Here is a 57671-nt window from a genome sequence, read left to right on the forward strand (position 1 = left end):
TCCTGACCGCCTACACCTTGGCGGCGGAGATGTCGGCTCGTGTGGAGGTCGCGGAGGGGGGCGGGCTGCGGGTCGCCTTCACCGGTGAGGCGGCTGCGCCCGCTCGTGCTGACTGGCTGGTCGCCGAGCTGGTCTCGCGGTCGCGGCTGTGCCTGGATCAGGTGGGGAGCGCATCCGCCCCTGCGGTGGAGTGGACGGAGAGCCCGTATGTGCCCCGGACATGGCGCGGATTCGTGGGGAGGGGCCGGATCAAGGCGTTCACCGCCGTGGTCTTTCCCCGGACCGGGGCACAGGCCGGATACGTCTCGCTGCATACGCACCTGCCCGCCCCCTGCGGCGGCACCTGGCCTGAGGAGACCCATCCGAGCCTGGGGGCCGTCCGCAAGCGCGCTGAGCAGATAGCGCGCCTGTTCCTGTGGCACCTGTCGGGCTGATCGACAGATCAAGGTTCCCGGTGAGGGCTTGGGCGTTGGTCTGCCCTTGCCGGGTGCGCCCCCGGCGGTGAAGTGAGTCGCTGCCGGGGGCGCTGCACGGCATGAAAGCACCTGGTCACTTGGGGCGGCACGGTGTCGCCCCTTCGGGAAGGGAAGAGGGGAAACCCGTGCCGGATTTCGCGATCAAGGGGTATGAGCTGCTCACCGCCGCGACGCGGATGGACCTGGTGGTGCATCCGGGCCGGTGGCGTGTGAGCGACCTGTACGAGACGGTGACCGATCAGGAGGCGGCCTTCGCCACGCGGCGTGAGGCTCTGGACTGGGGCCGCTCGGAGTGGCCCGTGCTGACGGCGGTGGTCTTCAGGGCGCACGTGCGCGGCTCGTTCGATCTGTCCTGGCAGATGGCCGAGGCGCTGTGGGGTCTGATCCTGTACACCAAGCCCCGTGAGTGGCTGGGGGTGTATGAGGCTGGTGCGGCGTCGGCGCGCAAGGGGTCGGTACCGCTCGCGCTCCCCCGGATGCTGCTGGGGCAGTCATCGGCCCTTCAGCACGCCGGTCGCGCCAATGAGGCGATAGACCTCGCGGAAGAGTCCCTCGGTCGTGCCCGGGATCTCGGGCACCCTCTGAGCGAGGCCGCAGCGCTTGCGGCTCTAGGCGGCCTGTACCTGCGCGATCAGCAGGGGAAGGGTAGCGCGGCGGAGCTTTTCGAGGCGGCTCGCGACATCCACCGGTCCGAGGGGCGTCCCCGGGGCGTGGCCTTGATGACGCGCTACCTCGGAGAGACGGCGCTCAAGCTCGGACGCGCCGATGAGGCCGCCGACAGGTTCACCGAGGCGCTCGGCCTCTTCGCGGCCGAGGGTGACGATTACAACACCGCGCGGGTCAAGACATTGCTGGGGCAGATGCACCTTGCCGGGTCCCGTCCGGATGAGGCTCGGACGCTGTTGGAAGAGGCGCTGAAGACCGCCGCACAGATCGGCGCGGCGCATCAAGAAGCGACGATAAGGCTCGGCCTGGCCGATGTGTGCGAGGCGACCGGGGACACCGAAGGAGCGGCCGAGCATCTGGAGGCGGCGCTGAGCGGCCTTTCGGAGATGGGAAGCGCGAAGGCCGATGCGGTGGCGGCCCGTCTGGAGCGGCTGCGCGCGGCGTGAGGTGTCCGGCGGGAAGGGTCCTGGCCGCTCTTCCCGCCGGTTCATTCGGCATGACCATACGAAACGATCGAAGGGTTTTCCTTGTCGGCGGGGGGACCGGCCGGAGGCCGCACGCCCCCCGCAAGGGCAGGGGTAGGGCCGCTGCGGCGGCGCGGCGCGCCGCCGCCTTGATACATATAAGGACAATTCGGCAATTTTCGTTGCGCCTGGTCAGACTGGTGCACTGGCCTGTGGCGGTTGTGTCGGGGCCCGGCGTGAGGCGTCGCCGTGAAGCCTTCAGGTCAGCACGCGGCCTTGCCGGGTTAGTTACCCCTATGAAGGCTTGAGCACTGAGGAGCGCAGGGAGCGAAGCGACCACAGCGACGAGGGAAAGCACCGGACCAAGAGCCCCCTCGCCGCGCGCCGCAGGCGCGCAATCAAACACAGCCCCCTCGCCGCGACGCGAAGCGTCGCCATTAGAGCACTCAATCAAATGCGGAGGGTGGCTTTGGCCTGGTTGTCGGCCGGGCGCCGGTCGCCGAGGGATGGGGAGTGGACGGTGGCTTTGACGGTGGCTTTGACGGTGGCTTTGATGGAGGCGGCTCGGGGGTGGCCGGGGGCGGCGAGGAGCAGTTTGAGCCGCGCTGGGGTGCCGGGGCGGAGGGTGGGGAGGCGGCAGTCGAGCCGGGCGCCGGCTGTACGGCAGCGCCCGCCGGTGGCCTGCACGAGTTTGGCCTGGGGTCGGCCGTCGAGGGTGGTGCGGAGTTGGACGTGCGCGTCGGGGACGTTGCGCGGGCCGCGGTTGGTGATGGTCATGGTGATGCTGATTGCGCGGCGGCTGGGGGTGGCGTGGGGTGAGAGGCGGAGGGTGAGGTCGGCGCCTTCGTCGACGGGTGTGTCGACGCGGGCGGTGTTGTTGGCGGGTTTGTCGTCGTGTCCGGTCGTGGTGAGGGCGGCGGTGGCGTGGAGGGGGCCGCGGGCGCCGTGCCGTACGAGGCCGGTGATGGTGACGCCGCCGCGGTCGCCTGCGGGGATGTCGCTGCTGGAGGGGCAGATGACCTCGTTGAGCGTCGCGCCGGGCCGACAGGTGGCCACGTTGACGCCGATGACGGTCACTTGGGTGGGGATTTTCACGGTGAGTACGGGGAGTACGGCTGCGCCGGGCCCGGCGTTACGCACTTCGACGTAGTAGGTCACCATGTGTCCGGGCTGGGCGGTCGTGGGGGTGGCCGACATGGCGACCGACAGGTCGGCTGAGGCTGCGGCCCGCTTCTTAGGCGGCCCGGAGGCGGTGCCGACAGGCGCCTCGGAGGCGGTGCCGGCAGGTTGCCCGGTGGTGGCGCCGCCGGGCGGCTCGGTGGTGGCGCCGCCGGGCGGCGTGACGACGACGAAAGCAGCTATCAGTGCGGAGAACACAGCTCCGGCGGCGACCCGCGCCGACACACGCCCCATGACCACTAAACCCCCGGGTTTCCAATGCTCAGTGAGCATTTTCATCCGGTTCGGGGGGCGCGATCAGAAAGCCGTGTCCGACCAGGTGAGAGTCATCTGCCCATTTTGACCGACCGATGACCAACGGCCGGTCGTACCGGTCGCCGGAGACGGCGAGGGCCCCGCGTTCCCCGGTTCGGGGAGCGCGGGGCCCTCAGGGGCGAAACCCCTCAGATCAGGTTGAGCGCGCGCACCGCGTCGCGCTCCTCGACCAGCTCGCCCACCGAGGCGTCGATGCGCTCGCGGGAGAACTCGTCGATGGACAGACCTTGGACGATCTCCCAGCGGCCGTCGCGGGAGACGACCGGGAAGGAGGAGATGATGCCCTCGGGCACGCCGTACGAGCCGTCGGACGGGATGGCGGCGGAGGTCCAGTCACCTTCGGGGGTGCCGTTGACCCAGTCGTGGACGTGGTCGATGGCGGCGTTGGCCGCGGAGGCGGCCGAGGAGGCGCCGCGGGCCTCGATGATGGCGGCGCCGCGCTTGGCGACCTTCGGGATGAACGTCTCGCGCAGCCAGGCGTCCTCGACCAGCTCGGCCGCGATCTTGCCGCCGACCTCGGTGTGGAAGAGGTCGGGGTATTGCGTGGCGGAGTGGTTGCCCCAGATGGTCATCTTCTTGATGTCGGTGACCGACACCTTGAGCTTGGCCGCCAGCTGGGACAGCGCGCGGTTGTGGTCGAGGCGGGTCATCGCGGTGAAGCGCTCGGCCGGCACGTCCGGGGCGGCGGCCTGCGCGATGAGCGCGTTGGTGTTGGCGGGGTTGCCCACCACGAGCACGCGGATGTCGTCGGCCGCGTGGCTGTTGATGGCCTTGCCCTGCGGGCCGAAGATGCCGCCGTTGGCCTCAAGCAGGTCGCCGCGCTCCATGCCCGCGGTGCGGGGCCGGGCGCCGACGAGCAGGGCGACGTTCGCGCCGTCGAACGCCTTGTCGGCGCTGTCGGTGATCTCGATGCCCTTGAGCAGCGGGAACGCGCAGTCGTCGAGCTCCATCGCGGTGCCCTCGGCCGCCTTGAGCGCCGGAGTGATCTCCAGCAGGCTCAGCGTCACGGGAACGTCGGCCCCCAGGAGCTGCCCTGAGGCGATCCGGAACAGCAGCGCGTATCCGATCTGTCCAGCTGCGCCGGTGACGGTTACCTTGACGGGAGCCATGACCTTCCCCCAACTTTGAGCGGGATCCGATTGTGTCAGGGCGGATGCTACCTTCCCGCCCCGGCGGGCCGACGACCGGGATCGCCTCCTGCGGCCTCGCCTGACCAGTCGCCTGATCCGGCCGCGACCGCCGATCGCCCTTTCGGGCCGCCCTACCGGAGGGTGGAGGCGAGCGCCGCCACGACGAGCGCCGCCACGATCAAGGCTAGTACGGCGACCGCCGTCCAGAGGACGGCGGGTCGGCGCCGCGCCTCCGCATGCGGCTGTGCGGGCGGCTCCGCATGCGGCTGTGCGCCCGCCTGTGCGGGCGGTTCCACATCCGGTACGGCGGCGCCGTAGCGCGACATGGGCCCCGCGACCTCGGCAGGCAACCCTGGAGTCCCATCTCCCCGGGAAGAGCCCGCAGTGGGCGACGGGCGGCCGGGCAGAGGGGTGTACGGCCGGCGCAGGGGCACCGTCGGCGGCGCCTTCGAGCCACCGCCGTCGACACCGGCTCCCCCGGCCCCCTCAGTTCCCGCGGATCCCTCACTGTCCTCGGTCTCCCCGGTCCCCTCGGCTTCGCCGTTCTCCCCGGCGTCGGGACCGGACGGCAGCGTGTCGCGGTGCGGCTCGCGCCGCTGGGGGGTGGCGACGCGGACCCCCTGGGTGAGGACCGCGGGAGAGGCTCCGCCGGTGTCCGGACGGCCGAGGAGCCGCAGCAGGACCTGGTCGGCCGTGGGCCGTTGGGCGGGGTTTTTGGCCAGGGCGGCGGTCACCGTACCGCGGAGGGGTTCGTGCAGGTGCGAGGTATCGACCTCGTGATTGAGGATGCGGTTGAGCACCGACGCGATCGAGCGTCCGCCGAACGCCTCCCCGCCGGTCGCCGCGAACATGATCGTGGCCCCCCAGGAGAACACGTCGGTGAACGTCCCGGTCTCTCCGCCGGAGACCTGCTCGGGCGCGAGGTAGGCGGGGGTTCCCACGGCCCGGCTGGTGATCGTGTGGGTGTCCAGCAGCCGCGCTATACCGAAATCGATCACTCGGGGGCCGTCTGCGGCCATGAGCACGTTGTCGGGTTTGAAGTCGCGGTGGACGATCGAGGCGTGGTGGATGGCGGTCAGCGCGGTGGCGGTGCCGATGGCCAGGCGGTCGAGGGCGGTGCCGGTCATCGGCCCGTCCGAGGCGACGGTCGCGGCGAGGGATCGGCCGTCGATGAACTCGCTGGCGATGTACGGCGCGTCGCCGTCGATGTCGGCGTCTACGACTCGGGCGGTGCAGAACGACGCGACCCGCTGGGAGGCGCGCAGTTCGCGGGCGAACCTGGAGCGTGCCTTGGCGTCTCCCCTGAAGGCGATGTGGAAGAGCTTGACGGCGACCCGCTCGCCGGCGTCGCCCTCCCCCAGGTAGACGACTCCTTGTCCGCCTTCGCCGATGCGTCCGGTCAGGTGGAACCGGCCGAGACGCCGCGGATCTTCGGGGATGAGGGGCGTGATCTGCGGCATTCCCACCCCCTCACGGGCTTTGTCCTCGCCTTGAGCGGCATCGTGCTGTACCAGTGAACCTTAAGGCCCGGCAGTCCGCTCCCCATATGGCAAGCGCGCGAACTATGCAGCTCGCGAGCTATGCGAGCGATGCGAGCCATGCAAGCACTCGAGCGCGCCAGGCCGGGAAGGTTCCCGGCCTGGCGCGCTCGACGTCGTGCCCTGCGGCGTGGATCGCGCCGTGTCAGGTGCGCCGCGCCGTGTCAGGCGCGTCAAGGCCGTGTCAGGCCATCTTCTTCTGCAGGTTCTCGTCCAGCGCCGCCAGGAAGTCCTGGGTGGTCAGCCACGCGGCGTCGCCGCCGACGAGCAGGGCGAGGTCCTTGGTCATCTGGCCGCCTTCGACGGTCTCGATGCAGACCTGCTCAAGCTTCCCGGCGAACTCGATCACCGCGGGGGTGTTGTCGAGCTTGCCGCGGTGCTGAAGGCCACGGGTCCACGCGAAGATCGAGGCGATCGGGTTGGTGGAGGTGGGCTTGCCCTGCTGGTGCTGGCGGAAGTGGCGGGTCACCGTGCCGTGCGCGGCCTCGGCCTCGACGGTCCTGCCGTCGGGGGTCATGAGCACCGAGGTCATCAGGCCGAGCGAGCCGAAGCCCTGGGCCACCGTGTCGGACTGGACGTCACCGTCGTAGTTCTTGCAGGCCCAGACGTAGCCGCCCTCCCACTTGAGCGCCGCGGCGACCATGTCGTCGATCAGGCGGTGCTCGTAGATGATGCCGGCGGCCTCGAACTCGGCCTTGAACTCGGTCTCGTAGACCTCGGCGAAGATGTCCTTGAAGCGTCCGTCGTACGCCTTGAGGATGGTGTTCTTCGTCGAGAGGTAGACCGGGTAGTTGCGGGCCAGGCCGTACCGCATCGAGGCGCGGGCGAAGTCGCGGATGGACTCGTCCAGGTTGTACATCGCCATCGCGACGCCGCCGCCGGGGAAGTCGAACACGTTGAGCTCGACCGGGTCCGACCCGTCCTTCGGCGTGAAGGTGAGGGTCAGGGTGCCCTCGCCGGGGACCTTGAGGTCGGTCGCGCGGTACTGGTCGCCGAAGGCGTGGCGGCCGACGACGATGGGCTTGGTCCAGCCCGGGACGAGCCTGGGGACGTTCGACATGATGATCGGCTCACGGAAGATCACGCCGCCGAGGATGTTGCGGATGGTCCCGTTGGGGGACTTCCACATCTTCTTCAGGCCGAACTCCTCGACCCGGGCCTCGTCGGGGGTGATGGTCGCACACTTCACGCCCACGCCGTACTGCTTGATGGCGTTGGCAGCGTCGATGGTGACCTGGTCGTCCGTGGCGTCGCGGTGCTCGATGCCGAGGTCGTAGTACTTCAGGTCGACGTCGAGGTAGGGAAGGATGAGCTGGTCTTTGATGAACTGCCAGATGATCCGGGTCATCTCGTCGCCGTCAAGTTCGACGACCGGCCCCTCTACCTTGATCTTGGGCATACGTGTGGTTCCCCTTCATGAACTGAAAATGACCGGAAGTCCCATTGAGGCTCACTGGCCGTTGAGGCTACCCGACCGGTGTGACCCACCTGTGATGCGGCTGCCCGCTATCGGTGGTCCGTCGTCCCTTAACGCCGGTAGAACATCAGGAACAGCACGGTCACCACGATCATGCCTCCCAGCACCGCGGTGGTCGCCGCGTCGTACCCGCGCCCGCGGACGGCGAGCCGCCCCGCCGCGCGGTCGCCGCGCAGGAGTCTCAGCGCCGCCGCGAGCAGCAGGGACACCGCGATGAGGATCGCGCCCGGCATCGGATAGCCGAAGCCGGCCACACCCACGCCGATGACCGCACCCGCCAGAACCAGCGGGTACGGTCCCCATGTCTCATCTCCGCGGCGGCTCACCGCTCGTCGATCGGTATCCACTTCTGGTCACGCTCACCGATGTATTCACTGTCTGGACGAATCAGACGATTGTCGGCATGCTGCTCGATCACATGCGCGGTCCAGCCCGACATTCGGCTGACCGAAAAGACTGGCGTAAACAAGTCCGTCGGAATACCAAGGTAGTGGTACACCGTCGCGGCGTAGAAGTCGACGTTGGGATAAAGCCTCTTCTCCGTGAAGACCACCTCCTCCATCTCCTTGGACATGCGGTAGAACGTGTCGTCGCCTGTGGACTCGCCCAGTTCTGCCGACATCTTGCGCAGGTGGGTGGCCCGCGGGTCCTCGGTCTTGTAGACGCGGTGGCCAAAGCCCATGATCTTCTCGCCCGCGGCCAGCTTCGCGCGTACGGCCTCGGCCACCCGGCCCCGGTCGATCGACTCGAGTGTCCGCATGACCTGCTCGTTCGCGCCGCCGTGCAGGGGGCCCTTGAGCGTGCCGATCGCGGCGACGATCGCCGAGTGCATGTCCGACAGCGTGGCCGCGCAGACCCGCGCCGCGAACGTCGAGGCGTTCATCGTGTGGTCGGCGTGCAGCACGAGGCAGGCGTCGAAGATCTCGATCTCGCGCTGGGACGGCGTGCGGCCCGTGATCTGGAGCAGGAAGTTCGCCGCGATGCCCAGCTCTGGGTCGGGTTCGGGTACGGCACCGCCGGATCTGGCCGCGTGATATCGGGCAACCAAAACGCCCTGTTGAGCGGTCAGCCGGGCGGCTTTGCGCAGGTTGGCGTCGGAGGCGTTGTCGGCCTTGTCGGGGTCGTCGGCCCCGGCCAGGGAGACCAGGGTGCGCAGGGCCTCCATCGGCTCCTGCCTGCCCGCGATCTCCGCGATGTCGGCTTCGACCAAGGCGCCGAGCGTCCTGCCCGCGGCGAGCTCCGCCCGATAGTCGGCGAGCTGCTCGGCGGTGGGGAGCCGGCCTCGCTGCAGCAGGTGGGCCGCTTCCTCGAACGTCGTGCGGCCGGCCAGGTCGTGGATGTCGTAGCCACGGTAGGAGAGGCGACCGGCCTTGCCGTCGATGTCGCTGAGCGCTGTGGACGCGGCTACGACGTCGGCGAGTCCTTTTGTGGGGTTGTCCGCCATGAGCACTTCCTCCGCTTTCTCCGCCCGAAGTCTACCTGTGAGCAGGCAAAATCAACCGAGGAGGTCCAGACCAATTTCAAGCAGGATTCTGCTGGAGGCAAAGGAGATTCCCTAGCGCATCGTTTGGGTAAGCCGGAGCTGTAGCGACAGTAACGGCGGGCTACCTGGGGAGGAACTGCCGTGGAGGGGCCGTTCATTCGCATCGAGGACACAGGCGAGGTTGTCCCGTTGCGCCCCGAGATCACGACGGTCGGGCGAGGTCGCGGTGCTGACATTCGCCTGACGGATCCGAGTGTGTCCAGGCTGCACGCTGAGCTTGTTCGACGAGGACCCTATCTCTACGTCGTGGATCTCGGTCTGTCCCGCAACGGCACGCGGGTCAATGGCAGACCGATCGCCCGAAGGGTGCTCGACGACGGCGACGTCGTCTCCTTCGGCGCGGCGCGCTGCCGCATCGGCGGTGTCCCACGCGAGGACTTCGCACCGGAGGTCGAGCTCCGCCGCGCCGCGGCACCCGAGCTGACCCGGCGCGAAGTCGACGTGTTGACATCGCTGTGCCGACCGGCGCTGTCGGACGAGGCCTTCGTGGCCCCGGCGACGGCGCGGGAGATCGCCGACGATCTGGTGGTGACCGAAGCCGCGGTCAAGCAGCACCTGCTGCGGCTGTACCAGAAGTTCCGGATCCCGGAGGGCACCAACCGGCGCACCCGGTTGGCCAACGAGGTCGTGGCGCTCGGCCTGGTCAGGCCCACACCCGTGGTGCCACCGCAGCGTTCGCCGAGCAGCGCGGCGCCCACCGAGGGACACACGGCGGCGGGCAGCCGCCGTGCGTCCTGAACGTGGGCCGGACCGGGTTCGAATCCGGCCGGAAAACCACCGCTAAAGCGACCGCTCGGCTGCTTCGACCACGTTGGTCAGCAGCATCGCCCGGGTCATCGGGCCGACCCCTCCGGGGTTCGGCGCGACAAACCCGGCCACCTCCTTGACGTCCTGCGCCACATCACCGGCGATCTTGCCGTCCACCCGCGACACGCCCACATCGAGTACGGCGGCGCCAGGCTTGACCATCTCCGCGGTGATCAGGCCGGGGACACCCGCCGCCGCCACCACGATGTCGGCGTTGCGCACGTGTGCGGCGAGGTCGACCGTGCCGGTGTGGCACAGGGTCACCGTCGAGTTCTCCGACCGCCTGGTCAGCAGCAGGCCGAGCGGTCGGCCGACGGTGATGCCGCGGCCCACGATCACGGTCTCGGCGCCCTTCAGCGGGACACCGTACTCCTGAAGGAGCACCACGATGCCCCTCGGCGTACACGGCAGAGGGGCATCGACCATGTGGACCAGGCGGCCCAGGTTGACCGGGTGCAGGCCGTCGGCGTCCTTGGCCGGGTCCATGCGCTCGATCAGGGCCTGCGCGTCGAGGTGGCGCGGCAGCGGGAGCTGCACGATGTATCCCGTGCACGCGGGGTCGGCGTTGAGCTCGTCGATGACGGCCCCGACCTGCTCCTGCGTGGCGGTCTCCGGCAGGTCCCTGCGCAGGGAGGCGATGCCGACCTCCGCGCAGTCGCGGTGCTTGCTGGCCACGTAGATCTGGCTGCCGGGATCGTCACCCACCAGAATCGAGCCCAGGCCCGGCCGCACACCCCGCTCCGCGAGGGCGGCCACCCGCTGGGCGAGGTCGGCCTTGATCTTCGCTGATGTCGCTTTGCCGTCGAGAATCTGCGCGGTCATATCGGCGATCCTTCCAAATGATCACCGGGTACGGCTCGCGCCCCGTGAGGCGACGGCCGTACCCGAGCGGCGTCTGTGGGCGAGTCCCGGTGGACTCAGTGGAAGAAGTGACGGGTTCCGGTGAAGTAGAGGGTGATGCCTGCCCGTTCGGCCGCGGCGACGACCTCGTCGTCGCGCACCGAGCCGCCGGGCTCGACGATCGCCGTGACCCCCGCCTCGGTGAGGACCTCAAGCCCGTCGGCGAACGGGAAGAAGGCGTCGGAGGCCGCCACCGAGCCGCTCGCGCGGTCACCGGCCCGCGACACCGCGAGCCGGGCCGAGTCGACCCGGTTGACCTGCCCCATGCCCACCCCGGTGGTCGCGCCGTCCGCGGCCAGCAGGATCGCGTTGGACTTGACCGAGCGGCACGCCCTCCAGGCGAAGGCGAGGTCGGCCAGCACCTCCGGGGAGGCCGGGGAGCCCACCTTGAGCTCCCACGCCGCCGGGTCGTCGCCGGGGGCGTCGACCCGGTCCACGCTCTGCACGAGCAGACCGCCGTCGACGCGCCGCTGCTCGATCGTGTTCGCGGGCCCCTCCGGGCAGACCAGCAGCCGCAGGTTCTTCTTCGCCGTGAGTACGGCGAGGGCCTCGTCGCTGAAGCCGGGAGCCACCACGACCTCGGTGAACACCTCGGCGATCTGCCGGGCCAGCTCGGGCGAGACCTCGCGGTTGACGGCGATGACCCCGCCGTAGGCGGAGACCGGGTCGCAGGCGTGCGCCTTGCGGTGGGCCTGCGCCACGTCCTCTCCGACGGCGATGCCGCAGGGGTTGGCGTGCTTGATGATGGCGGCGCTCGGCTCGCTGAAGTCCCATGCCGCGCGCCACGCGGCGTCGGCGTCCACGTAGTTGTTGTAGGACATCTCCTTGCCGTGAAGCTGCTCGGCCCCGGCCAGCCCGCCGGAGTCGGCGGAGTAGAGGGCGGCTCGCTGGTGGGGGTTCTCACCGTACCTGAGCACGTCGCGGCGCGTCCACGAGGCGGCGATGAAGGCCGGCCAGTGGGTGTCGTCGGCCGGAGCGTAGCTGCTCGCGAACCAGGACGAGACCGCGATGTCGTAGGTCGCGGTGTGGGCGTAGGCGGCGCCGGCGAGGTCGCGCCGCTCGGTCTCGGTGTAGCCGCCCTCCGCGACCGCGCTCAGCACGTCGCCGTAGCGGGCCGGGTCGACCACGACCGCGACCGTGCCGTGGTTCTTGGCCGCCGCGCGGATCATGGCGGGGCCGCCGATGTCGATCTGCTCGACGCATTCGGCGTCGGACGCGCCGGAGGCCACCGTCTCGCTGAACGGGTAGAGGTTGACGACGACGAGTTGGAAGGGCTCGATCTCCAGCTCGTCGAGCTGCTTGACGTGGGCCGGGTTGGAGCTGTCGGCGAGGAGGCCGGCGTGGACCCGGGGGTGCAGGGTTTTGACCCGCCCGTCGAGGCATTCGGGGAACCCGGTCAGCGATTCGACCGGCGTCACGGGCACGCCGTACGAGGCGATCTTCGCGGCCGTGCCGCCGGTGGACACGATCTCGACCCCCGCGGCGTCCAAGCCCCGGGCGAGCTCCTCCAGCCCGGACTTGTCGTATACCGCGATGAGGGCACGCCGGATGGCGATGCGGGTCACGTGGTGATCCTTTCTCTGGTCAGGTTGTGGCCGGCTCGTGTGCCGGGTCATGCCAGGCGAACCTCGCGGCCGGTCACCGTGAACCCCTCGCGGGCCATGCGACCGACGGTTTCGACGAGCAGGTCGCGCTCGACGGTTTTGATGCGCTCGTGCAGCGAGTCCTCGTCGTCGCTGGGCAGCACCTCGACCGCGGACTGGGCGATCACCGGGCCGGTGTCGACCCCCGCGTCCACCAAGTGGACGGTGCATCCGGTGATCTTGACGCCGTAGGCGAGCGCGTCGCGCACCGCGTGCGCGCCGGGGAAGGAGGGCAGGAGCGCGGGGTGGGTGTTGACGATGGTGTGGTCCTTGAGCACTCTCGGCCCGAGGATCTTCATGAAGCCGGCGGAGACGACGAGGTCGGGCCGGAACCCGGCGATGCGCGAGGCGAGGGCCTCGTCCCAGGCCGCGCGGCTCTCGTGGTCGGTCACGCGTTCGACGAAGGTGGGCACCCCCGCGCGCTCGGCGCGCGCCAGACCCTCGATGCCGGTGCGGTCGGCGCCCACGGCCACGACGGCCGCGCCGTACGCCTGGTCGGACGCGGCGTCCAGAAGGGCCTGTAGGTTGGTGCCAGAACCGGAGACAAGTACTACAAGCCGAGCGGCCTGGCGAGACACGACGCACTCCTTATTCAGGGCAGACTGGTCAGCACGGTGAGGACAACGCAGCAGCCAGGGTATCCGCCCGCTCGCGGCGACGACGAAGAGGAGGCCTGGTGACGACACCGGTCCAGATTCCTACCGGACCGAGGCCCGCCGAGGAGACGGGCCGTCGCGCTCTCCTGCTGTCGCTGGCGGCGTTGGCCCTAACGTTCGCCCTGCCTTTGGCCGGAGTCGCGATGGCGCTGCTGGCGCTCGGCGCGGCGAGCCGGGCCCGCACCGCGCTCCGCGCGGCGGGCAAGCCGAAGACCACCGCCCTGGCCGGGTTCACGATCTCGGTGGTGGCCTTGGTGCTGTCGGCGTCGGCGACGCTCTTCCAGGTCTACTTCGGCGACCAGCTCCTGGCCTACAGCGAGTGCCTCAAGGGCGCCGGCACGATCAGCGCGCAGCAGCAGTGCTTCTCCCAGTTCGAGGCGGCGATGAAGGCCAAGTCGCCGTTCGACATCCAGTGGGCGCTGCGCTCGCTGGCCCCCTGAGGCTAGTCGCGGTCCCAGGCGTAGGGGTCGAGGTAGATCACCTTGCCGCCCTTGTCGTCGGACTCGTCCACGATGTCGCGGCGCGGCGGACGCGGCGGGTCGGGTTTCGCCGGCTCCTCCGGCCTGCGCTGCGCCAGCGTCTCGTGGGTGGCGGCGTCGTGTTCGTCGGTCCAGTCGGCCCTGATCACCGGTATGGGCTGGGTTTCGCATTCGGTCGCGTCCATCCAGTGGCCCGGCAGGGGCTTCGGCTCGACCTGCTCGGCGAAGCCGACACGCCCGGCCACCTTGGCGATCACAGCGCCGGCCTTGCGCACGGGGGCGGCGGCCGTACCCACCTTGTCGGCGAGTGCGACGCGGCGGCGGGAGATCAGCCACCAGTTGGCGATGCCGGCGGAGATCCCGGCCGCCACGCCGACCTCCAGCGTCACCGACAGTGTGACCTCCCAGGCCGACGGGCCGACCGCCGACAGGCGGGCTCCTCCGAGCGGTCCGCCCGACAGCGCGGCGAGGAACCCTGCCGACAGGCCGGTCACCAGACCGCACAGGAACCCCCACAGCGGCGCGACCTCGTAGGAGGGGGACGGCGCGATGCGCGCCACCGCCACTCCCGCCACGGCCCCGGCGGCGAACGGGATGGCCAGCACGCTCATCATCCACGGTGACATCGGCCCCGCGTCCGGCAGCGCGCCGAGGATCGGCAGGGTCGGCACTGTGCCGAGGTGCACACCGGTGGGGGCGACGAGCGTGCCCGTCCCGATGGCGAAGCCGGGGCCGGTGATGTAGGCCATGCCCCAGATGACCGTGTTGAGCAGGTAGAGCGCCTGGACGAGCGCCAGCAGCAGGCCGCCGACGAGTTCGGGGGCGAGCACCCCGGACAGCTCCGTGATCTTCCCGAAGTTGACCACGATCGCGCCCAGCACCAGCGCCAGCCCGGCGGTCAGCATGATCGTCAAGGCGACGGCCGTGCCCACCACCAGGGAGCGCACCCGCTCCGGCAGGAGCTTCAGCATGACCCGCCACGGCCCGATCGTGCGCGCCACCGCGAGCGAGCCCGCGAGGAAGGCCAGCACGAAGTGGCTCAGCACCGCCTCGCCGATGAACGGCTGGGTGATGTCGTTGCGCGCCACCAGCGCGATCCCACCGGCGAGCAGCGCGTACGGCGCCGCCAGCGAAATGCCGGCCTGCGCCACCAGGACGAGCTGGGCGCGCCGCCGGGCGTTGGCCACGTCCTTCGGCGTGCCCTTCGGCAGCCTCGCCGGGAGCCGCAGCCGAAGGTCGGCGTCGCGGGCCATCCACAGGCCCCCGCGGTAGAGCAGCAGCGCCGGCAGCACCATCAACCCCACCGGCAGGAGCCCGACCCGGCCGCCGGGGATCGCGAAGCCCGCGTGGTGGGCCGCCAGCCAGAGCTGCGCGGCCGTACGGAACACGCCGGGCAGCCCCGGGCCGAGGGCCCCTCTGGGCGCGGCGATCCACCCCACGAGCGTGAGCGTGGTGAGCACCGCGAGCCCCACACCGAGCGTCCAGGCCGCCGCCAGCATGCCCGACACGGGCAGCGGGCGCCGCGGTTCGTCGTCGTCACCCGAGACGCCGGGTATGCGGCTGAAGACGGATCGGGGGGCCGACCGTAGCTGGTCTAGTAGAGCCGTCACGTTACCGATGTTCTCAAGCTTGGCCGCCCGTCCGTCTGAGACGCGCCGCACAGGGCCACACCCATTTGCCAGAAGCACCCGATATGCAGGGATTCGCCCACCGGACGCGCCGGGACGCGGCGGGGCTGTGCCGCAGGCATGCGTGTGCCCCGCGTCCTTCGTGAAACGCGGGGCACCGGCGCGCAAGGCGGGTCAGCGGGACTGCATGACCTCGCGCATGAGGCGGGCGGTCTCGCTCGGGGTCTTGCCGACGCGGACGCCGACCTTCTCCAGGGCCTCCTTCTTGGCCTGGGCGGTGCCGGAGGAGCCGGAGACGATGGCGCCGGCGTGGCCCATGGTCTTGCCCTCGGGCGCGGTGAAGCCGGCGACGTAGGCGACGACCGGCTTGGTGATGTGCTGCTCGATGTAGGCGGCGGCACGCTCTTCGGCGTCGCCGCCGATCTCGCCGATCATGACGATGGCGTCGGTGCCCGGGTCGTCCTGGAACGCCTGGAGGGCATCGATGTGAGTGGTGCCGATGACCGGGTCGCCGCCGATGCCGACACAGCTGGAGAAGCCGATGTCGCGCAGTTCGTACATGAGCTGGTAGGTCAGGGTGCCGGACTTGGACACCAGGCCGATGCGCCCGCTCGCGGTGATGTCGGCCGGGATGATGCCCGCGTTCGACGCGCCCGGCGAGGCGATGCCGGGGCAGTTGGGGCCGATGATGCGGGTCTTGTTGCCCTTGGCCGTGGCGTACGCCCAGAAGGTCGTCGTGTCGTGGACGGGGACGCCCTCGGTGATGACCACGCAGAGCGGGATCTCGGCGTCGATGGCCTCCTTGACGGCGTCCTTGGTGAACGCCGGGGGCACGAAGACCACGGACACGTCGGCGCCGGTGGCGGCCATGGCCTCGGCCACCGTGCCGAACACCGGCAGGCCCTCGTGGACGGTGCCGGCCTTACGGGCGTTGACACCGCCGACGATCTTGGCGCCGGAGGCGAGCATGCGGCGGGTGTGCTTGGTGCCCTCCGACCCCGTCATGCCCTGGACGATGATCTTGGAGTTTTCGGTCAGCCAGATAGCCATGTCACACCCCAGCCGCGGCGAGTTCCGCGGCCCGCTTGGCCGCGTCGTCCATTGTGTCCACCAGTTCGACGCCCGGCAGCGCGGCGTCGGCCAGAATCTTGCGACCCAGCAGGGCGTTGTTGCCGTCAAGGCGCACGACCAGCGGGCGGGTCACCGACTCGCCGCGCTCGGCGAGAAGCTGGAAGGCCGCGACGACGCCGTTGGCCACCGCGTCGCAGGCCGTGATGCCGCCGAAGACGTTGACGAAGACCGACTTCACGCTCGGGTCCGACAGGACGATCTCCAGGCCGTTGGCCATGACCTCCGCCGAGGCGCCGCCGCCGATGTCGAGGAAGTTGGCCGGACGCTGGCCGCCGAACTCCTCGCCGGCGTAGGCCACCACGTCGAGCGTGGACATGACCAGGCCGGCGCCGTTGCCGATGATGCCGACCGAGCCGTCGAGCTTGACGTAGTTGAGGTCCTTCTCCTTGGCCTTGGCCTCAAGCGGGTCCTCGGCGGCCTTGTCGGCGTAAGCCTCATGCTCGGGCTGGCGGAAGCCGGCGTTGTCGTCGAGCGTGACCTTGCCGTCGAGGGCCACGACACGCCCGTCGGCGGTGAGGATGAGCGGGTTGACCTCGACGAGGGAGGCGTCCTCGTCGACGAAGACGGCCCAGAGCTTCTCGATCAGCTCGGCCGAGCCGTCGAGCGCCGCCTCGGGCAGACCGCCCGCCGCCGCGATCTCACGGGCGCGGGCGCGGTCGACGCCCTCGATCGCGGAGACCGGGACCTTGGCGACCTTGTCGGGGGTGGTCGCGGCGACCTCTTCGATGTCCATTCCGCCGGCGGCCGAGCAGATGGCCAGGAACGTGCGGTTGGCACGGTCGAGGAGGAAGGAGAAGTAGTACTCCTCCGCGATGGCGCTCGCCTCTTCGACGAGCACCTTGTGGACGGTGTGGCCTTTGATGTCCATGCCGAGGATCTCGGTGGCCTTGCCCGCGGCGTCCGCCGCGTCCGCGGCGACCTTCACACCGCCGGCCTTGCCCCGTCCCCCGGTCTTGACCTGGGCTTTGACGACGACGCGGCCGGTCAGCTCCTCGGCTGCCGCCCGCGCCTGCTCCACGGTGTGCGCGACGACGCCGCGCGGCACCGGGATGCCGTATTCCGCGAAGAGCTCCTTCGCCTGATGTTCGAACAGGTCCACGAGGGTCCGTCCTTGCTTCTCCGGCTGCTTTTACTGTGTTGACGGTCGCGCTGCGCACGATGGCTCATGCGCGCCTAGCGGCACACTCGCGTCGACCAGGCCCCGAGCGCCGTGGCGCGGCACCCGGCGATTTCCGCCAATGAAGCGTAGCCCCATCGGGCGCCTGGCCACCCCGGTGGGTCCGCTTTAGACCTTGCCAGGACAGGGCGGCATAGGGCAGAGTTTCGCAAAATATCCACAACCACGCGGCAGAATCGCCAATATGGCCCTTCGGCCGTACGGCAGGAGCCCGCCTGGCGAGGCGCTGGATACGCCGTCAGACATGCCCTATGCCCGTGTATAGGCCCCTTGATGTGGGTGCGGGTTCAAAGGGAGGCAGAGGGGGGTGCGGGCACCGCGTCCTCCACCCAGGCGACGATCTCCCGCATGGTGGCCCCCGGGGGGAAGATGCGGGCCACGCCCATGCGCTCCAGCTCCGGCAGGTCGGCCTCGGGGATGATGCCTCCGCCGAAGACCACGATGTCGGCGGCGTCCCGTTCGCGCAGCAGTTCCATGACCCGGGAGAACTGCGTCATGTGGGCGCCGGAGAGCACGGAGAGGCCGATGGCCGAGGCGTCTTCCTGGATGGCCGTGTTCACGATCTGGTCGGGGCTCTGGTGCAGGCCCGTGTAGATCACTTCCATCCCGGCGTCGCGGAGCGCGCGGGCGACCACCTTCACTCCCCGGTCGTGCCCGTCCAGCCCTGGTTTGGCGAGGACGATGCGTATTCTCCCGATCGCCGCCATCGGGACCTCCCTGCACCCGGCCCTACGGGGCCCTACCACGCAGGGTAGCCCCGACTGCCCCCAGTGATCGGGATCGGGTGGTCGCCATGTATCGGATCCGCCCGAAAATCTGCCGTTCATGCCCGGATATCTCACGCAATTGTCGGTCTCATCCGCAAAAATCTTGGGTGACGCCTCACCCGCAGCCATGAGGCCCTCCCCCCGAGAGGACTCCCCCGCCATGGGCACCCCCACCCCGCGCGCACCCCGCGCGACAGGGCAGGTCGGCGCACGCCGTACGCGCAGGTTCTCCTTGGACCTCCTCCACTTTCCCGCGTGCGGGAAAGTGGAGGAGAACGCGGAAAAACGCTTCGCGCGGACGGAGAACAGGACTGCATTATCTCCCCGCCGAGCGGGCGACTACCGGCGGGAGCACTCGGCGAATTACACGGCCACTTACACGGCCACGCGATATTGGCGGAGTGGCCGCCGTCCGCGCGGGTGCGCCGCCCAGGGGCCCGCAGACCGCCTCCCCGCCCCCGCTCCGGCGGCTCATAGGAGGCCAAGAGCCCCTGGTTACCCTACGTGAACGGTGATCCAATGGGCTTGGCACCCCGACGTGATCTGCGATAGAAAAACAAGCCCGACTTCGAACGGCATTCGCCGTCCATACACCATGGACCGGCACTCAGAATGCACACAGCGCCATTGAGGCTTCACCATGCGTGATTCGGATCCGGTTTCTCAGCACTAAAGCCGGGACCGTGACTATACGGTGACCTTCGCCGCATAGCCCACACCACCATCGCCTCCCCCGCAGCGAGGCATTCCCAGGAGGAATTCCACCCTCATGAAACGATGGACCACCCTTGCCGCCGCGGCGCTCGCCGCCCCCGCGCTCGCCACGGGCCCCGCGGTGGCGGCCTACGCGGCCCCCACCCAGACCACGGTCGCGGCGACGACGGCCACGGCCGCCGCGCTCACTCCGGGCGGGGCCGTCGCGCGGCAGCTCGCCGGCAAGGGCAACGTCAAGATCGTCAACTCGTCCCGGATAGCCCTGTCCGAGAAGGAGCTGAAGGGTGGCCTCACCCTTCCCAAGCAGATCACGACCGGCGTGCTGGGCTACGGCGGCGGCAAGGTCAACGCCGCGGACTTCACCACGCGCGTCAGCATCAGCCCGGAGGTCCGTGCCGAGCTCAAGGCGCTCGACGGCGACCTTGAGGAGCTGTTCCGGCCGACCCAGGTGATCGTGGTCAACGGGGTGGGCTACCGGAACAGCGAGTTCCTCGCCAAATACCTGCCGACCGGCAAGACGTGGATCAGCAGCCCCATCGGGGACGATCCCTTCTGGAGCCCCGCGACCGAGAACGTGGACGCCCTGTCCCCGGCCACTCTCGACGCGGTGCTGAAGTCGGCGAAGAAGGGGGCCGGGGGCACGCTCGACGGGGTCAAGACGACGCTCTACCAGGTGAAGAGCCCGCTCCGCGATCTCGCCAAGATCTCGCCCGAGATGAAGAACCTGTGGGTGGCGCTGGACGACAAGAAGTCCACCTCGACGGCGACCGTCAAGGTCTGGGTGGGGCCCGACCAGTTGCCCCGCCGCGTGATGACGAGCATCGTCCAGAAGTCGGGCAAGAACAGCTTCGTCACGACGACCAGCACGATGTTCAGCGAGTGGCGCAAGCCCGTGGCCATCACGGCCCCCGACCCTTCGCTGGTCATCGATGCCGACCAGGTGGCGCTGCCGCTGTTCCTCGACGAGGCCCCGCTGAGCCTCGACCCCAAGCGCGGTCTGTAGCAGCTCGGCCAATGTGGTGGTTTCTCGCGTAACAAAGACGTGATCCACCCCCTGTAGAAACAAGCACCTCAAATGCCTCATCCGCAGCGAGGCATTCCCAGAAGGAAAGTTCACGTCTCATGAAGCGATGGATCGCCGCCGCCGCCGTGGCTCTCACCGCACCCGCGATCGCCGCCGCCGCGGCCCCCGCCGCCGGCGCTCAGACGGCGCCCAAGGCGCCCAACGCCGCCCTCAAGGCGTTCGCCGTGCAGGGTAACGGCGCCAAGGTCACCGACTCCCTCACGACGACCCTCAAGTCCAGTGGCGTCAAGCTCTCCCTCAAGGGCAGCGCGACCGGAACCGTGGCCTTCGGCAAGGGCAGGATCACAGGGTTCGACGTGACAGGGCGTTACGCGATCACCCCTGTGTACAAGCAAGAGCTCGTCAAGGCCATGAAGGAGGCGAACGAGGGCAGCACCACCGCCCAGATCGAGAACCTCTACAAGCCGGCCAGGACCGTCGTGGATGGTGCGTCGCTCTACTACAACGGCGCCTATTTCACGGAGGCGCTGCCCGAGGGCAAGACGTGGGTGCACACCAAGCCCACGCCCGCCCCGAGGTATGAGCGCGGCTCGCTGTTCAGCGTCTTCGATGCGAAGGCGTATAACGTCATCCAGGCACGGGCGAAGAGGGCCCCCGGCGGCACCGTCGACGGGGTGAAGACGACCGTGCTGAAGAGCACCATCACCCTCGGCGAGCTCCGCAAGGTGTCCTCGACGATCCGTGAGTTCTACCCCAAGGTCACGGCTGCCGAGGCCAAGGCACCGGTCACGATCAAGGTCTGGCTCGGGTCCGACCTGCTGCCCCGCCGCGTGGTCACCACGGTGACCACGAAGGTGCCCGACCTCAAGGGCACGAACACGGTCACCCAGGACACCAGGCTGTCCGGCTGGGCCAAGGGCGTCACGATCAAGGCCCCCGCGGCCGAGGGGGTCGCGGAGCTGAGTGACCTGGACCTCTCGGGCTTCAGCAAGATCCGCCCCTGGGACTTCTCCTCATTCAGCATCGGCTGATCGCACGTCAAGCCGAGCACAGACGTACGGCCCGGGCCTCGATCGGGGGCCCGGGCCGTACGGCGTGTCGGTGCTAGAGCTTCTCCAGCGGCGCGTAGGCCAGCAGCAGCGTCTTCTCGCCTCCGCTGCCGAAGTCGACCTTGACCTTGGTCTTCTGGTCGATCCCCTCCACGGTGACCACGGTGCCGAGGCCGAACTGGTCGTGGGTGACGCGGTCACCGGGGCGCAGTGAGGGCAGCTCGCGCCCACCCGCCCGCTTGGCGGCCGTGGGGGCGGCCTCCCGGCGGGCGGTGGCGGCGCCCCAGGCGCTCTTCTCCGGCGGGGTGCGCCAGTCGAGCAGCTCGCCCGGGACCTCGGAGACGAACCTGGAGGCGGGGTTGAACGAGGGGGAACCCCACGAGCTGCGCACGGCGGCGCGCGTCATGTAGAGCCGCTCACGGGCCCTGGTGATGCCGACGTAGGCGAGGCGGCGCTCCTCTTCGAGCTCCTTCGGCTCGCCCAGGGAGCGCATGTGGGGGAAGACGCCGTCCTCCATGCCGGTCAGGAACACCACCGGGAACTCCAGCCCCTTGGCGGTGTGGAGGGTCATGAGCGTCACCACGCCCTGCCCGCCGTCCTCCTCGGGGATCTGGTCGGCGTCGGCCACCAGGGAGATCTGCTCAAGGAACTCGACCAGCGTGCCCTCGGGGTTGGCCTCCGAGAACTCGCTCGCCACCGACACCAGCTCGTCGAGGTTTTCCAGGCGGCTCTGGTCCTGCGGGTCCTCCGAGGCCTCAAGCTCGGCGCGGTAGCCCGTCGCGGTCAGGACCTCGTCGGCGAGCTCGGCCGGCGGCACCTCCTCGGACTTGGCCCTCAGCTCGTCGAGCGTCGCGACGAAATCCCTGATCGCGTTGAGCGACCTGGTGGCGAGCCCGGGCGCCTCATCCGCACGGCGCAGCGCGTCCCAGAACGAGATGCGCTCGCGCGAGGCGAACGCCTCGACCATCGCCTCGGCCCGGTCGCCGATGCCCCGCCTCGGCACGTTGAGGATGCGCCGCAGCGACACGACGTCCCCCGGGTTGCCCAGCACCCGCAGGTAGGCGAGCAGGTCTCGGACCTCCTTGCGCTCGTAGAAGCGCACCCCGCCGACGACCTTGTACGGCAGGCCGGTGCGGATGAAGATCTCCTCGAAGACGCGGGACGCGGCGTTGGTGCGGTAGAACACCGCGACGTCGCCGGGCCGGACCTCCTCGTCGTCGCTGAGCCGGTCGACCTCCTGCGCGACGAACATCGCCTCGTCGTGCTCGTTGTCGGCGACGTAGCCGACGATCAGCGGGCCCGTCCCCTGGTCGGACCAGAGGTTTTTGGGCTTGCGCCCCTCGTTGCGGGAGATGACGGCGTTGGCGGCCGACAGGATGTTCTGCGTGGACCGGTAGTTCTGCTCCAGCAGGATCGTCTTGGCGTCGGGGTAGTCGCGCTCGAACTCCAGGATGTTGCGGATCGTCGCGCCCCGGAACGCGTAGATCGACTGGTCTGCGTCGCCCACGACGCACAGCTCGGCGGGCTCGACTCCCTCACGCACGACGTCGCCGTCGGCGGTGCGCAGCTCCGGCCGACCCACCAGCTCACGCACCAGCACATATTGCGCGTGGTTGGTGTCCTGGTATTCGTCGACCATGACATGCCTGAACCTGCGGCGGTAATGCTCGGCGACCTCGGGGAAGATCTGGAACAGGTTGACCGTCAGCATGATGAGGTCGTCGAAGTCCATCGCGCCGGCGTCGGTCAGCTTCTGCTGATAGCTCCGATATGCCTCTGCGAGGGTGCGCTCAAGGTGGGTGCCCGCCTTGTCCAGCGCGGCCTCGTAGTCGATCAGCTCGTTCTTGAAGTCGCTGACCTGATTGGAGAATGAGCGCGGCGGAAACCGCTTGGGGTCGAGATCCATCTCACGGCAGACCATCGCCATCAACCGCTGCGAATCGGCCTGGTCGTAGATCGAGAAGTTTGTGGGGAAGCCGAGCCTCTTGGCCTCGCGCCGCAGGATCCGCACGCAGGCGCTGTGGAAGGTCATCACCCACATGGCCTTGGATCGCGCGCCGATCAGGCTCTCCACGCGATCCTTCATCTCCCGGGCGGCCTTGTTGGTGAAGGTGATCGCGAGGATCTCCTGAGGCTGGACATGCCGCTCGGACAGCAGGAAGGCGATGCGATGGGTGAGCACCCTGGTCTTGCCGGATCCCGCTCCCGCGACGATGAGCACGGGGCCGCCATGGTGGATCACGGCCTCGCGCTGCTGCGCGTTGAGACCATCGAGCAAGGGGTGGTCAACAGACACTCGGGTGGGCACGTCCCTAGCGTACGGTCGGCCACCGACAATCGCGGCACAGCCCGGAATAGTCGCCCTCCCACCCGGCGTTGCGCGTCACGGGTGCGGATATGCACCATTCTCATAGTGCTTACCCGCATTACTGAGCCGACCAGGGAGAACGCATGCTCGACGCGGCCGAGATCAACCGGGTGCTGGTGGTGACCGCCCATCCGGACGACGTGGACTTCGGATCGGCGGGCACGATCGCGCTCTTCACCGAACGAGGCGTCGAGGTGACCTACTGCGTGGTCACCGATGGCGACGCCGGCGGGTTCGACCGCGAACTGGACAACACCGGCATGGCCGAACTCCGCCGCGCCGAGCAGCGGGCCGCCGCCAAGGCCGTCGGCGTCGAGGACGTGCGCTTCCTCGGCTACCGCGACGGCACCGTCGTCCACAGCCTCGACCTGCGCCGCGACATCGCCCGCGCCATCCGCCAGGTGCGCCCCGACCTGCTGATGACCCACAGCCCCGAACGCAACTACCAGGCCATCTCCCCCAGCCACCCCGACCACCGGGCCGTCGGCGGGGCCGCCATCGACGCGGTCTACCCCGACGCCCGCAACCCCTACGCCTTCCCCGAGCTGCTGCGCGACGAAGGACTTGAGGCGTGGACGGTCAGAGAGGTCTGGCTGTCCGGCGGCCCCACGCCCAACCACTACGTGGACATCACCGACACCATCGACCGCAAACTGGCGGCCCTCCAGTCCCACGTCAGCCAGGTCGGCCACATCGAGGGCTTCGCCGACTTCGCCCGCGGGCGCTGGAGCCAGATGGCCTCGGCCGCAGGGTTCGGGGAAGGGCGCTACGCCGAAGCCTTCCAGGTGGTTCCCACCGCCTGAGCCCCGACGGCGGCGTTCGGCACCGGGGGCGCGCAGGGTTCCGCGCCGCCCCCTAGTAGCCGCGCACCGAAGGCCCGGCAGGCGGTGATGACGTCGGACGGCCGGGGCCGCCGTACGCGCGCGGCCCCGCCCTCGGAACCGACCGGGCGGGGCCGGGAACGGGAACCGGGCACGGCCTCCGAGACCGACGCGTAAACGGCGAGGGGGACGGCCACGAGCATGGCGATGCCGGGGATGGCGGCACCGGAGTCGTTGACGGCGAAGCCGACGGCCACCGTGAACCAGGTCGACAGCAGCCCCCAGCGCAGCGCGGGGACCCGCGCGAAGGCGGCGCGCAGCGAACCCGGCGTGAACCGGCCGCCCCGCAGCACCAGCAGGAGCAGCGCCAAGACGGGCACGGCCAAGAAGGTCACCCAGTCCGCGCCCAGCGAGCCCAGCATCATCGCCATCTTGCGCTCGATCACCTCCCATGCGCGGCCCGAGACCAGCTCCTGCCAGAACGCGCCGAGGTGGCTCCGGTCGGCGGCGGGGCGCAACGAGTCCAGGAACGCGAGCGCCAGCACCGCCGCAGGTGCGGCGATCATGGTGGCCGCGGCCCGGCGCACGGTCAGGGACGTGCCCGACACCAAGGCGGCGAGCAGCACGAGACCCGGGGCGAAGGCGAGCACCCCGCCGAAGTCCGCCCCCCAGAAAGGCGCGCCGATCACCCCCAGGACCGCACAGCCTAGGACGAGGACCAGCGCGGCGACCAGGCGCGGGCGTACGGCGGCGGCCCGCATCCGTGCCCCGATCGCCGCCAGCGTGATCAGCGTCGCGGGCACGTAGACGGCGAACGCCTCGTTGCCCAGCCCGAAGTAGCGGCCCGCGTTGATCGGGTAGAGCCCGTTGAGGTTGTTCATCTGCAGGTTCGAGCCGGTGACGAGGTCGAGCGTGAGGGTGACGCAGGTGATCCCCGCCACGGCGACGATCGGGCGGAGCAGCCCCCGCTGGGTCAGGGCGATCCCGGTCACGGCTCCCGTCATGAGCAGGATTCCGCCGACCAGCGCGGCCTCCGGGCTGGACGCCGACGCCCACGGCAGCAGGTTCACCAGGTGCATCGCCACCGGCACCGAAGCCCACGCCAGCGCCGCCACCCGCGCCGCGGCGAACGTCCTAGGCCGTGTCCTAGGCCGTGTCCCGTGCCCTGCCGTCCTCCGCCGCAGCCGGAATGCCAGAAGGGTGTAGCACAGGAACTGCGCGGCCACAACAGTGATGAAGAACGGCGCCGCCAGGAACTGCACGGCCCCGGCCGTACGGTCGGCGGCGGCCATGGCGGCGACGCCGTCGGAGTCCTGGGGCGCCTGCGCGGGACGCCACGACGTGTCGGTGGCCCCCTCAGGCAGGGGTATCCCGGCCGCGGTGAGCAGGGTCGGGAAGAGGTCGGTGAGCTTGACGAAGCCGGGGCGCCGGGTCCCCGCCGAGGCCAGCCTGCCCTCGGCGAACTCCCCGCCGTCGGAGGAGGGGCCCAGCGCCATCGCGGGCCGCAGGTGCGGGTCCCCGACGTCGGCCACGGCGGCGACGAGCAGCGTCGCCCCTGCCGGGGCCCGCGCCAGGACGTCCTTGACGTGCCGGTCGGCCTCCTGGACCGCCCGCTCGCGCTCGCGGCCCTCGGCTCCGCCGTACTCCTCACCACCGTTGCCGCCGGAGCTAGGGGCTGTGGCGGTGTCTGTGGCCGTGCCGGTGGTTTCTGTGCCGGTGGCTTCTGCGGCGGTGGCTTCTGCGGCGGTGGCGTGCGCCTGGGCTATGCCGTCAGCGGCGACGATGGTCACCGGGCAGGCGGTGAGGTCGGCCTCGGCGACCGTGGGGCTGTAGTGGGCGACCCGGCCCGAGGAGTCGGCGGCGGCGAGGGCCGCGCCGGGCCCGGCGGCGGAGACGCAGGCCCCGGCGCCCTTCACCGCGTCGGCGAGGCGCCCGATGGGGGCGCGCCAGAGGGTGGCGGCGTTGACGGAGCGCAGCCGTTCCCAGGCGGGGACGCGCCCGTCGGGACCGGGCGAAGCCGGGGCCGGGCAGGAGCGATCGCCGGCGTCGGCGAGAGTGCCGGCCGAGACGGTGAGCCACCCGTCCATGGCGCACGAGGGGTTGCCGACCGCCCGCACGGCGATGTTGCCCACCGATCCCTCATGCGCCAGCGCCCACAGGGTGGGTGTGCGGTCGGATGAGATGTCGTCCCAGGTCAGCCCAGGGACACCGATGAGGATGACCTGTCTTCCCGCTGCGTGGGCCGGCGGGCTCGCGATGATCCCGGCTGCGACCGCCAGCGCCACGATCCACATGATCCTGATCAGTTGCGCGGGTCCGCGAGCAGAAAGATCATGCATAGTGGACAACTATAGAGGGGTAAATTGCGCCATTCTGGGCGTACGGCGGAGCCGGACATGACGCTCTCACACAGTGGGTGATTCCGGTGTTCGCCGACCTGTCATCGGTCGTCGCCCCAAGAGCGGACTTATCACCCATGCGAAAGCGGGGAGGCGGCCCCGGCGCCACGGGGGTTCCTCCGCTACGAACCGTCCGACGCGGAGGCGCTGAGGCGCGCGAACGCGTAGCCGAGAGAGTTGGTCGCCAGATGCAGAAGCGACGGGCCCAGCAGCCCGTTCCTGCGGCGCAGCTCGCAGAGCAGCGCCCCGGCCAGGCCCGTCACCACGACGGTGCCGGCCACCGTACGCACCACGGCCGCCCTCCCCGGACCCGGGCCGACCGGGCCTGCCGTCCGGCCTCCCTCGGATCCGGCCGGGTCTGAGGCACCCGGGTCGGCGCCTCCGGTGCCCCCGCCGTACGCCGGGGGCACCGCACGCCCGGCCGACAGCTCGGCGAGAGCCGGGTTGGCCCTGGCCATATCGATCGCCGGGAGGATGTGCCAGAGGCCGAACAGGAGCGACGAGAGGGCGGTGGCCACACGGTGTCCGTGGCGTCCGGCGAGGTGGCCGTGGAGGACGCCGCGGAACGCGACCTCCTCAAGGAGCACCGTGCCGACCGGGACCTGGAGAAGGGCCTCTTCGAGCACTCTGGCCCGGCTGAGGGAGAGGGCACGCTGATCCTGGAAGAACGGGCGCGTCTGCGGGATGGCGACCCCGGCCCCGTAGACACCGGCGACGGCGGCGGCCAGCACACCGCCGACCTTGGCCCCCCGGGACAGGCGGTGGAACCCCAACTCATCCCAGGTGTGGCCCGACCTCCTGGCCATCGCCACCAGGGCGGCCACCGCGACAACGGAGGTGAGCGGCGCCAGTCGGGGCGCGACCCGGTTGTTCAGCACGTTCGCCGCCACGAGGACGGCCAGCGATCTCCCCAGCACTTTTGCAAGGCTACGTCGCGCCTGCGGCACCCCGCGCACGCAAACCCCGGGCACGCGAGTTCCCGAGCACCCGGGCGCGCACGCCCCGGGAGAGAGCCGAAGCCCCTCAGCCGGGCCGGTCCCACGTGTGCACCGGCTCGTTGCCGTGCATGCGCTCCACATAGTCCAAGGTCATGCGCCGCAGCGCCTCTCCACGGCCGAGGCCCGCGTAGCTCTCCGCCGTCGCCGCCTGCCAGCTCGCCCCGTTCACCCCGGCCAGGCAACGGCCCTCGATCACCCCGAGCAGCCGATCGCGGACCACAGGATCCACGCGCCACAGATCCAACCCCTCATACGCCAGCGGCAGCAGCCGGCGCAGCACCAGCTCCGCCGCGGGAACCTCCCCGAGGTCCGGCCAGTAGATCCGCGCGTCCAGGCCGTAGCGCGCCGCGGTGAACAGGTTGTCCGCGGCCACAGCGAAGGGCATCTGCGTCCAGATCGGGCGTTCGGCGTACGGCAGTACGCGCATAAGCCCGTAGTAGAAGGCGGCGTTCGCCACAGCGTCGATCACGGTCGGACCCGCGGGAAGCACCCTGTTCTCGACCCTCAGATGGGGACGGCCGTCGACCACGGCGTACACGGGCCGGTTCCAACGGTAGACCGTGCCATTGTGCAAGGTGAGCTCGGCCAGCTCAGGAGTCTCGCCCCGGTCGACGACCTCGACAGGATCCTCATCCTCACAGATCGGCAGAAGCGCCGGGAAATACCTGACGTTCTCCTCGAAAAGATCGAAGACCGAGGTGATCCAGCGCTCGCCGAACCAGACACGAGGCCGCACCCCCTGAGCCTTCAGCTCGGCCGGCCGCGTGTCCGTGGCCTGCTCGAAAAGGCTGATCCTCGTCTCACGCCACAACTCCTTACCGAACAGGTACGGCGAATTCGCCCCCACGGCGACCTGCGCCCCCGCGATAACCTGGGCGGCGTTCCAGTGGGCGGGAAAGTCCTCAGGCGTCACCTGAAGATGCAGCTGCACGCTCGTGCAGGCCGCCTCCGGGGTGATGCTGTCGGCGTAGGTGTCCAACCGCTCGACGCCGTCGATCTCCAAATGCAGATCCTCGCCCCTAGCGGCGAAAATCTGCTCATTGAGAAGCCTGTAGCGGGGATTAGCGGAAAGCGTGCCCTCCCGGACATCGTCTTCTTTGAGGGTCGGCAGAATGCCGATCATCACCAGATGGCCGCCGACCGAAGCCGCGGTCTGTTCGGCCAGGTTGAGCCTTTGGCGCACCAGATCTTCGAGGTGTCTCGGCCCGTCGCCGCTGAACGAGTGGGGTGGAATGTTGATCTCGACGTTGAACTGGCCGAGTTCCGTGGCCCAATCAGGCTGGGCGATGGCGTTCAACACCTCGGCGTTGCGCATGGTGGGCTCAGCGCGCGCATCGACGATGTTCAGTTCGATTTCAAGGCCCACGAGGGGCTGGTCGAACCCGAACCTGGACTCCCGCAGCAGACGGGCGAACACGTCGAGACAGCGTCGCACTTTATCGCGATAGATTCGCCGATCTTCGCGGCTGAACACTCGCGCCGACACGTCGCGGCCCACGCAAAACCCTCCTGTCTAAATGCGACGCTTCGCGTCGCGGCGAGGGGGCTCTTAACCCGGTTCTAATGGCGACGCTTCGCGTCGCGGCGAGGGGGCTCTTAACCCGGTGCTTTCCCTCGTCGCTCTGGTCGCTGCGCTCCCGGCGCTCCTCAGTCCAAGCACCGGCGCCCCCTCGCGCTCCCGGGGTGGCCGACTCCCGAACAGAAGCAAGGCGAAAGGGCCGACTCCCGAGACCTTGGCCGAACTGTGTTTGATTGCGCGCCTGCGGCGCGCGGCGAGGGGGCTCTTGACCCCTCGCGCTCCCGGGGTGGCCGATTTTCCGGGAGGTGAGGCCCGGGGTGGGCGGGTCCCGGTGGGGTGTCGGTCATGGTTCTACAGGGAGTGTCCAATCCTGGGGCGCGTAAACCGGACAGAGCTGGACAAGGTGTCGGGGGTGGAGGAGGGGGTCAGACGAGGCGGCGGGCGTTGGCCCAGCGGGAGAGTTCGTGGCGGTTGGAGAGTTGGAGTTTACGGAGGACGGAGGAGACGTGGGTTTCCACGGTTTTGACGGAGATGAAGAGCTCTTTGGCGATTTCCTTGTAGGCGTAGCCGCGGGCGATGAGGCGGAGGACTTCGCGTTCTCGCTGGGTGAGGGAGTCGAGTTCGGGGTCGATGGGAGGCGCTTCGGTGGAGGCGAAGGCGTCGAGGACGAAGCCGGCGAGGCGGGGGGAGAAGACGGCGTCGCCTTCGGCGACGCGGCGGATGGCGTCGGCGAGTTCTCGGCCGCTGATGGTTTTGGTGACGTAGCCGCGGGCGCCGCCGCGGATGACGCCGATGACGTCGTCGGCGGCGTCGGAGACGGAGAGGGCGAGGAATCGCACGTGGGCACCTGAGCCGAGGACGCGCCGGAGGACTTCCTGGCCTCCGCCGCCGGGCATGTGGACGTCGAGGAGTACGACTTCGGGCTGGAGTCTGGCGATCTCCGCGACGGCGGAGTCGACGTCTTCGGCTTCGCCGACGACCTCGACGGCGTCGCCGAGTTCGGCGCGGACGCCGGCCCGGAAGAGGCGGTGGTCATCGACGATCAGTACCTTGACGGGGCTCACGGCGTCTCCAGCTTCATGGTCAACATCACTTCGGTGCCCTCGCCGGGCTCCGTCCGTACTCTGGCGTTTCCTCCGTTCCGCTCCATCCGGCCGATGATCGACTCACGGATGCCCATGCGGTCCTCGGGTACAGCGTCGAGGTCGAAGCCCTTGCCGCGATCTCTAATGAAGATCGTAACTTCGTCCGGTTCGGCCTCCGCATAAACGGACACTACCGGTGACTCCGAGTATTTCGCCGCGTTGACCATGGCTTGCCGGGCTGCCTGGAGTATGGCCGAGAGGCGCGGGTTGAGCTCGCGGTCGCCGACGCACACCACTTCGATGGGCACGCCGTGCGCGTCCTCTTCTTCCGCGGCGACTCTGCGTACGGCTGCCGCCAGTGTGGCGTCGGCGTCCTGCTTGGGCTGGTAGAGCCAGTTGCGCAGTTCGCGCTCTTGGGCGCGGGCGAGGCGGCTGACTTCTCGGGAGTCGTGGGCGTTGCGCTGGATGAGGGTGAGGGTGTGCAGGACGGAGTCGTGCACATGAGCGGCCATTTCCGCGCGTTCTTCCTGGCGGATGCGCTCGCGGCGTTCTTGCCGGAGTTCTTTCCACAGGCCGGCGAGCCACGGGGTGGCGATCAGGGCCAGTCCGCCGACGACGACGCCGGTGAACAGGAGGGCGTTGCGTGCCTGGGCGAGTCCGCCTTCGGCGGCGAGGACGCCGACGGCGCCGATCACGACGAGGGCCATGCCGAGTACGGTCCTGACCCGGTTCTTGGACGCGCCTTCGGAGGCGCCGCGCATCCAGCGCTGTCTGCGTCCGGGGTCGGCCTGCTGCCAGAGGATCAGGGCGCCGATGCCGGCGACGGCGACGGGCCAGGCGGTGATGCGTTCGGCGGGTGTGCCGGTGAGCCAGCCGACGGTGAGCAGGGCGAAGCCGATGGCGACGAAGGCGGCGAGTTGGCTCCAGTCGCGCGGGGGCGGCGGGCCTTCGTGGGGGCGCTGGGGTGTGAACAGCCATATCGCCGCGTAGGCCACGACGCCGATACCGTTGACCATCGCCAGCAGGACGAAGGCAAGGCGAAGCACCACGGGGTCGAGTCTGAGCTGCTCGGCGGCCCCTTGGGCGACTCCGGCCACCAGCCGTCCCTCCACCGGCCGCAGCAGCCGTGGATACGGGGTGTCTTCCTCGGGCGGCGCGGACGGCGCGTGGCGGAGGGTCTGTCGGTCAGCCATGTTCCCTGCATCGTCACATGTCAGACGGGGTAATCGCATCAGGGCCGGGCCCTGATAGGTCCCCTATAAGGGATATCAGGGCATCGGCCCTGAGCAGGCGCCCTGAGGTGTGACACCTCCGGGACGTCTCAGGGGTGTCCCCGATGTCAGCCCCACCTGCGAAAGGCCACGATGGTGACATGACGGACAGCGGGATCGATCCCAGTGAGCCCGCGCAGAGGCACGGCGACGGTGAAGCCGGGGACGCGGGGACGGCGACCGCGCGGCGCAGGGAGCTCCGGCGGTGCGATGAGGGGCGCATGTTCACCGGAGTCTGCGCGGGACTGGGGAGGCACGCCGGGATTGACCCGGTGCTGTTCCGCGTCGCGTTCGCTCTGCTGTTCGTCGCCTCGGGAACCGGGCTCATGCTGTACGCGGCGGCTTTTCTCCTGATGCGCAACCCGCAGGGCCGGCCCGGCCTGGCCGGGCAGTGGACACGCCGTTCCTTCAGCGATGAGACGGTGTTCGCCCTGTTGACCGCCATCTTCACGATCGGTCTGCTGCTCAGCCTGGCAGCCGGGGGCATCGGCTTGGACACGCTGCTGGTGGGCACCCTGCTCGCCATCGCGGTGCTCGCGGCCCGCGCCCACGGAGCCGACCTGATCGGCCTGGCGCGCTCCGCGCCCGACCGGGTCGGCGCGTGGCGTGCGAAGGGCGGGGAGGCGGGGCCCGAGCCGTACGGCACCGCCGAAGCTCAGCCGCCGCGACCCGAGTCGCCGCCCGCGCCTTTGACGCCTCCGGTGCCTCACCCGTTCGCTGAGGCACCGGAGGCGCGCACACGGGTGTCGGCCCCCCTTCGAGCGCCCGCTCAGAGGGCCGAACCCGCTCCTTCGCCCGCTCCTGGGACGGTGGAGCATCCGCGGCCGGGCTCCGCCGTACCGCCGCACGGGCAGACCCTCGGCGGGCTCGGCTTCGCGGCGTCCAGCGAGCCGTTCGCCCCGCACGGTCCCTATATGCCGGGTGAAGGCGATGTACGGCGGGGGCCGTACCAGCCGCTCGATCCGCGCCGACGCGGTGAACACGTCGGCGCCTCCCAGGTGCCTCCTGTGGCGACCGCCCCGCCACCGGCGAAGGCACCGCGGACAGCGAAGAAACGGACTCGGCCGAAGTCCTATGTCGGCGCGGCGACGCTGTGCCTCTCGATGATCGTTGGAGGTGTCGTCGTGGCGACACAGTCGGTTCCGGGAAGCGTGAACGTCCCGGTGGTGGGCGGTGCGGTTCTGGTGACGATCGGGCTCGGGCTCCTGGTGGCCACGTGGTTCGGGCGGGGAATGGGCCTGGTGGCCGCGGGCACCGCCGTGGCGCTGGTGCTGATGGTGGGGTCGGCGGTGAGCGACACGCCGGGGAGGGGCGCGACGATGACGTGGGCTCCAACGAGTGCCGCGGAGGCGAACAGAACATACAAGCTGGGATTCGGGTCCGGCACGCTGGACCTCAGCGGCCTCGTGCTCGCGCCGGGGAGCAGGACCACGTTCGACGCGGAGGTCTCGGTCGGCGAGCTCACGGTGATCCTTCCACCGACGGTCCGGGCCGAGGTCGACGGGCGTGTCCGCATCGGGGACGTGCAGATCGGTCATTCGGTGAGGGGCGGCACGGGCGTCCGGCATCGCATGGTGCTTGAGCCGGAGGTGCCGCCTAAGGGCGCGGTGGCCACCATTGTGCTGAACGTCGTGGCGGGCATCGGCGATGTGGATGTGCGGCATGCTGCCTGACCCGACCGGCCCGACCGCCCCGACCGCCCCGACGCGCGCTCCGGAGGGGGCTCCGACCGAGGGGCGGCGTGAGCGCCGGATGCGCCACCGGACCGACTGGATGGCGCTTCTCAGCGGCCTCCTGTTCATCAGCATGGGCGTGGCGTACATCACGGGGAGCGCCACCGACGCTTACCAGATGGTGCCCGTCCTGGTCGCGGGCCTCGGTTTCGCGGGGCTGGTGGCGATCATCGCCCGCGTCGTGCGCGGCCCCGACCGTTGAGCGCCCGCCGAGCAGGACGGCACTAAAATTGCAGGTCAGAGCCTCGGTGAGTTCCGCACGAGCCGTCAGGGGATTGACGGGGGAGATCGAGAGCATACTTTCGCTGTATCGGCCCCCTCACGCTCATGGGCGGCATTTTGCGCGTGTGCTCACCCTCCGCGCGATACGCACCGCGGCGGGTGCGGGATGACGGCCGTGCCCGAACCCGTCGCCCGATGCAGAATGCTCATCTAGCACTTTGCACGGCGCTACCGAGAAGACACGACAAAGGCACACAGAACGGAGTCGTTCCATGGTGATGCGATTCGAGCACGAATTCTCGGTCCCCGTTCCGGTCGAGCAGGCGTGGTCCGTGCTCCTCGATGTCGAGCGCGTCGCCCCCTGCCTACCCGGAGCCACCCTCGACAGCGTCGAAGGCAACGACTTCACCGGCAGAATCAAGGTCAGAGTCGGCCCGATCACCGTTACCTACCGGGGCGAGGCGTCCATCCAGGACATCGACAAGGACGCCCACGCCCTGACCATCAAGGCCGTGGGCAAGGAATCGCGGGGCTCCGGCACGGCCGCCGCCACCGTCACCGCGCGGCTGCATTCCGAGGGCGACCACACCAAGGTCACCGTCGAGACCGGCTTCAACATCACCGGCCGCCCCGCCCAGTTCGGCCGGGGCGTCATGGCCGAGGTCGGCGGCAAACTGATCGACCGGTTCGCCGCGAACCTCTCCGCCCTCCTGGCCGGCCCCGCACCCGAACCGGAAAGCGAGGCCGAACCCGGGGCCAAGACCGCCGAGCCTCGCACCGCAGCCCTGGCAGCCGCCGCACCCACGGCTCCCGAGGTGCCCGACACCGCCCACGGCGCCGAACTCGCCGACGACACCGAACGGCCCCACCTCATCACCGTGCCGCCCACCCCGAGACCCGCCGAGCCCTCCCGCCCGGCCGGCACCGTGCGCACCCCCCGAAGCCCCGAAGAAGAAGCCCTCGACCTCCTCGAAGTCGCCGGCGCCCCCCTCCTGAAACGCGCCGCCCCCGTCTTCGTCGGCTTCGCCGTCATCCTCACCCTCATCTGGGCCGTCCGCCGCCTCCTCGGCCGCCGCGACTGACGCCTCAGAAGGCCCAGGGCCGCCTGAACATCGATCTAGTTTCCTGAAGCCACCAGCTTCACAAGATCAGAGACAGAGCTAAATGGGTTATCAGGCACCCTGAGGCCATCACGGCCGGGAAACCCACAGGACTCCGCGCGCCGTATCGCCACCTTGTAGTCACCATAAGGAAATCCGACCGGCAGGTTCTTGTCAGAGATCCCGAACGACTTGAGTTTGCGTCGCAGAGCCTCTTGGTCCACATAGGACCTATGATCCGCATAATGCCAGAGAATCCATAGGTCAAAACAGGGATTACTTATCGCCATACTTATGGAGAGGCGGTTCGCCTCTCTCAGAGCAGCTTCGAGGAGTTGGTGCCTGTCGACATCCACCACACACCAGACATGGTCGTAACGCTCACCGGGGTGCGCTTTCCGATACAGGAAGGACGCCCGCTCCACAACTCTCAGAGGATCGCGACCGATTCTTTCGACGTCAAGCTTGTAGACGTCGACACCGGTCGCCCGCAGCAGGCGCGCAAGCCCTTTAAAGTATTGAGGCTCTGTTTTCTCCCCCTCGGCTACGATGAGAATCCTTGACTTCTCAGATCTGGTGTTCCGACGACGACGGAGATCGCCACCACGGCGCGACCCCTGCCTACTCACCCTCATCCTTGATGATTGCCGAACGCAGCTCGTCAAGTGAGATCACGGGCACAGCGCCGTATCTTCCCTGAAAATATCTGCGCTCGATGTTGTCGGTCGGGCGGACTGGATATTCCGCCAGCGAGAAGAGTTCCGTGGCGCCGTCCACCCCTTTCTCTGTGAACCAGACCTCGTCTTTTTCCAGGGCGCCGTCCACCAGGGAGCCCATCAGGCTGGTCTCATGGGAGGTGAAGATGATCTGGGCACCTCGCGGGTTGAAGCCGGAGTCTTTGAACATCGCCACCAATGCTGCCGCCAGACGCGGATGCAGGCTGGAATCCAACTCGTCGACGATCAGAACACCGCCATTTTTCAGAACCGACAGCGCGGGCATCCCCAAGGCCAACCAGGCCATTGTCCCGCTGCTTTCATGCGCAAGAGGCAGCACGAACTCCCGCCCGGGGACACCACTGGAATGCGCGAATCTTATTCGCTTCTTGAGGCCGGCAAGGACCTCTTCGGAATTCACCGATCCTCGCGCGGACTCGTCCTCCAGAGGGAAGGTCTCCAGGAAGTGGGCCACAGCCGCAATGATCTTTTCGTCGATGTCCTCTTCGTCGAGGACGACGTCTGTTATCCCGAGGTCGGCAAATCTGAGCAGCGCTACGGCCTGAGCCAGCCTGCCTCCCCCTTCGAGGAGCCCGCGCGCCCACATGAACCGCGCATTCATGTCCATCTCGGTATGCTCGGCATACCGGAAATCTGAGACCAATTGGGTCCACAAGCGGCGCAGGTAGCGATGGTTACTGTTCGCTGCAGTCGACAGGTACAGCATCGGCGGCCTAAGCAGCCGGGCAATGCGTACGTTCTCCCCCTGTAGCGATCGCCCGAACTCGATCTCCGAACCCTCAAGCCCATGACGCTCAAAAAGCACCCGTCTCCGGCCAGACGGATAGCTATACAGCCACTCTCCACCAATCCCATCCACAGAGGATTCAAAGCCGTAAGTATGGCGAATCCCATCGAAAACAACGTCCAGCTCATAGAGGGAGCGACGGCCGGCCGACTTGTCATCAAGCGCAAAGGGCCTATAGGGAAACCTCTCCCTATCGCCCCACCGAGTTGCCGAATAGCGCACGGCGTCGACCATGAAGGCCAAGGCTTCGAGCACGGTGGACTTGCCGGAGGCGTTGGCTCCATAGACTCCGGCCACCCTCGTGGTGACGGAGGCCCAGTCGCCATCAGGGGGTCTCGCCGCAGTGAGCCGTGTGCTGACCAGAGAGAGCTCCGCCTCGTCACGGATGGACCGATGGTTGACGACCCTGAATCGCAGAAGCATGAGGGCTCTCCCTGCACCTAACGTGCATTTTGACAAGCAAATTAGGCGATCATGAACAGTTTGCGCTATGAAACTGCTCTCTACCTGCTGTTATATCTCCTCCCCTGTCGGTTGTCCATGCATAGACAGCGAGCGTCAGGCTCCTGTAGATCGCCGAGTTCCTGGGATAGAGACCCGCAAAGAACCGGTCAGTAGTCCATAAGTCCGGACACTGGCGGACTTACTCTCGGGAATAGCTCAGGTCGGGATCAACAGGGGGATGTATGCCGGGCTGTAGCGTGGTCGTGATCGTGTACAACGACGCGGAGCGGCTTCCGAGGGCGGTGCGGTCGGTGTTGGGCCAGTCGCTTCGCGACCTCGAAGTGATCATCGTGGACGACGCCAGTTCGGACGGCACCGAGGGGGCGGCCAGGGCGTTGGCCGCGGAGGATCCCCGGGTGCGTTATGTGCGCAGGGCGGCGAACAGCGGCGGGTGCGGGGCTCCGAGGAACGAGGGGCTGGAGCGGGTGCGGTCGCCGTACGTGATGTTCGTGGACAGCGACGACGAGCTGACGCCACACGCGTGCAAGAGCATGATGGCCGAGATCGAGCGGACCGGGGCGGACTTCGCGACCGGGCAGATCTCACGGCTGTACGAGACGTCCGGGAGGACGCAGCGGTACTACCCGAACCTCTACCGGCGCAGGACGGTCGACGGCATCGCGGCCGATCCGGAGATGTTCATCGACGGGTTCTCCACGAACAAGCTCTACCGCGTGGATTTCCTGCGGGAGCACGGGCTGCGGTTCCGCGAGGATCTGCACTATGAGGACCACGTGTTCACGGCGGAGCTGTTCGCCGTGGCGCGGCGGTTCGCGGTGGTGCCGTGGCCAGTCTACCTGTGGCACCGGGCGCCGGAGGGCACGGGGCCGCGCACGTCGATCTCGCTGAGCATCAGGGAGATGGACAACGTGCGCCACCGCGTCGAGGCGGCGCGGGCGAGCGACGAGATCCTGCGCGGGCACGGGCTGGCGGAGTTGGTGCCCGAGCGGCAGCACCGGTTCCTCCGCCAGGACCTGCGGGTCTACCTCAACCCGCTGGCCGCGCGGGACCGCCTGTGGACGAAGGAGTTCGCCGAGGTGGTCCGGCCGTACATCGACGGGATCGAGCCGGGTGTGGTCGCGCGGCTGCCGCCGACGCTGCGGGTGTGCTGCCACCTGATCACGGCGGATCGCATCGACGACCTGGCGGTGGCGGCGCGGTCGCTGACGGGGCCGATGGCCCCGCCGCGGGCCGCGGTCACGGTGGACGGGCGCACCTACTGGGGGACCGAACCGGACCCCGCCCTGGACATCACCGCGCTCCGCCTGGCGGAGCTGCCGTACAGCGCGGCGCGGCTGCGCCACGAGGTTGCGGAGATGTGGGCCGACGGCACCGCGATGGTGCTGTCGGTACGCACCTACGACCCGTTCCACGTGCTCGACCGCAACCCCCGCTGGACCGCCTTCCTCCAGCTTAAGACGGGCAAGGTACGGCTTGCGCCGCGCCGCCAGGACGACGGGTCCTACCTGAGCGAGGTCCGGGTCGATCTGGCCGAGCGGACGCCGGGCCGGTTCGGCCTGGGATACACCGGGTGGCACGAGCCGAAGATCGGGTTCACCCGCGATGGGGACGGACATGTGACGACCGACCGACTGCTGGTGGATCGGGCGCTCGAACCGGTCGAGGTGCGCGCCGCCGGGCACACGGTGACGGCCGACCGTGAGGGGGGCGCGGCCTGGCTGCGGATGTGGTGGCGGCAGGAGGGGGTGCGGCGGCGGGTCCCGCTGCTGCTGGCCGCTCGGCGCAAGGTGATCGGAAAGCTGTGCCGTACGGATGTGAAGCTCAAGGTCTACAAGGGGCTGATCCGCGTGGTGCCGCCCCGGCCGGACCTGGCGTTGTTCGAGGCGGACTGCGGCAAGGGCTACACCGGCAACCCGCGCTACATCTACGAGGAGATGCGGCGGCGCGAGCTGCCGGTGCGCGCGGTGTGGTCGGTCGCGAAAAGGCGTGCGGCGTTCCCGCCGGAGGTGACGCTGGTGCGCCGGATGAGCTGGCGTTACATCTGGATGCTCGCCCGCGCCGGCATATGGGTGGACAGCCACAACCTCCCGCTGGATTTCCCCAAGCCGCGCGGAACCCGCTATCTGCAGACCTGGCACGGGCAGGGCATCAAGACGGTGGGCTTCGACGCCCCCGACCTGCGCTCCGATATGGACGGACCGCGGACCGCCTGGCGTGCGTCGGTGGCCCGGTGGGACGCGCTGGTGTCGCCGGGCGCGGAGTTCGAGCGGGTGTTCCTGCCGGCGAACGGCTATGAGGGGCCGGTGCTGCGCTTCGGGTCTCCCCGCTGCGACGTGCTGGTGCGCGGTGACGAGGAGGCGGCTCGGCGGGTGAGGGAGCGCCTGGAGATCCCGACGGGAGCGCGGGTGCTGCTCTATGCGCCGACCTACCGCGACCAGCTCAAACGCTCCGGCAGGTCGGTCAGGGCGGATCTCGCGAGGATGGCGGAACGCCTGGCGGGAGAGTGGGTGGTGCTGCTGCGCACCCATCCGGTGGAACGCTACCGGGTGCCTGAGCAGCTGCGGCATTTCGTACGGCCCGCCGGATCGTATCCGGAGGTCAACGACCTCATGCTCGCCTCCGACGCGCTCCTGACGGACTATTCCTCGATCATGTGCGACTACGCGATCACCGGTCGGCCGATGCTGTTCCTGATCGACGACTGGGACGAGTTCCGGCTCGTCGGACGCGGGGTCTACCACGACCTGCCGTCGATCGCCCCCGGTCCTTGTGTGACGACGACCGAGGAGGTCGTCGAGGCGCTCGGCGACCTGGGGAGGGTCGGTGCCGACTACGCCGAACGCTATCGGTCCTTCCGCGGGCTGTGGTGTGCGGAGGAGCGGGGCCACGCGGCGGAGCGGGTCGTCACCGCCTTCTTCGAACCCGGGCCGCGGACGGCTGCGCCGTACCGCCGCCCGCGGCCGGTGGCCGCCTCGACGGGAGCATCCCGATGACGGCCGCAGCAGAGAGCACGCGGCCCGCCGCCGGGCCCGGCCGCGCCGTACGTCCCCCGGGGGCGTCGCTGGTGTTCGTGTGCATGGACGCCGACACGCTGGGCGGCATTCAGCGGGTCACGCATACCGTCGCCCAGGGGCTGGCGGAGCGCGGCTACGGGGTGCAGGTGGTCGGCCTGCACCGGGCGGTCCACCCGTTCCGCTACGTCGAGCGCCCGCTGTATCACCACCACGTGATCCACAGGACGCCGTTGGGGCCGCTGGGGAGGGTGGCCAGGTGGAGGGGCGACCGGGTGCTGCGCGGGCTCTTCGACGAGCTGCCGCCCGGATTTGTGATCATGACCTCGCCGGGGGTGGTCGCGCGGCTCGCCGAGCTGGTGCCGCCGCGGCTGCGGCGCATCGGGCAGTATCACGGCTCCTACGAGCACGCCCGCGGCTCGTGGCATCTCGGCTCTATCCGCAGGCAGTACGGCAAGCTCGACCAGGCGGTGTTCCTCAGCGAGGACGACGCCTGGCGGTTCACCGAGCACGCGTTGCTGCCGAACGCCTACGCCATCCCGAATCCGCTGCCCACCTGGCCGGACGCGGCCTCGCCGCTCACCGGCAGGCGGGTGCTCGGGGTCGGGCGGCTTGAAGGTGTGAAGCGGTTCGACCGGCTGATCTCGGCGTTCGCCGCGGCGAGCCGTGCCGTACCGGAGCGCTGGGAGCTGCACCTGATCGGGGACGGCGCGGAACGGGAGCGCCTGGCGGCGCACGCTGCCCGCCATACGGTCACCGACCGGGTGGTGTTCCGGGGGCGGGTGCCGGCTTCGGAGATGGGGGCGGAATACCTGGGCGCGGCCGTCCTCGGGATGTCGAGCGAGCACGAGGGGCTGCCGCTGGTGCTCGGTGAGGCGGCGGCGCACGGGGTGCCGTCGGTGTCCTTCGACGTGTCGGGAGGGGTGCGCGCCGCCGTCGGGGACGGCGGCGTCCTGGTGCCCCCGGCCGACGTCCCGGCCTTCGCCGAGGCGCTCACGGCCCTGATGGCCTCGCCGGACGAGCGGCGGCGCCTCGGCGACGCCGCTCGTGCCCATGCGTGGGGCTTCCACCTGCCGCACGTGCTCGACCGATGGGAGAGGCTGTTCTCCCACGTCTCGCGGTGACCACTCGTGGCGGCCCCTCGCGGTGACCCCTCGCGGTGACCCCTTGTGGCGGCCCCTCGGGGTGGTCGGGGTCAGACGTATTCGGGGGACTGCGCCGACGCCCGCGGGACGTCGGCGAGAGCGCGCTGCTCCGAGGTGAGCAGCGCCGCGACCGGGCTCGGCTCACGCAGCCGGTTGACCCGGTCGCGCAGCTCGCGGCGCAGCCGCGACGCCTTGCGCCGCTGCGCGGTGCGGTGGTAGGTGAGCTGCTGCTTCGCCGTCACGCGGGGCGCGCCCGAGAGCGTGTAACCCAGCGATGTCAGGCGCTCCCCCAGCATCTGCTCGCACAGGGCGATCTCCCACGGCTCAAGGCGCTCCGCCCAGCTTCCGACCTTCTTCTGGTTCACTTCGGTGTGGGTGTTGCTGTGCCAGACCTTGTGCGGAGGTACGGCGACGCTGGCCGCCTCGCGCGGTGAGCACATCGCCGGGTCGAAGTCCTCGTCGAGGAACACGCACAGCCTCTTGAGCTCGCCCTCGGGGTCTGCGGTCAGATCCTCGTAACGCAGCTCGTAGTAGGTGTCGGCGGGGAGCCTGCGGGCGTGGCGGCGCCCGAAGTCGATGGCCTCGGCCCAGGTGGCGACCGCGTGGTTGACGTCCAGGGTGTACCAGGGCATCTCCTTGAGCGAGGCCACGCAGTCGCGCCCGTCACGGATCAGATGGATGAACTGCGCGTCCGGGAACAGCCGGAGCAGCAGGTCGATCTGCTTCACGTAGCTGGGGCGCTTGTCGCCCCACCGCGCCTTGCCGTACTTGTCGGCGTAGTCGCGGAACGCGGTGCCAATGACCGATCCGAGAGAGCCCGGCCCGTTCGCCACATGCTCGACGAACTCGGCGCCGTCGACGCCGAGGTCGCGGAACTTGGTGGTGCGGTCTTTCGCGATCCACTCGGCCAGCTCACGCCTCGCACCCACTTCGCGCAGGTCTCCGTAGACCCGGCGGTGGTAGTAGGCGGGAATCAGGAAGCGTGTCTCCGGCGGCACCGCGATCCGCGGATGCGAGTGCAGCATGAGCTGCAGCATCGTGGTGCCGGAGCGCGGGCAGCCGATGACGAAGACCGGCCTGTCTGACTGCATGACTTGGACCCCCGTTGAATCCGTTCAAGCGAGCGCGTGCTCGTGGCTCTTGTCGGCCGGCCGCGCCGCGCCACGCGTGTAGAGCCACATCCGATAGACAAGAAAGATCTCGTTGGCCAGAAGCAGGGCACCGGCCCCGACGGATATCGGGACCAGCGCCCCGGCGCCGAGCAGCGGGGCGACCACGAACACGGCGGCGTGGAACTCGATGCCGCTGATCAGATGGCTGCGCACCCGGTGCCGGGCCAGGAAGCGGTCGAACCGGCGGAACGGGCCCCCACCCTGCTCCGCCGCGGTGCCGAGCGCTCCTGCCTCGGTCGTCACCCCGGTCTCCGCGTTCTTGCCGGTAGCCCCCGCGTGCGCCGTCGACCCCGCAGGGGCCGGGCCGCCGTGCGCGGGAAGCGCGTGTACGGCCGCGGCGGTCCCCGCAGTCCCCGCAGTCCCCGCAGCCGCCGCGGCCACGGGGACCGCCGGGGCCTCCGTGGCCGAGGGCAGCGCGTCCATCTCCTCGCGCGGCCGGGGCGGGTAGAGCGCCCGGCGGTGCCGCTTGACGGTGTCCCGCACGCGCTTCATCTGAGGCGCGTTGACGTATCGGAACAGGTCGAGCACCGCGATGCCCGCACCGACCACGATGTAGAGGATGTCCCCCGTGACCGCGTATTGCCCGTAGGCGAGTCCCGCGGCGCAGAAGACCACGCGGATCCGGTCGCCCACATAGTCGAGCCACAGACCGAACGGCGTGCCCGTGCCCTTCAGACGGGCGATCTTGCCGTCCATGCAGTCGACCATGAAGCTGAGGTAGAAAAGCAGGGCCCCGGCCCACAGGTGGCCGAGGGCCAGTGACGCGGCGGACCCCATCCCGAGGAGAAGAGAGAACACCGTGAGCCCGTTGGGCGTGATCTCCGTCCGATTCGCGACGATCAGAGCCAGGCGACAGGCAAGCGGGTCGACGGCGAACACCGTCCACCACGAGTCTCGCCGCTTTCGTGCGGCGTGGATGTCCTCCAGAGAAAAGGTCCTCATGAATGCCAGCATGACCACGTCCGGCCTATGGTCTGTCACTCTCTGTGACTCTTAGGAGATCTCCATGCCGGTTCTTGACCTTCGCCGGAAGCCGGAGACGACGAAAGGCGCCTCCCCCACCAAAAAGGGAAGCGCCCATAGGCGTGCTTGAGGGCATTTTTCACGTAGTCAGACCCGCGAGCGCTGTGCATGACCAACCTCCAGGTCAAGCGACGGCGACGCTCGCGTACGGCCGGAGCCCGGCCGGCCGGGAGCCCCCGCCCGCCGGCCGGCTCCGCCGTACGCGGCACGAGGGTCAGCGCCCGAGCAGATGGCCGACAACCCGCCCGGAGGCTCCGCCGTCGTCGTGGGGACAGAACCTCTCGCGGAACGCCGTATAGGCGTCGCCGTACCGGCCGGCGACCGCGTCGAGGTCGCGCAGAACGTCGATCACCTCGTCGGAGGTGCGGACCACCGGCCCCGGCGCGCACTCCTCCAGGTCGAAGTAGAACCCGCGGACCTCGTCGCGGTAGCGCTCCAGGTCATAGGTGAAGAACACGATCGGCCGCCGCGTGTTCGCGAAGTCGAACATCGCCGAGGAGTAGTCCGTGACCAGCACGTCGGAGGCGAGGTGGAGGTCGGCGATGTCGGGAAAGCGCGAGACGTCGATCGCGGAGGGCGGCAGCGCCTGGCGCCTGCGCTGGGTGACCAGGTAGTGGGCGCGCACCAGCACCGTGACGCCGTCCCCGAGCACCGCGTGCAGGCGGGCGAGGTCGAGCTCCAGGTCGAACAGGCACTTGCCCGCCGCCACGTACCGGTCGTCGCGCCACGTCGGCGCGTAGAGCACGACCCGGCCGCCCTCCGGCACCCCGAGCCGCCGTCGTGTCCGCCGCGCGCGCTCGGCGGCGTCCTCGCGGAAGAAGACGTCGTTACGGGGATAGCCGACCTCCAGGATCTCGCCCTGGTAGCCGAAGGCGCTGCGCATGAGGGGGGTGGCGAACGGGCTCGGGGAGATCAGCAGGTCCCACTTCGGCACCTCGGCGCGCATCCAGTCGAGTTTCTCGGTGCGGCGGTACGGCCGGGCCGAGAGGTCGTATCCCATGAGCTTGAGCGGCGTGCCGTGCCACGTCTGGAGATAGGTCTGGCCCGGCCTCTTGTCGAACCACCGCTGCTGGCCGAAGTTGCCCACCACGTAGCGGGCGCGGGCCATCGCCTCGTAGTGGTCCCGGCTGCCGGCGAGCACGGTCCGCGTGCCGGGCGGCACGGCGAACTGGCCGTCCTTGGTGACCCACACCGCCGCGAGGTGCGGGGCGCGCTCGCGGAGGGCCTCGAAGACCGCGCGCGGATTGCACGAGAACTGCGAGCCCGCGTAGCTGTCGAACACCACGAGGTCGCGCAGGGGTTCCCGCCGGAGGCGCGGATAGACGCTGTCGCGCAGGACCGCCCGCGCCCGCGCGCCCCGCTCGTCGTGCCCCAGCGCGTGCCGCACCCGCAGGTGCGCGGCGTCGGCCTGGTGCGTGCCCAGCGTGTACTCGTGGTGTCCCGCCACCCTCGGAGCCGGAAGCAGCGGGAAGGCGGCCCGGTCGACCACGACGGGCACCTCGCCGTCCGGCCCCTCGACCAGGAGGTCCCACAGGCCGCGCCCGAGCGGGAGTTCGCCTCCCGGGCCCGGCATGGCGGCGGGCGCGAACTCCGCGGTGAACCCGCCGTCTTCACTGCGGAAGCGCACGGCCGCCTCGTAGCTGTCGCCCGTACGGCGGCGCCGCAGACTCATGCGCTCGGGCCGCCACCCGTCCACCGCCACGTCGCCGCGCAGCACCAGCCTGTCGTCGTCTGTCCAGTGCGCCTGCCCGACCACCGGGCGCGGCGCCCTCTCGACGAGGCTGAGGCAGCCGGACAGGGTGCGGGTGAGCGCGGCCTCCCTGACGCCGTCGGCGTGCCGGGGCAGGGCCAGCCCGCCCTCCACCATCACGCGTTTCCTCTTACCGGTGCCGACCATCCAGAAGTCCCACAGCACCCCGTCGCCCGCCGGGACCGTCTGCCTCCCCGGGGCGGCCGGGCCCGTGCAGGGGAGGTCCGCGAGCGGGACGCGCGCCCTGAACTCCGACGACTTGCCGATGTGGGCCACCAGTTCGACCGGGATGTCGATCCTGTCGCGCGCTCTGCGCCGCACGAGCGACAGGCTCGCTCCCGGCGTCGGCTTCTTCAGCCAGCCGCGGAGCTCCAGCGCGTCGCCGTCCACCTCGGCGGCCGTGACCATGGCCCTGGCCTCGTTGACCTGGAGGAGGAACAGGTTGTCCTCCGAGCAGACCGGCTGCACCACCACCCGGGGGACGATCTCGTGGCCGGGGAACAGCCGCCGGTAGGCGTGCCAGGGGCCCGCGACGCGGCCGGTCCTTGCGACGCCCCGGCCCGTGACCTCCACGTGGAGTTCCCACGCGGACCTGCGCCAGCGCCGCCCCGTGCGCAGGGAGGAGAACCGGACCGAGGTCTGGAAGCCGGCCCAGTCGTAAATGTGCGCGGCGTCCCCGGCGTCGGCGGTGATCTCCGGCCTGAGGGTGCGCGTGACGGGCAGCTCGACGACGGCTCCCGTCGCCCGGTCCGACAGCCATAGGCGGATCTTGGTCTGATCGGCCGAGGCCGCGTTGAGCCCCTTGATGTAGGCGCGGCCGTTCAATGTGAGCCCGCCCGGGCAGGGGGTCACGTCCTCGACCCTGGAATGCAGGACCATCTCCCGGCTGAACTCATAGACGCTGTCGGGGACACCCCGCGAGCGGTCTCGGAAGAAGGGGTGTTCCACAAACCACTTCGGGCGGAACAGGCCGACGCTTTTGACCCGGGCCGAGCCCGACCGGTTCGCCTCGTAGTCCAGAACCTCAAGGAGCTCCGGCACCATGCGCCTGCGCGCCAGGTGGAACTTGAGCCGCCGGATCGAGGCCAGCCCCTCGAACACCTCGGGGTCGATGTCGGCGAGATAGGCGTCGGCGAGGTTCAGCAGCTCCCGGCGCTCGTCCGCGGAGACCGACCCCATGGCGTTCACCACCAGGTTCAGGTCGACGTCGAGCATGTAGCGGTCGTAGAGCGGCTTCAGCTGCGGGGCGTTCGACGCGAGGAAGCGGCCCACGGTGCGCACCGCCGCCATGCGGTGGACGATGTTGGGCAGTTCCCTGGCCCTCTGGGTGATGGAGCGGTCGCCGTCCTCGCGGATGCGCCAGTAGTAGACGACGTTGCGCAGCACGTCGACGCTCCGCGCGAGCACGTGGGCCGCGACCGTGACCGGTGAGTCCTCGTAGAGCCCGCCCGGGAACTCGAATCCGTGGGCGTCCCAGAACGTGCGCCGGTAGACCTTGTTCCACACCGTGCGGTCTTGGAGCAGCGCGGTGAAGTCACGCACATGGGTCTTCTTGCGGGTCGCGCGAAACGGCTCGACATGCGACCACGATTTGGTGATGCCGGCCGAGCTCAACCGGCGCACGCCTCCGCAGGAGATGTCGGAGCCGGTGCGCTCCAGCGAGGTGACCAGCGTCTCGTACGCCGTGCGGGGCAGCACGTCGTCGCTGTCGGCGAAGGCCAGGTAGGTGCCGGTCGCGTGGGCCGTGCCGGTGTTGCGCGCCCGGCCGAGGCCCTGGTTCTCCTGCTCGACGATGCGAAATCTCGGGTCTTTGTCCACCCGGTTTTTGGCTATGACCGCGCTCGCGTCCACAGAACCGTCGTCCACCAGGATGAACTCGACGTCTTTCAACGTCTGCGCCGCCAGCGAGGCCAGGCATTCCTCGAAATACGGCTCGACGTTGTAGTAGGGGACGACGACACTGAGCAAGGGCGCCATGGTGGTGCTCCTCATGGAATCAGCTTGAGCGCGTGCACGGCGCGAGCCTTCGGCGGGCACCCTGACACACGCGAGCTCCTTCCGGCGCGGGCAGGGCTTGCGGGTGCGGGCTCAGCGCTATGGCGTGGCTATGGCGTGGCATGGGCGGTGGGCGTGCGGAGGGGCCGGCGAGGATTGGGGGCGCGGCCCCGGCGGTGGGGGCAAGGGGACTTTGCCGGAAATCATGTCCGCCGTCGGACGCCGGAGGCGGAGACATGGCCAGGTGTACTCCGTTCCTTGGCATTCACTTGACCACTTTCGCCTGATTGATCAAATGCGTAATACGCGAAGGAAGCACCGACTGACGGTAAATAGGGGAAATCTTGCCCGACTTACACCCGTGCCCTCTCCGCGGGGAAACGACGCGAGGCAGGAGCATCTAACGCAGGATTTCCACTAATAGAGAGACACATGACACTCCTCGCGCCCATCCCCACCCGAACCGTCCAACCCCGCACGACCCGAGGGCGCCACGCACGACCCCGAGGACGCCACGCACTCCGCGGCTCCGCCGGAACCTGGACCTACCTCGCCCTCTCCCTCGTGGTCATGCTGTGGGGCTGCCTGGTGACCAGCCGGCACGTATGGGCGGGCGACTGGCCCATCCACCTCGCGACGGTGCGCGAATTCGCCGCCGATCCCGCCGCCCCGGCCGACCCGATGACCGGGGAAGCGTCGCGGAGCCCCTACCTGTCGCCCTACATGGCGGTTCTGGGGCTCGTCTCCGCCCTCACCGGCGCCACGCCGAGGACCGTGCTCGAATGCGCCGGGCTCGTCAACCTCGCCCTGCTGCTCTGGTCGATCCGGCTGCTGTGCCGCGTGCTCAGCCCCCGGGAGGGCGTCGCCGTACTCGCCGTCGTCTTCACCCTGCTGCTGTGGGGCGTGTCGCCGCTGGAGTGGAGCGGCGTGCCGCAACTGCGGTCGCTGTCCGACACGCTCGCGTATCCGAGCACCTTCGCCACCGCGCTCATGCTGTTGTGCTGGACGGCGCTTCTGCGGCGCAGACTCGCGGTCGCGGCTCCGCTCTTCGGGCTCATTCTGCTGGTGCATCCGTTCACGGCGGTCAACACGGCTCTCGGGGTGTTCGCCGTCATCGTCGTGCACCCGCGCACTACCCTGCGGACCTCGGCGCTGTTCGGGCTGTGGGTGGCGGTCGCCGCGGCGTGGCCGTACGTCGACCTCACATTGCTGGTGGGTGAGGACGCGGGGTTCTCCGAGGTGCACTCGCACATGCTGGTGAACGCGCTGGGGAAGTACGGCCTGGCCCTGATCGGCGTGCCGTTCCTCATCCGGGACCGGCACCGGCCGCACGGGCGCGTGCTCCTGACCCTGTTCGCCGCGGCCACCGCCCTCATCGCCCTCGGCGTGCTGCTCAACCGCATGGAGACGGCGCGGGCCATCCCGGTGCTGGTGCTGGCGTCCCACCTCGCGCTGGCGCGGGCCCTCGGCGACGCGCTCCGGCGCGGTACGGCATGGCGCGCGGCGGCCGTGGTCACCGCGCTGTGCTGTGTCGCCGGGCTGGTCGGCGCGCGGGCGGGACTCGCGCGCATGTGGCCGCTGGACGCGATGCCGAAGGAGGACCGCCACCGGGTCTGGCGGCTTCTCATGCCGCCCGAGGGCTACGAGTTCGCCACGTCGGCGCTGCGCCCCGGGGAGACCGTGCTCGCCGGCACCTGGTGGGCGCGCAAACACGTCATGCTGATCGGCGGGTATCCGCTGCCGTCGCCGTGGCCATACCCGTACACCCCCACGTGGAAGGCGCGTCACACCGACGGGCACCGGTTCTTCGACCCCTCCGCGTCCGCCGTGGAACGCGCCGAAATCGCCCGGCGTTACGGGGCTCGCTGCGCCCTCGGGCATGACCTGCCGCCGGTGCCGGGGTTCGAGAAGGTTGCCCAGGGGCCTGCGGGAGCCGTACTGCTGTGCCAGGCTTCAGACGAGAAGATCCACCAGGAAGGGAGACAATCCCCCCGATGAAGTCCCTCGCCGCCGCCGTCCTGGCCGCCACGACGCTCCTCACCCCCGGTACGGCACAAGCCGGGGCCACGGCGCCCCCCGTCAACTGCGCGAAGGTGAAGTGCCTGGCCTTGACCTTCGACGACGGGCCCGGCCCGCACACCGCCCGGCTCCTCGACCTGCTCGCCGTGCACCGGGCCAAAGCCTCGTTCTACCTCGTCGGCAAGCGGGTCGAAGAGGACCCTCGCCTGACCGGACGCATCGCCCGGGAGGGCCACGAGATCGGCAACCACACCTACAGCCACCCGCGTCTGACCGAGCTGACCGACGGCGAGATCCTCGACCAGTGGGCCGACACGCAGCGGCTCATCGTCAAGGCCACGGGACGGCGGCCCACCACCATGCGCCCGCCGTACGGCGGGACCGACGACCGCGTGCTGGACCTCGCCGCGTCCGCAGGGCTCGCGCAGATCATGTGGACCGGCACCACGCTGGACTGGAAGCTGCGGGAGAAGAACGCGATCGAGCGGAAAGTGCTGTCGCTGGCCCGCCGCGACGGGGTGATCCTCATGCACGACGTCGTGCCCGCCACCGTCGAGGCGATGCCGTCGATCCTGACCGCGCTGAAGAAGCGGGGCTACCACCTGGTGACGGTCTCGGCGCTGCGCCGCGGCAAGCCGCTCGGGCCGGGCGAGAGCTACCCGCCGCGGCCCACGCAGTAGGCCCGAGGGGGCCTCACTCCCACTCGATGGTGCCCGGGGGCTTGCTCGTGACGTCGAGGACGACCCGGTTGACCTCGCGGACCTCGTTGGTGATGCGGGTGGAGATGCGGGCCAGCACGTCGTAGGGGACGCGCGACCAGTCGGCCGTCATCGCGTCCTCCGAGCTCACCGGGCGCAGCACCACCGGGTGGCCATAGGTGCGGCCGTCGCCCTGGACACCCACCGACCGGACGTCGGCCAGCAGCACGACCGGGCACTGCCAGATCTCGCGGTCGAGGCCGGCGCGCGACAGCTCCTCGCGGGCGATGGCGTCGGCCTCGCGCAGCAGGTCGAGCCGCTCGCGCGTCACCTCGCCGACGATGCGGATGCCGAGGCCGGGCCCGGGGAACGGCTGGCGCCACACCATCGCGGCCGGCAGGCCGAGCTCCTCGCCGGCCCGGCGCACCTCGTCTTTGAACAGCGTGCGCAGCGGCTCGACCAGCGCGAAGGCCAGGTCGTCGGGGAGGCCGCCCACGTTGTGGTGCGACTTGATGTTGGCCGTGCCGGTGCCGCCGCCCGACTCGACGACGTCGGGGTAGAGCGTGCCCTGCACCAGGAAGTCGACCGGGCCGTCCGCCATGATCGCCCGCTGCTCGTCCTCGAAGACCCGGATGAACTCACGGCCGATGATCTTGCGCTTCTCCTCGGGGTCGGTGACCCCCTCCAGCGCCTTGATGAACCGGTCGGCGGCCTCCACCACGCGGAGCTTCACCCCGGTGGCGGCGACGAAGTCCTGCTCGACCTGCTCGGCCTCGCCCTTGCGCATGAGCCCGTGATCGACGAAGACGCAGGTCAGCCGGTCTCCGATGGCCCGCTGCACGATCGCGGCGGCCACCGCGGAGTCCACGCCGCCCGACAGGGCGCAGATCGCCCGGCCCTCCGGGCCGATCTGGGCGCGGACCGCCTCGACGGCGTCCTCCACGATGTTGAGCATCGTCCACGACGGCCGGCACCCGGCCGCCGCGAGGAAGTGCTCAAGCACCGCCTGCCCGTGCTCGGAGTGGAGCACCTCGGGGTGGAACTGCACGCCGTAGAGCCCGCGCTCGCGGTGCTCGAACGCGGCGACCGGCGTGTCCGCCGTCGTGGCGGTCACCACGAACCCCTCGGGCGCGGCCGACACGCTGTCGCCGTGGGACATCCAGACGTTCTGCGAGGCCGGGAGCCCGGCGAACAGGGCGCCCTCCTCGACCACATCGAGGACCGTGCCGCCGTATTCCGCCGTGCCCGTGCGGGCCACCACGCCGCCGAGCGCGCGGGCCATGGCCTGGAACCCGTAGCAGATGCCGAACGTCGGCACCCCCGTGTCGAACAGGCCGTCGGCCACCTCCGGCGCCCCCTCGGCGTAGACCGAGGACGGCCCGCCGGACAGGATGATTGCCTTGGGGTTCTTCGCGAGGATCTCCTCGACCGGCATGGTCGAGGGGACGATCTCCGAATAGACGTGGCACTCGCGCACGCGACGCGCGATGAGTTGCGCGTATTGCGCGCCGAAGTCGACGACGAGGACAGTGTCGAACTCTGACACCGAAAGAACCCCCTGAGCTGGCACCGGGCAGGGGCCCAGTTTAGCCTCCCCCGCTCAGCCCCCGTTCCAGGTCAACCCAACCCCACACTGACCATCGCAAATCACTGGCCTCTGCCGTTACAGAGGACGGTGCGATACGCGGGTGTACAGCCTCGCCGGCGGGCCGGCTGTGACACCCACGACGCCCCTGGCACCCACGACACCCCTCAGAAAGGGCTCCGCTCGATGGTGTCGAGGAGGGAGTGGAGGGTCTTGTCGTCGGTGGCGGGGGCCATGACGGCGACGCGGAGGTGGCGGACGTCGGCCAGCTCGGTGGAGGTCACATGGAATGCGCCGTCGGTGAGGAGGTGCTCGCGGAGGGCGATGTGGTCGACATCACGACCGCCGGGAGCGTAACGGAAGCAGACGATGTTGGACTCGGGCTCGTAGGGGCAGTCGAAGGCGGGCCGCTGCGACGCCAACTCCCAGAAGCGGTGCGCGGTGTCGTAGCGCGCGGCGACGTGGTCGCCGAGGCCGCGCTCGCCGCGCCAGGCGAGGTTGAGGAAGATCTTCAGCCCCATCTCCGACTTGGTGCACTCGACGGCCCGGCCGAGCAGATCGTGCTCCTGATCCCCGTAGAACAGGTAGCTCGCCTCCTGCTGGAACGCCTTCGACAGGTCGCCGTCGCGCCGGACGAGGACGGCGGCGGCGAGGGCGGAGGTCCGCAGCATCTTGTGGGCGTCCCAGATGACGGAGTCGGCGAGCTCGATGCCGTCGAGAAGGTGCCGGTGGCGCTCACTGAGCAGCGCGGAGGCGCCGTGGGCGGCGTCCACGTGGAGCCACACGCCGTGGGCGGCGCAGAACTCGCCGATGCCGCGCAGGTCGTCGTGGAGCCCGGTGCCGGTGGCGCCGGCGGAGGCGACCAGGGCCATCGGCCGGCGTCCGGCCCGGCGCAGGCGGTCGAGGGCGGCGGGAAGCGCGGCGATGTCGATGCGGCCGAGGCGGTCGGCGTCGAGCGGCACGACCGCCCGTCCGCCGAGGCCCATGATGCCCGCGGCCCTGGCGATGGAGTAGTGCGCGCTCGGCGGCACGAGCAGCGCGAGGTCCCGCGGAACCCCGCCCGAAAAGGCGTCCGGTACGGCATGGGCCCGCGCGGCCAGCAGCGCGGTCAGATTGGCCAGGGACCCGCCGTGCGTGAGCACGCCCTCGCCCGACGGGAAACCGACCTTGTCCAGCATCCAGCGGAGCACTTCGAATTCGACGGTGGCCGCGGACGCCCCCATCTCATAGATCGCGACGGGGTTGTTCGTCGCCCCGTGGACGAATTCGGCGAGCGCGGCGGGGAAATCGGGGGAAGCCGTCTGATGTCCCAGGTAGGAGGGGTGGTGCATCCGCGTTCCCGCCTCCAGGAACCCGTGGAGGAACTCCTGGTAGGTCTCCGGGGTCATCCCGCCTTCGCGCATCCATCGCCGCAGGTCGAGGCGTTCGGCCAGGTCGCCGGGTGGGCGGCGGCTCAGCACCGGGCCTGTGCCCCGCTGGCTCTCCTCGACGTACGCGGCGAGCGCCGCGGTGGTGATCTCGGCAGCCTGCGCGAACTCGTGAATCTTCCACATGGTCGACCTCCTCTGCCGACCATCATGGCGGTTTGCGGGTTATCGGGAGATACGAAACCCATGAGCCCCATGGCCGCAATCCCCATGCGGACAGCCGCACCTGGGCTCATGCCGTACGGCGCGAGCCCGGGTCCGGCTCACTTCACGCCCAGCCTGCGCATGACCTTCAGCACGTCCGCCAGCGTGTCCGCGTAGCGCTCGTAACTCATGCCGGGCAGCGGTTCGAATCCCAGCCATGACGCCTGGCTGGCGACCACCTGCAGCTCGGTGTACTTCAGCATGCCCTCGGCCCCGTGCCGGTGGCCCATCCCCGACGTCTTGCGCCCGCCCATGGGGGCGTCGTAGGACGCGTAGGCGGCAGCGTACCCTTCGTTGATGTTGACCGATCCGGCCTTGATGCGGGAGGCGATGTCCCGCCCCCGGGTGATGTTGCGCGTCCAGACGGAGGCGTTCAGGCCGTAGGCCGTGTCGTTGGCGCTGTCGATCGCCTCGCGCTCGGAGGTGAACGGGTAGACGGCGATGACCGGGCCGAACGTCTCCTCGCGGCAGACGGCCATCTCGTCGGTGACGCCGAGGAGCACGGTCGGCTCGTAGAACAGCGGCCCGAGGTCGGGCCTGGCCCTGCCGCCGGTGAGCACGGTGGCGCCCTTGGCGACGGCGTCGTCCACGTGGGCGCGGACCGTTTCGAGCTGGCGGAGCGAGGTGAGCGACCCCATGGTCACCGTCCAGTCGAGCCCCGCGCCGAGCTTCATGCCGTCGATCTGCTGGAGCAGTTTCCCGGTGAAGGCGTCGAGCACCGACGTGTGAACGTAGATCCGTTCGGCGGACACGCAGAGCTGGCCGGCGCTGCTGAAAGCCGCCCGGAGGGTTCCCCGCGCGGCCCGGTCGAGGTCGGCGTCGTCAAGCACGATCATCGGGTTCTTGCCGCCGAGTTCGAGCGATACGCCGACGAAGCGGCGCGCGGCCTCCACGGCGATCTCGCGGCCGGCGCGGGTGGAGCCGGTGAAGGACACGTAGTCGGCGCCGTCGAGCAGCGCGTCGCCGATCTCGGCGGGGTCGCCCAGGACGACCTGCCAGATGTCGCGGGGCATGCCGAGCGAGACGAGCAGGTCGATGGTCCACAGGGTGGACAGGGCGGTCTGGGTGTCGGGCTTGTGGACGATGGCGTTGCCCGCGATGAGGGCGGGGATGGCGTCGGTCACGCCGAGGGACAGCGGATAGTTCCACGGGGAGATGTGCGTGACGACGCCCTTGGGGTGCCGGAGCTCGATCACCCCGGTGGCGAGGGGGAAGATGCCCCGGCGCCGTTTGGGCCGCAGCAGCTCGCGAGCCTCGCGCACGTAGTGGAGTGAGCATCCCGCGACATCGACGACCTCTTCGAAGGCGTGGCTCCTGGCCTTGCCCGTCTCCCACTGGACGATGTCCATGATCTCGGACCGGCGGTCGAGGATGGCGTCGTGCAGCAGGCGGAAAGGCCGGATGCGCTCGCGCAGCGGCATGGTGGCCCAGGCGGCCTGCGCGGCGCGTGCCGCGGCGTGGGCCGCGCGGACGTCGTCGGCGGTGGAGACGGGCAGGTCGGCGAGCGGCTCTCCGGTGAAGGGGGCGGTGATCTGCTCGGTCTTCCCACCGGAGGCCACGTGGCGGGCGACACGGCGGATCATGTCGTGGTCGAGCGGGCGGTGGTCGGTGGACATCCCCAGAGTGCCAGACATATCCGAATCGTATTGAGCTGGGGGGCCGGACACCACCAAGCCACACTGTCGCACACCCCACCCCGCGCGGGAATACGAGCCAATTGCCGCCTTTGAACCACCCTGTCATCGCATGCGTCTACGGGGCATGAAGACATCGATGCGTACGGCTGTCGCCGCGCTGTCCGCGGCGGCGCTCACCGCGGCGACCGCCGCATGCACGTCGCCCGGCGACGGCCGCGGCGCGTCCCCCGCCGCGGAGCCGGCGGACCTGGGCAATGTACGGCTGGTCGCCTACTCAAGCTGCGACGACATGCTGGCCAAGCTCCGCGACAGGACGGCGGCCAACGCGGGCCCGTACGGCCTCGGCCCCGAGGTCTCGATCCAGTCCATGGACGCCCCCGCCATGGCCCGCGACGCCCAGGCTCTGAAGGCCGCGCCCGAGTCGGGTTCCGGAGCCCCCGAGCACTCCACCACCAACGTTCAGGAGGCCGGGGTCGACGAGCCCGACCTCGTCAAGACCGACGGCAAGCGGATCGTCACCGTCACCCGCGGCACCCTGCGCGTCGTCGACGCCGAGAGCAGAAAGGTCACCGCCCGCCTCGAACTCGCCGAAGACCAGGGCTACGCCCCCGCCGACCTGCTGGTCAGCGGCGACCGGGCCCTGGTGGTCTTCGCGCACGGCGGCTTCGTGGCCCTGAGCGGTGCGGCAGGCGGCACAGCGGGCGGCGCAACGGGCGGCACAGCGGGCGATGCGGCCAAGCGGGCCTTCCCCGTCGAAGCGCACTACATCCTGGTGGACCTCTCCGGCGCCCCCAAGGTCCTCGGCTCGCTCACGCCGAAGGGCAGCCACGTGGACGCCCGGATGATCGGGTCGACCGTGCGCCTGGTGGTGCGCAGCCGGCCGCAGTTCACCTTCCCCAGGCCGCGCCCCGGCCTGACCCCCTCCGAGCTGATCAAGCTCAACCAGGACGTCGTGCGCAAAGCGCCGATCGACACCTGGCTGCCGAGTTACGAGGTCACCGACGCCGCCGGCGCACGCCGTACCGCGACCGTGAAGTGCGAGTCGGTGGCCCACCCCGAGGACTACACCGGGACGTCGCTGCTCAGCGTGCACACGATCGACCTCGCGGCGGGAGTCTCGGGCGTCGAACCGATCGCGGTGGCCGCCGACGGCGACACGGTGTACGGCACCGCCACGAGCCTGTACGTGGCGAGCAATCCGCGCTGGTGGTTCCCGCCGATGCCGATCGACCCGGTGCCGCTGCCCAGGCCGGTCGAGAGGGACCCCGCCCAGCCGTCCACGCTGCCGGAGCCGACGGGGTCGGGGGTCGCCCCGGACGTCGCCCCGACCCCCGCGGAGCCGCTGCTGCCGCGGGCGTCCACGCCGTCCGCCGCGGCCTCCTTCCCGGAGCCCCCCGCCGAGGAGACCGAGATCCACAGGTTCGACATCGGCGGCGCGGGAGCCCCGCGCTACATCGCGTCGGGCGCGGTGGCGGGGCGTCTGCTCAACCAGTACTCGCTGTCCGAGCACGACGGCCATCTGCGGGTCGCGACCACGATCAACCAGGAGACCCCGTCGGGCCCGCCGAGCTCCAGCAGCGTCTACGTGCTCAAGTCCGACACTCTGGCCAAGGTCGGGGAGGTCACGGGGCTGGGCAAGGACGAGCGGATCTACGCGGTGCGCTTCATCGGCCCGGTGGGGTATGTCGTGACCTTCAAGCAGGTGGACCCGCTCTACACCCTCGACCTGCGCGACCCCGCCGCCCCGCGGGTGACGGGCGAGCTGAAGATCACGGGCTACTCCGCCTACCTGCACCCCGCGGGCGAGGGCTGGCTGATCGGCGTGGGCCAGGAGGCGAGCACCCGGGGCCGCACGCTCGGCACGCAGATCTCGCTGTTCGACGTCGGCGATCCGGCGCGGCCGACCAGGCTGTCGCAGTACTTCCAGAAGGAGTCGGGGTCTGAGGCCGAGTGGGATCCGCACGCGTTCCTCTACTGGCCGAAGGAGGGCCTGGCCGTACTCCCGCTGAGCTCGTGGCAGCAGGGCGGCCTGATGAAGAGCGGGGCGCTCGGGCTGCGGATCGAGCCGACGAAGATCACCAAGGTCGGCCTGGTCCAGCACGAGGCCAAGCGGCCGGCGGGGGACGGCGCCGCTGACAACGTCGCCGACAACGTCTATCTCGATCCGGCGATCCGGCGTTCGCTGGTCATCGGCGACACGCTGTGGACGGTGTCGGATCTCGGCATGAAGGCCAGCGATCTCCGGACCTTCGCCGACCGGGCGTGGATCCCCTTTGACTAACACTGACTGATTCCACTTACACCGTTACGGCATAGCTTGCAAGGCTTGTCATGTTTCGGGGTGAGTGTTACCTCTTGTGCGGCATGTGTGATCAACACGTGCGGTGGTGCATTCGCGCGGGCAACACCCCGCCCGCGCGACCCGCCTTGCAAGGCCGACGGCGGCCATGTCTGCACAGGAGGATTGGGTGTCCCCCCGCCCCTTGCTCAAAACCACCCTTCTCGCCGCGACAGCGGCATCACTCGCCTTTCCCCTCGCAGTGGCGGGAGCCGGTCCCGCCCTCGGCGAACCCGGCGCACCCACACGCGCAGCCGCCGACTTCCAGGGCGAGGAGCACGCCAAACCCGACCTGGACAACCGCACGGGCCGGGTGGAACCCCCCGCCTCCGCGCAGGCGAAGGCCAGGTCCACCGCCGCCACCGCGACCATCCGGTGGAACGCTCTGGGCACCCCATCCGTGATCACCAGCCCCACCCCCCTCGCCGAGGGCCTCGGAAGCGACCCCGAGCGGGCGGCCCGCGCCTACCTCAAGGCCAACGAGAACCTCTTCGGCCTCCCGGCGGCGGCCGTGGACGCGCTGGAGAAGATCGCGGTCAACCCCATCGGCGCAGGCCACGCCGTGATGCTGCGCCAGCGCTTCGGCACGCTGCCCGCCGGCCAGGACGGCACGGTGACCGTCGGCCTCGCCGACGGCAAGGTCTTCCACGTCACCTCGACCCTGTCCCGCGAGACCGGAGCGCCGCCCGCGGCGCGGATCACCGAGCAGCGCGCCCTGGAGATCGCCGCGCGCGACGGCGAGATCGACCTCGCCACCGCGGCGACCAAGGAGGCGGCGGCGGTAGCCGTACCGGCGCCCGGCGGGGTGCACAACGCGTGGCAGGTGACGCTGATCGGGGGCGGGGAAGGCGAGCCCGCCGCGTACACCACCCATGTGGACGCGGTCAGCGGCGCCATCCTCACGCGCGAGAACCTCGTCGACCACCTGGACCCCGAGGAGGGCGGCGCGCACAGCGTGTCCGCGCACGCCCCGGAGGGTCCCGCGTGGGCGGTGTTCCCGGCCAACCCGCCCGCGGACTACTCCTCCGCCGACACGCGCGTGCTGTGGTGCCTGTCCGCCTCCCAGGCCGGATGTGAGCGCGTCAAGGCGTCCGACCCCGCCACCGGCAAGGCGTGGGACGTCGACCACACCACGGACGGCTCCAGCGGCAGCAGCCTCGGCAACGCGGCCCGCACGTTCGAGAACCGCGCCAGCGGCGACTCCTACAGCGTCGGAACCAGGTCGAACGCCGCCAAGGCCGACCGGGCGTACCGCTACCCGTGGACCAACCAGTGGTACGAGGCCAAGTGCGACCCGGCGACCTTCGACTCCCCCGGCGAGGCCGACCTCGAAGCGGCGATCGCCAACCTCAACGCGGCGCACAACCGCATGCACGACTGGGCGTACCGCCTCGGGTTC

Annotated in this window: 43 protein-coding genes (1 of these 43 running past the window's edge); 16 read left to right on the forward strand and 27 right to left on the reverse strand. The window is 69.9% G+C overall.

Going from position 1 to position 57671, the window contains the following annotated elements; genetic code table 11:
- Together BLQ73_RS32515 and BLQ73_RS18190 are read left to right on the forward strand one after the other, a co-directional pair.
- Positions 1–434, forward strand: a 434-nt coding sequence (locus BLQ73_RS32515) for a hypothetical protein (RefSeq protein WP_176955529.1), incomplete at its 5' end; no start/stop codon positions are given.
- Between the two features lie 167 nt (positions 435–601).
- Positions 602–1588, forward strand: a complete 987-nt coding sequence (locus BLQ73_RS18190) for a tetratricopeptide repeat protein (RefSeq protein ID WP_176955530.1) — start codon at positions 602–604, stop codon at positions 1586–1588.
- Between the two features lie 468 nt (positions 1589–2056).
- On the opposite strand, the gene BLQ73_RS32520 is transcribed toward BLQ73_RS18190, so the two are convergent.
- From BLQ73_RS32520 to BLQ73_RS18220, 6 genes are all read right to left on the reverse strand, one after another.
- Complete coding sequence (locus tag BLQ73_RS32520) at positions 2057–3019, reverse strand: DUF11 domain-containing protein (RefSeq protein WP_176955531.1); 963 nt, start codon at positions 3017–3019, stop codon at positions 2057–2059.
- Between the two features lie 209 nt (positions 3020–3228).
- Positions 3229–4209: a malate dehydrogenase gene (locus BLQ73_RS18200; RefSeq protein WP_093171677.1), complete on the reverse strand. Its 981-nt coding sequence runs from the start codon at positions 4207–4209 to the stop codon at positions 3229–3231.
- A 152-nt stretch (positions 4210–4361) separates the two neighbouring features.
- Positions 4362–5690: a serine/threonine-protein kinase gene (locus BLQ73_RS18205; protein WP_093171678.1), complete on the reverse strand. Its 1329-nt coding sequence runs from the start codon at positions 5688–5690 to the stop codon at positions 4362–4364.
- A gap of 262 nt (positions 5691–5952) precedes the next feature.
- Complete coding sequence (locus tag BLQ73_RS18210; RefSeq protein ID WP_093171679.1) at positions 5953–7167, reverse strand: NADP-dependent isocitrate dehydrogenase; 1215 nt, start codon at positions 7165–7167, stop codon at positions 5953–5955.
- A 128-nt stretch (positions 7168–7295) separates the two neighbouring features.
- Positions 7296–7571 carry a DUF3017 domain-containing protein gene (locus tag BLQ73_RS18215; protein ID WP_176955532.1) on the reverse strand — a complete coding sequence of 92 codons (276 nt, stop codon included), beginning with the start codon at positions 7569–7571 and terminating at the stop codon, positions 7296–7298.
- Positions 7568–8689, reverse strand: a complete 1122-nt coding sequence (locus BLQ73_RS18220; RefSeq protein ID WP_093171681.1) for a citrate/2-methylcitrate synthase — start codon at positions 8687–8689, stop codon at positions 7568–7570. Before BLQ73_RS18220 ends, BLQ73_RS18215 begins: the two co-directional genes overlap by 4 nt.
- Before the next feature lie 180 nt (positions 8690–8869).
- On the opposite strand from BLQ73_RS18220, the gene BLQ73_RS18225 reads away from it, so the two are divergent.
- Positions 8870–9526, forward strand: a complete 657-nt coding sequence (locus tag BLQ73_RS18225) for an FHA domain-containing protein (protein ID WP_093171682.1) — start codon at positions 8870–8872, stop codon at positions 9524–9526.
- A 42-nt stretch (positions 9527–9568) separates the two neighbouring features.
- Here the strand turns inward: BLQ73_RS18225 and BLQ73_RS18230 are convergent, their stop codons facing one another.
- From BLQ73_RS18230 to purN, 3 genes are all read right to left on the reverse strand, one after another.
- Positions 9569–10417, reverse strand: a complete 849-nt coding sequence (locus BLQ73_RS18230) for a bifunctional methylenetetrahydrofolate dehydrogenase/methenyltetrahydrofolate cyclohydrolase (RefSeq protein WP_093171683.1) — start codon at positions 10415–10417, stop codon at positions 9569–9571.
- Positions 10418–10512: 95 nt separating this feature from the next.
- Positions 10513–12060, reverse strand: coding sequence for a bifunctional phosphoribosylaminoimidazolecarboxamide formyltransferase/IMP cyclohydrolase (gene purH / locus BLQ73_RS18235; RefSeq protein ID WP_093171684.1), 1548 nt, complete (start codon positions 12058–12060; stop codon positions 10513–10515).
- A gap of 47 nt (positions 12061–12107) precedes the next feature.
- On the reverse strand, positions 12108–12716 hold the full coding sequence (purN, locus tag BLQ73_RS18240) for a phosphoribosylglycinamide formyltransferase (protein ID WP_093171685.1): 609 nt from the start codon (positions 12714–12716) through the stop codon (positions 12108–12110).
- Between the two features lie 98 nt (positions 12717–12814).
- On the opposite strand from purN, the gene BLQ73_RS18245 reads away from it, so the two are divergent.
- Positions 12815–13234 carry a hypothetical protein gene (locus tag BLQ73_RS18245; RefSeq protein ID WP_093171686.1) on the forward strand — a complete coding sequence of 140 codons (420 nt, stop codon included), beginning with the start codon at positions 12815–12817 and terminating at the stop codon, positions 13232–13234.
- A 2-nt stretch (positions 13235–13236) separates the two neighbouring features.
- Here the strand turns inward: BLQ73_RS18245 and BLQ73_RS18250 are convergent, their stop codons facing one another.
- From BLQ73_RS18250 to BLQ73_RS18265, 4 genes are all read right to left on the reverse strand, one after another.
- Positions 13237–14883, reverse strand: a complete 1647-nt coding sequence (locus BLQ73_RS18250) for a cell division protein PerM (protein ID WP_093171687.1) — start codon at positions 14881–14883, stop codon at positions 13237–13239.
- A 192-nt stretch (positions 14884–15075) separates the two neighbouring features.
- Positions 15076–15951, reverse strand: coding sequence for a succinate--CoA ligase subunit alpha (gene sucD / locus BLQ73_RS18255; protein WP_093171688.1), 876 nt, complete (start codon positions 15949–15951; stop codon positions 15076–15078).
- Between the two features lies 1 nt (position 15952).
- Positions 15953–17131, reverse strand: a complete 1179-nt coding sequence (sucC, locus tag BLQ73_RS18260) for an ADP-forming succinate--CoA ligase subunit beta (RefSeq protein WP_093171689.1) — start codon at positions 17129–17131, stop codon at positions 15953–15955.
- Between the two features lie 365 nt (positions 17132–17496).
- A complete protein-coding gene (locus BLQ73_RS18265) occupies positions 17497–17916 on the reverse strand; it encodes a coenzyme B12-dependent isobutyryl CoA mutase small subunit (protein WP_093171690.1) in 420 nt (139 codons plus the stop codon).
- Between the two features lie 829 nt (positions 17917–18745).
- Between BLQ73_RS18265 and BLQ73_RS18270 the strand changes: the two genes are divergently transcribed.
- On the forward strand, positions 18746–19693 hold the full coding sequence (locus BLQ73_RS18270; RefSeq protein ID WP_093171691.1) for a hypothetical protein: 948 nt from the start codon (positions 18746–18748) through the stop codon (positions 19691–19693).
- Positions 19694–19812: 119 nt separating this feature from the next.
- Positions 19813–20745, forward strand: coding sequence for a hypothetical protein (locus BLQ73_RS32525; protein WP_093171692.1), 933 nt, complete (start codon positions 19813–19815; stop codon positions 20743–20745).
- 73 nt (positions 20746–20818) lie between these two features.
- Here the strand turns inward: BLQ73_RS32525 and pcrA are convergent, their stop codons facing one another.
- Positions 20819–23041, reverse strand: a complete 2223-nt coding sequence (gene pcrA, locus BLQ73_RS18280) for a DNA helicase PcrA (protein ID WP_176955538.1) — start codon at positions 23039–23041, stop codon at positions 20819–20821.
- 173 nt (positions 23042–23214) lie between these two features.
- Between pcrA and BLQ73_RS18285 the strand changes: the two genes are divergently transcribed.
- Positions 23215–23934 carry a PIG-L deacetylase family protein gene (locus BLQ73_RS18285; RefSeq protein WP_093171694.1) on the forward strand — a complete coding sequence of 240 codons (720 nt, stop codon included), beginning with the start codon at positions 23215–23217 and terminating at the stop codon, positions 23932–23934.
- Here the strand turns inward: BLQ73_RS18285 and BLQ73_RS18290 are convergent.
- From BLQ73_RS18290 to BLQ73_RS18310, 5 genes are all read right to left on the reverse strand, one after another.
- Positions 23898–26291, reverse strand: coding sequence for an alkaline phosphatase family protein (locus BLQ73_RS18290; RefSeq protein ID WP_143020321.1), 2394 nt, complete (start codon positions 26289–26291; stop codon positions 23898–23900). The genes BLQ73_RS18285 and BLQ73_RS18290 overlap by 37 nt on opposite strands.
- A gap of 182 nt (positions 26292–26473) precedes the next feature.
- A complete protein-coding gene (locus tag BLQ73_RS18295; RefSeq protein WP_245691175.1) occupies positions 26474–27268 on the reverse strand; it encodes a CPBP family intramembrane glutamic endopeptidase in 795 nt (264 codons plus the stop codon).
- Between the two features lie 106 nt (positions 27269–27374).
- The gene (locus BLQ73_RS18300; protein ID WP_245691176.1) at positions 27375–28784 is read right to left on the reverse strand and encodes a glutamate-cysteine ligase family protein; all 1410 of its coding nucleotides are present in this window, start codon (positions 28782–28784) and stop codon (positions 27375–27377) included.
- 509 nt (positions 28785–29293) lie between these two features.
- Complete coding sequence (locus BLQ73_RS18305; protein ID WP_176955533.1) at positions 29294–29932, reverse strand: LuxR C-terminal-related transcriptional regulator; 639 nt, start codon at positions 29930–29932, stop codon at positions 29294–29296.
- Entirely contained in the window at positions 29929–31146 is a 1218-nt protein-coding gene (locus BLQ73_RS18310; RefSeq protein ID WP_093171698.1) for an ATP-binding protein, read from the reverse strand. Before BLQ73_RS18310 ends, BLQ73_RS18305 begins: the two co-directional genes overlap by 4 nt.
- Positions 31147–31325: 179 nt before the next feature.
- Here BLQ73_RS18310 and BLQ73_RS18315 point away from each other — a divergent pair, with 179 nt between their 5' ends.
- From BLQ73_RS18315 to BLQ73_RS18325, 3 genes are all read left to right on the forward strand, one after another.
- The gene (locus tag BLQ73_RS18315) at positions 31326–32897 is read left to right on the forward strand and encodes a PspC domain-containing protein (protein ID WP_176955534.1); all 1572 of its coding nucleotides are present in this window, start codon (positions 31326–31328) and stop codon (positions 32895–32897) included.
- The gene (locus BLQ73_RS18320) at positions 32887–33159 is read left to right on the forward strand and encodes a hypothetical protein (protein WP_245691177.1); all 273 of its coding nucleotides are present in this window, start codon (positions 32887–32889) and stop codon (positions 33157–33159) included. The genes BLQ73_RS18315 and BLQ73_RS18320 overlap by 11 nt, the downstream gene beginning before the upstream one ends.
- Positions 33160–33451: 292 nt before the next feature.
- Entirely contained in the window at positions 33452–34261 is an 810-nt protein-coding gene (locus BLQ73_RS18325) for an SRPBCC family protein (protein ID WP_093171700.1), read from the forward strand.
- A 35-nt stretch (positions 34262–34296) separates the two neighbouring features.
- On the opposite strand, the gene BLQ73_RS18330 is transcribed toward BLQ73_RS18325, so the two are convergent.
- Positions 34297–34908, reverse strand: a complete 612-nt coding sequence (locus tag BLQ73_RS18330; RefSeq protein ID WP_218125918.1) for an RloB family protein — start codon at positions 34906–34908, stop codon at positions 34297–34299.
- A complete protein-coding gene (locus BLQ73_RS18335; RefSeq protein ID WP_093171702.1) occupies positions 34901–36226 on the reverse strand; it encodes an AAA family ATPase in 1326 nt (441 codons plus the stop codon). The genes BLQ73_RS18330 and BLQ73_RS18335 overlap by 8 nt, the downstream gene beginning before the upstream one ends.
- Positions 36227–36489: 263 nt before the next feature.
- Here BLQ73_RS18335 and BLQ73_RS18340 point away from each other — a divergent pair, with 263 nt between their 5' ends.
- Together BLQ73_RS18340 and BLQ73_RS18345 are read left to right on the forward strand one after the other, a co-directional pair.
- Positions 36490–39261 (forward strand): bifunctional glycosyltransferase/CDP-glycerol:glycerophosphate glycerophosphotransferase, encoded by a 2772-nt coding sequence (locus tag BLQ73_RS18340; RefSeq protein ID WP_093171703.1) that lies wholly within the window; start codon positions 36490–36492, stop codon positions 39259–39261.
- A complete protein-coding gene (locus BLQ73_RS18345; RefSeq protein ID WP_093171704.1) occupies positions 39258–40403 on the forward strand; it encodes a glycosyltransferase in 1146 nt (381 codons plus the stop codon). The genes BLQ73_RS18340 and BLQ73_RS18345 overlap by 4 nt, the downstream gene beginning before the upstream one ends.
- Positions 40404–40474: 71 nt before the next feature.
- Here the strand turns inward: BLQ73_RS18345 and BLQ73_RS18350 are convergent, their stop codons facing one another.
- From BLQ73_RS18350 to BLQ73_RS18365, 3 genes are all read right to left on the reverse strand, one after another.
- Positions 40475–41515: a sulfotransferase family protein gene (locus tag BLQ73_RS18350; protein ID WP_093171705.1), complete on the reverse strand. Its 1041-nt coding sequence runs from the start codon at positions 41513–41515 to the stop codon at positions 40475–40477.
- A gap of 24 nt (positions 41516–41539) precedes the next feature.
- A complete protein-coding gene (locus BLQ73_RS34120) occupies positions 41540–42538 on the reverse strand; it encodes a CDP-alcohol phosphatidyltransferase family protein (protein WP_245691178.1) in 999 nt (332 codons plus the stop codon).
- A 295-nt stretch (positions 42539–42833) separates the two neighbouring features.
- Positions 42834–46346: a bifunctional glycosyltransferase/CDP-glycerol:glycerophosphate glycerophosphotransferase gene (locus BLQ73_RS18365; RefSeq protein WP_176955535.1), complete on the reverse strand. Its 3513-nt coding sequence runs from the start codon at positions 46344–46346 to the stop codon at positions 42834–42836.
- A gap of 450 nt (positions 46347–46796) precedes the next feature.
- Between BLQ73_RS18365 and BLQ73_RS18370 the strand changes: the two genes are divergently transcribed.
- The gene (locus BLQ73_RS18370) at positions 46797–48362 is read left to right on the forward strand and encodes a hypothetical protein (protein WP_093171707.1); all 1566 of its coding nucleotides are present in this window, start codon (positions 46797–46799) and stop codon (positions 48360–48362) included.
- Positions 48359–49063, forward strand: a complete 705-nt coding sequence (locus BLQ73_RS18375) for a polysaccharide deacetylase family protein (RefSeq protein ID WP_093171708.1) — start codon at positions 48359–48361, stop codon at positions 49061–49063. The genes BLQ73_RS18370 and BLQ73_RS18375 overlap by 4 nt, the downstream gene beginning before the upstream one ends.
- A gap of 13 nt (positions 49064–49076) precedes the next feature.
- Here the strand turns inward: BLQ73_RS18375 and guaA are convergent, their stop codons facing one another.
- The 3 genes from guaA to BLQ73_RS18390 all read right to left on the reverse strand — a co-directional run bounded on the left by guaA (position 49077) and on the right by BLQ73_RS18390 (position 53931).
- Entirely contained in the window at positions 49077–50627 is a 1551-nt protein-coding gene (guaA, locus tag BLQ73_RS18380; RefSeq protein WP_093171709.1) for a glutamine-hydrolyzing GMP synthase, read from the reverse strand.
- A gap of 206 nt (positions 50628–50833) precedes the next feature.
- Complete coding sequence (locus BLQ73_RS18385) at positions 50834–52219, reverse strand: pyridoxal phosphate-dependent decarboxylase family protein (RefSeq protein WP_093171710.1); 1386 nt, start codon at positions 52217–52219, stop codon at positions 50834–50836.
- A gap of 137 nt (positions 52220–52356) precedes the next feature.
- The gene (locus BLQ73_RS18390; RefSeq protein WP_093171711.1) at positions 52357–53931 is read right to left on the reverse strand and encodes a succinic semialdehyde dehydrogenase; all 1575 of its coding nucleotides are present in this window, start codon (positions 53929–53931) and stop codon (positions 52357–52359) included.
- A 112-nt stretch (positions 53932–54043) separates the two neighbouring features.
- Between BLQ73_RS18390 and BLQ73_RS18395 the strand changes: the two genes are divergently transcribed.
- Together BLQ73_RS18395 and BLQ73_RS34640 are read left to right on the forward strand one after the other, a co-directional pair.
- Complete coding sequence (locus tag BLQ73_RS18395) at positions 54044–56215, forward strand: beta-propeller domain-containing protein (RefSeq protein ID WP_245691179.1); 2172 nt, start codon at positions 54044–54046, stop codon at positions 56213–56215.
- Between the two features lie 187 nt (positions 56216–56402).
- Positions 56403–57671, forward strand: partial view of a M36 family metallopeptidase gene (locus BLQ73_RS34640; RefSeq protein ID WP_275936299.1) — the 5' portion only. It continues 1704 nt past the right edge of the window; the window shows 1269 of its 2973 coding nt (coding positions 1–1269); the start codon lies at positions 56403–56405; the stop codon falls past the right edge of the window.

The organism is Sinosporangium album, assembly GCF_900100605.1.
GTDB classification, from domain to species: domain Bacteria; phylum Actinomycetota; class Actinomycetes; order Streptosporangiales; family Streptosporangiaceae; genus Sinosporangium; species Sinosporangium album.

Excerpts from the sequence above, each read along its gene's own strand:
- BLQ73_RS32520 (WP_176955531.1), bottom strand. The coding sequence starts at position 3,019 with ATGGGGCGTGTGTCGGCGCGGGTCGCCGCCGGAGCTGTGTTCTCCGCA.
- BLQ73_RS18200 (WP_093171677.1), bottom strand. The coding sequence starts at position 4,209 with ATGGCTCCCGTCAAGGTAACCGTCACCGGCGCAGCTGGACAGATCGGA.
- BLQ73_RS18205 (WP_093171678.1), bottom strand. The coding sequence starts at position 5,690 with ATGCCGCAGATCACGCCCCTCATCCCCGAAGATCCGCGGCGTCTCGGC.
- BLQ73_RS18210 (WP_093171679.1), bottom strand. The coding sequence starts at position 7,167 with ATGCCCAAGATCAAGGTAGAGGGGCCGGTCGTCGAACTTGACGGCGAC.
- BLQ73_RS18220 (WP_093171681.1), bottom strand. The coding sequence starts at position 8,689 with ATGGCGGACAACCCCACAAAAGGACTCGCCGACGTCGTAGCCGCGTCC.
- BLQ73_RS18230 (WP_093171683.1), bottom strand. The coding sequence starts at position 10,417 with ATGACCGCGCAGATTCTCGACGGCAAAGCGACATCAGCGAAGATCAAG.
- sucD (WP_093171688.1), bottom strand. The coding sequence starts at position 15,951 with ATGGCTATCTGGCTGACCGAAAACTCCAAGATCATCGTCCAGGGCATG.
- BLQ73_RS18265 (WP_093171690.1), bottom strand. The coding sequence starts at position 17,916 with ATGGCGGCGATCGGGAGAATACGCATCGTCCTCGCCAAACCAGGGCTG.
- BLQ73_RS18270 (WP_093171691.1), top strand. The coding sequence starts at position 18,746 with ATGAAACGATGGACCACCCTTGCCGCCGCGGCGCTCGCCGCCCCCGCG.
- BLQ73_RS32525 (WP_093171692.1), top strand. The coding sequence starts at position 19,813 with ATGAAGCGATGGATCGCCGCCGCCGCCGTGGCTCTCACCGCACCCGCG.
- BLQ73_RS18285 (WP_093171694.1), top strand. The coding sequence starts at position 23,215 with ATGCTCGACGCGGCCGAGATCAACCGGGTGCTGGTGGTGACCGCCCAT.
- BLQ73_RS18290 (WP_143020321.1), bottom strand. The coding sequence starts at position 26,291 with ATGCATGATCTTTCTGCTCGCGGACCCGCGCAACTGATCAGGATCATG.
- BLQ73_RS18310 (WP_093171698.1), bottom strand. The coding sequence starts at position 31,146 with ATGGCTGACCGACAGACCCTCCGCCACGCGCCGTCCGCGCCGCCCGAG.
- BLQ73_RS18315 (WP_176955534.1), top strand. The coding sequence starts at position 31,326 with ATGACGGACAGCGGGATCGATCCCAGTGAGCCCGCGCAGAGGCACGGC.
- BLQ73_RS18320 (WP_245691177.1), top strand. The coding sequence starts at position 32,887 with ATGCTGCCTGACCCGACCGGCCCGACCGCCCCGACCGCCCCGACGCGC.
- BLQ73_RS18325 (WP_093171700.1), top strand. The coding sequence starts at position 33,452 with ATGGTGATGCGATTCGAGCACGAATTCTCGGTCCCCGTTCCGGTCGAG.
- BLQ73_RS18335 (WP_093171702.1), bottom strand. The coding sequence starts at position 36,226 with ATGCTTCTGCGATTCAGGGTCGTCAACCATCGGTCCATCCGTGACGAG.
- BLQ73_RS18340 (WP_093171703.1), top strand. The coding sequence starts at position 36,490 with ATGCCGGGCTGTAGCGTGGTCGTGATCGTGTACAACGACGCGGAGCGG.
- BLQ73_RS18345 (WP_093171704.1), top strand. The coding sequence starts at position 39,258 with ATGACGGCCGCAGCAGAGAGCACGCGGCCCGCCGCCGGGCCCGGCCGC.
- BLQ73_RS18350 (WP_093171705.1), bottom strand. The coding sequence starts at position 41,515 with ATGCAGTCAGACAGGCCGGTCTTCGTCATCGGCTGCCCGCGCTCCGGC.
- BLQ73_RS34120 (WP_245691178.1), bottom strand. The coding sequence starts at position 42,538 with ATGAGGACCTTTTCTCTGGAGGACATCCACGCCGCACGAAAGCGGCGA.
- BLQ73_RS18365 (WP_176955535.1), bottom strand. The coding sequence starts at position 46,346 with ATGGCGCCCTTGCTCAGTGTCGTCGTCCCCTACTACAACGTCGAGCCG.
- BLQ73_RS18370 (WP_093171707.1), top strand. The coding sequence starts at position 46,797 with ATGACACTCCTCGCGCCCATCCCCACCCGAACCGTCCAACCCCGCACG.
- BLQ73_RS18375 (WP_093171708.1), top strand. The coding sequence starts at position 48,359 with ATGAAGTCCCTCGCCGCCGCCGTCCTGGCCGCCACGACGCTCCTCACC.
- BLQ73_RS18385 (WP_093171710.1), bottom strand. The coding sequence starts at position 52,219 with ATGTGGAAGATTCACGAGTTCGCGCAGGCTGCCGAGATCACCACCGCG.
- BLQ73_RS18390 (WP_093171711.1), bottom strand. The coding sequence starts at position 53,931 with ATGTCTGGCACTCTGGGGATGTCCACCGACCACCGCCCGCTCGACCAC.
- BLQ73_RS18395 (WP_245691179.1), top strand. The coding sequence starts at position 54,044 with ATGCGTCTACGGGGCATGAAGACATCGATGCGTACGGCTGTCGCCGCG.